We start from the raw sequence: 57,671 nt of genomic DNA, 5'->3' as shown, positions 1-57,671 counted from the left end.
ACCTACTGCACCTTTATCAAGAGAAAAGCTTTTGGCTCATAGAAGGCTTTGATCTAGAGGAAGAGAGAAGAAAAATTTATAAGGTAGATCATCTTATTGATGTTCAGCTATACGCTTCCAAAAAAAGATTTAGTAAGAAAAAGATCTTAGAAAAGCTTAGCGAGCAAGAAGAGACGGCTAATCTTATAATCGAGCTTGGTCCAAAAGCGATTGCCCAATTCAAAAAGTACCACCCAATGAAGGCATCGATTAACTATACAAATCCTTATCAAACTACAGCTATCTTAAGGACATATGTTAATTTAAATCATGCCGAAGAAGTGACTGAAATAACGAATTGGATCTTGTTTCTAGGCGGAGATATTAAGGTCAAGCAAATCCCGCAAGAAGTAATAGAGACTTTAAACGAGAGAATACGTATATTCTGCCCATAATTAGTGCGCATTAGAAGGCGTCAGATGTAATTTATATAAGAGAGGATAGGCTTGATACATCGAGCCTATCCTCTCTCTTTTTTGTTGAGTTTCACAGTTCTTTTAGATCCCAATCTCTATATATTCTAGTAAAATAGTACCAAACTTCACGAGAGACCCATTCCTTAGTCTTACCCCTTCTCGACAAATGAGTATATTTGACCTACTAATTTAATTGGAAGATTCAACTATAATGAAAGAATACATATTTCAACAAAATTCAACAATTACACTCAGAAAAGGTGATTTCAACTATGTTTTCTCCGTTCAAAAAGAAGAAGAGTAGTCTTGAGCAGGAGCATTCGCGAGAGGACCTCGGCATTAGTGGGGACTTGGAAGAAACACAAAATGAAGCGGTGGAGTCGGTATATTCGACTAATTCCGAAACGAATGAAGAGACTCTAGGCTCATTTTTCAACAATAAAGGTCATATGGATAAAAGCACGCTTGATCTAGTCATCGCCGTAGAGCAGATGGTTAAGGCGAAGCAGCATGTTGAGCTGAATTATAAAGAGATGCAGGATCGCTTAAATCAAGCGAACGGACAGAATGACCGAATGAACAAAGACTTGAGGAATTTGGGTAAGGTCATCGAGGATCGTGAGAAAAGCATTATGGAGCTAGAGCGTAGGCTATCAGATAATAATCTGAAGGTTGATCAGATGATGGAGGACTATCGGGAGCTACATACTACGCTATCTGGTGAGATTGAGCAGCTAAAGGGTGTCATTGAGCTTGAACGACAAAACTACGCAGGCTTGCTTCAGAAGCACAATGAGACGACTGCCGATAAGACGAAGAGGATTAATGAGCTTGAGGAGAAGAATGTGAGACTTGAAGCTGAGCTCAATCAAATGAAGCAGAGATCTGACGCCCTTCGCCAGGAGAAGGAGCATCTCCTTAATATTGTAAATGACTTTACTAACCGTCTGACATCTCCTTATGCATCGAATACAGGGGCTAATGAGGGAGCTTGATTCGATTAGAATACTATCGGGTTCGGGGAAGAAAGACGGGGATGGAATGGAAACATACAACACGCAAGTCGTCGAGCTGCTATCACTCGGGAAAACGATAGACGGTGTCAATCAGATGAAGCTCATCGTTACTCAAGAGGAAAGGCAAGCTACGTATGAGATAAAGATCGATGAGTTAACGTATCAGGGGCTTGAATCGTTAAAGCCATGGATCGGAGACAGAGTTAGACTATCTCCCTATGCCAAATGGGATCCATACCAAAAAACCTTTTACAGCTCTCTAATCAAAGGTTCAGGTGTTACTCGGGATATTCAGTATTTTCCATGCACCGAGCATTACATACAGCAATTAACGCATCTTAGATCCTTCCCACTTACTCTGAAGAACGAGGAAGAACAGGGAGTATCGAATGCAGCTCAACATGATCACGAACACGTACACCAAGCACAATTTCTAAGGATTTTCTCTACACGCACGTCAAAGGTATCGATGATCGTAATGATTATATTCAGTATATTGGCGGTATTCTCTACCAGCTCGCAAGGCAAGGGCGATTTAGTGCGAAAGCTTAGCGAGCCCATTGGTATCGTGAAGGCAGAGGTAACAACGGAGCATTCAGAAGCAATTCATGACCAGGGCATCATAAATGATGAGGCGGGTATAGATCTAGTGCAGAATGACGATATTATTGCAGATCCTTCTGACGTATTAGAGGTCTCGATGCAATCTAGTAGCAATCCACTTCAGGGGGACTATGAAGTTTTTGAGATCACTGAGGAGATGAAGCTTTTTGGACTACCGGAGCAATACGTCGCATTAACCTTTGATGATGGTCCGTCTGCGCTTACAGAGCAGATTGTAGATATTTTGAAGGAACAGAACGTAGCGGCGACGTTTTTATTCGTAGGACAGAATGTGGCGCGCAATTCGGATGCTGTGACCTATGCGCTTGAGAATGGAATGGCTATTGGGAATCATTCATGGGATCACAGTGTGCTAACTAAAGCTGACGCACAAAAACAGCATGAGAATTTAATGAAGACAAACGACGTTCTGGAATCGTTGACGGATCATGCCATTACTTTGTTTCGCCCTCCATACGGTGAGGTTAACGATAAGCTTGTGTCAGAGGCAAAGAAGTTGAACATGAAGACCCTTATGTGGAATCGAGACCCGGAAGATTGGAATGCGAAGCATCCAGAAGACATTATCCGATATTTTCATCAGGTCGAAGCTTCAGGTGGTATATATGTGCTGCACGAGGATAAAAATACGGTCGAAGCATTACCCGAAATTATAAAATACTTAAAAGAAAAAGATTTAAACTTTGTCACTTTTAAATAATTCCTCCCTATTGACGAGAATAGTGTAATTTTTGGTATTATTATTCTGTTCGAGTGTATTTTTATAAAGCTTTATAAAAAAATGAAATCTCCAAGATCAGTTTTACGTATACGTATTATTTCTAAGCAAACAATACGTATACGTTGCTGTATCTACACTGGTTGGAGAAGGGAGAAAAAAAGTTGGATTCAATATGGTTAGAGTATGCGTGGGCTTTACTCATTCTAATCGGTTTGGAAGGTTTGCTGTCAGCTGACAACGCACTTGTTTTAGCGGTTATCGCGAAGCATCTGCCTGACGATCAGAAGAAAAAAGCGATTAATTATGGAATTATTATGGCCTTTGTTTTTCGGTTTGCCGCTTTATTTGCCATTTCTTTTATCGCAAATGTATGGCAGGTACAGGCAATCGGTGCAGCCTATCTTTTGTATTTGGGTTTGAAGCACATTATTAAGGCTAAGTTCGGTAAGAAGAATGAGGAAAATCGTAAGGAAACAGAGAAAGAAGCAGCGGGAAAAGGCTTTTGGCCTACGGTAGGTAAAATTGCATTAGCGGACCTTGCTTTTGCGATTGACTCCATTCTAGCTGCAGTAGCGCTTGCGCTTGGACTTCCAGATTCACCGCTTGGAGAGTTTGGAGGCATGGACGGTGGACAATTTATAGTCGTCGTGCTTGGTGGTATTGCGGGCTTGATTCTAATCAAATTTGCAGCGACCTGGTTTGTTAAGCTGCTTGCAAAACGTCCAGCGCTTGAGACAACGGCATATGCAATCGTTGCGTGGGTAGGGGTTAAGCTAGCCATCATTACACTCGCTCATGGGGATATTGGAGTGCTAGATCCTCATTTTCCTCATGGTACGTTATGGACGTCCATTTTCTATATTGTGCTAGTTGCGATCGCGCTATTAGGATGGTTTGCTCCTAGCAACAAGGTTCATAAGGCAGACCATGCTTAATCAATAAGCTGTATGGTTATACGAAAATTAAAAGGTACTCCTTGGCGCTGATTCTAATAATTAGGTCTTACAATCTGATTACAGGATGCAGCACATGAGAGTGCCTTTTTTATTGATGTTATGCATAAGATAAATAAGTGACAAGCAACTAGCCTAGTTGAAATGGGTAGTTCCTCGGATAATGTCGATAAATAAACGTTGACTGAACACATATTTATTATTATCATTATCGATAACAATAATAAAGGATGTGGAGAAATAGTGAAGCAGAGATTTGTAAAAACAGCAATGGCTGTTCTACTATCAGGTCTAATCGTTACGTCAGCTGTACCTGTTACCGTAATGGCTGATTCGCCTGCAGCCAGCTCAGTGTCTAATCACACGTTTGTCAGCGTTCAGTTGAATGAGTCAGAATTGAAGAAGTTTGCAGAACAGTTCTTCAGCAAAGCAAAGCTAGAGGAATGGAATGTACCAGGTGCAATTATCTCCATTGTTCAAGGAAACAACGTATTATATCAACAAGGCTTTGGTGAAGCGGATGTCGCAACGAAAACAGCTGTGCTTGCAGACAAAACACTTTTCCGTACAGGATCAATTGCTAAGCTTGTCACCGCTACTGCTCTTATGCAGCTTGTTGAGCAAGGCAAGATTTCACTTGATGCAGGGGTGAATGACTACTTGCCAGAGCCATGGATTCAATACTCAGAAGAGAATCCTGTAACGATCGCACATTTACTTACTCATACAACAGGCTTTAATAACGGTATGGATATACGTCCTGGAGATATTTACTATACACTTGACGATTATTACGATCTGGAGAGCTATGTGAAAGCTAGCATTCCTAAAACTGTGCGAAAGCCAGGAGAAGTGTTTATGTATGACAATTTTGCATCGATGCTACAAGGCTATATCGTTGAATATGTTAGCCAACAAAAGTTTGAAGACTACGTGCAGGAGCAAATATTTAAACCGCTTAGCATGGAGCACTCTGGCTTCCGTCTAACACCGGAGATTGCTGAGGGCATGGCAACTGGTTATATGCCTGACGGGCAGCCATACCCACAATATAGCATTAAGCCGTCCGATCATCCTCATGGTGGCTGGTATACAACAGCAGCGGATGCTGCGATTTTTATGATGGCACATTTGAATGAAGGCAGCTATCAGGGAGTTCGTATTCTAAAGCCAGAGACAGCAAAGCTTATGCAGGAGTATCAGGTATATATTCAGCCGGGCAAGCCTGTTATGGCCTATGGCTTCGAAGCATCTATGTATCCACAATATGATAATGGCCAGCGTGTTATTGCTAAAGGTGGAGATATTCTCGGCTTCAGCTCCTACATGTGGCTGCTTCCTGAGCATGAGATCGGGGTATTTGTGAATGTGAATGGAAACAATGGGATGATAAGAGAAGAGTTGTATCGTGAATTTATGCAGACATTCATTCCGAATATTGGGGAACAACATCAACAGCTCAATACGTCACAAGAGGAATTAGCTAAATTCGAGGGTACCTATACAGATCTGAGATTGGACAACTGGAGATCTAAGATTAAAGTAACTGGTGACGGTAAGCTAAGCATGGAGGATACTATGCTTGGTAATATTGAATTTACACAGGTTGACCCGATGACCTTTATTGATGATGAGGAAAGAGAGCTTGTCTTTAAGAACAATGCTGCAGGCGAGCCGCATTACTTTAAGTACAGAAACGTTGGGTATTCAATCCGCATTGAAGAAAAGATCTATGCAGATGTAGCAAATGACCACGTCTATGCTCCGTATATTTACGATCTTCAAAGCTTTAATATTTTTGAGGATGTTCAGGAGCTCTTCCGTCCTGATGATGTAATTACTCGTGGCGAATATGTTGCTTATTTCATACGTTTGTTAAAGCTTCCTCTATCTGAGAGTGAGGCTATGTTCGTAGATACAAAGGGTCATAAGCTGGAGAAGGAAATTCAAACAGCTTTGGAGCTCGGGCTATTAAAAGGGATGCCGGGTGGAAGCTTTGCACCAGATGAACCGTTAAAGCGGCAGGAGGCTGCTGCTATCGTATATCGTTTGATGCAGCTGCAAGGGGCAGGAGTAGCTCCTCAGGCTAAACTCAAGGATACACCATCACCTTGGGCAGCAGACGCAGTGAATATGATGCTTCTGGCAGGCTTCTACGGACCAGAGGTTTCTGTCGATGAGGATGGAGACTGGAATTACCGACCGCAGGACACTATGCTTCGTAAGGAAGCGGCGGCGATGCTCGCAAAGCTCGTCCAAGTTCCTCAGCAATAAAATAAGCTTCCCTAGTTGCTCTCGGGATTGACTGAACTATATTTTTGGTTAATAATACAAATTATGGAGATGACGGAAAGGAGACTCGCGAGTTAATGTGTACTTCCTTGTAATGGTGTAATAAGTTGATCGCTGCATAATCCGGGGTCATGGTGTGTGCCATAGCTCTGTTCAATTATGCCGGTCGCAACCAATTCAAGGGACGCGAGGCTACCGTTGCTACACCTGCTCATGCGGATACTTGATGTATCCGCTTTTTATTATTGAGCGGCACAAACATTCCATCTCCAAGCGTAGAACGGCACGCTCAACTTCCTTATCGGAGGTATGATCTATGAATAAATTACAAGGTAAAATTGCTATCGTTACAGGTGTGAGTCGTGAAGGTGGAATCGGGGCAGCGATTTGCAGGGCACTAGCTAACGAGGGAGCCAGCTTGTTCTTCACGCATTTGTGTGAATACGACCAAGAGGTATATCCTCGAAGTGTAGATGAGCATTGGCCTGATATCTTTGCACAAGAATTACGAAAAATGGGTGTTCAAGCCGCACATATGAAGCTAGACCTTGCCCAGTCAGGCTCCGCAGCCGATCTGCTGGCTGAAGTTCAGAAAACCTTGGGGTTGCCAACCATTCTCGTTAACAACGCAACGTATAGCGTGGATGCTGATTTTCGTCAATTAAATGAGTCGCTTATTGACGCTCATTGTGCTGTGAACATTAGAGGTACCTTTATGTTATCCGCGGAATTTTCTCGATTGCTTGAAGCGGAAATGAAAAATATAGGTTCCAGCCATACACTTGGCGGGCGTATTATTAACATGACTTCCGGCCAAGGAAAATCACCTATGCCCGGAAATCTTGCCTATGCAGCAACTAAGGGGGCAATTTCCGTGTTTACTGAATCACTTGCTGCAGAGCTGGCGCCACTTCATATTACAGTTAACGCGGTCGACCCTGGACCTACCGATACTGGCTGGATGACCGAAGAAATCAAGAAAGCGCTGCTGCCACAATTCCCGATGGGGCGGATTGGTGTTCCAGAGGATGTGGCAAAGCTGATTACTTTTCTTGCGAGCGATGATTCTGAGTGGATAACCGGTGAGATCATTCATTCTAGAGGCGGTTTTAGCTAAAAATTTACAGGGTCATCCGCTAAGGATGGCCCTATCTGCTATTCACGACTAAAATAATAAGAGAGAGGTCATTAGAAATTAAAATGAAATAAAAATAACGTTGTAGGTAGGTGACTAGATGCCTCAAGGTTATCATCTTACAACTTCACAGCACATGGCCAATCAGCACATTAGACAGTATGATGCCACTTCCAGAAGGGAAGCTGCTCAGACGTCAATCCGAATACATTCTCATCCTGATTGACCGCTTGTGAACACTATCAAGAAGTGATTTGAACATCGATCAGTGTCACTTCGTTATTTTGTTTCAAAGCCTCTTCCAGTATTTGATCGAATTCATTCAAATCTTTAGGTCTAACTCCTTTTATTCCGAAGCTATTAGCAAGCTGTACAAAGTCAGGGTTTTCAAAGGCCGCACCAAAGCTATTGCCGAATTTTTCTTGCATCATTTGCTCTTCTAGCTTTAACGTTGAATCGTTTAATACAATAATAATAAAAGACAGACCCAGTCGTTTAGCAGTTTCTAATTCAGACATATTCATTAAAGCCCCTCCATCCCCAGTAATACAAATGACTGGAGCGTCTCGGCAGGCTAATTTAGCACCAATAGAACCGGGTAATGCTATACCCATTGAGGCAAGTCCATTGGAGATAATAACTCTTCCTGCCTGCTTTGGTTGATAGGTTCGGCCAATCGATAGCTTATGAGCACCTACATCAGAAATAACGATGGTTTGTTCCGATGCATGTTTTTCAATAACAGTTAGTATGTTCTCTATCGTAAATGATAAAATTTCTTTAACGTCTAATTCTATTTGATAAGCTCTTTTAATCTGTTCCTTTAAATGTCCACTCGGAACCCAACGTCTAGACGGCATAGCTTGTTTGTTAAGAGCTTGAAGAATCTCATTCACATCACCAACCAATTCTCCTGCAACAGGGTAATGCTCGTCCATTTCGGCGGGCAATGAATCGATATGTACAATAGGCCGCTTCATTTTATTCCAATCCTGAGGCGGACACTCTACAACATCAAAACCAACAACAATGAGTAGGTCTGACTGCTCTATGATTGGTAATACCGCATCATTCTTTTTAAAGCCAAACGTAAAATAATTTTGTTCATGATTTTTAGGCAAAATCCCCTTTGCCATAAAACTATGGATAACAGGTGATTGTAGTTTCTCTACAAAAGTCAGAAGTGCTGACATAGCTCCTTGCCTAATAACTCCGTTCCCGACGATGACAAGTGGCTTTTGGCTATGGTCTATTAAAGTACATGCATCCTCTATAGCTTGCGAGATTGACGTACTTTTAGGATTAGGCAGTACTGGCAATGGCTCCGTTAAAGTCATCTGTGATGCAATGTTCTCAGGTAATTCAATTAATACCGCACCTGGCTTTTCCATTCGTGCTAATCTAAAAGACTTACGAATGATTTTTGGTATCGTTTGCGGGTCTTTAATTTGAACGCTCCATTTGGTAGCAGGCTCAAATATTTTAACGATATCTAAATATTGGTGAGATTCTTGATGCTGTCTTTCGAAGCTTGCTTGCCCTGTAATAGCTACAACCGGAGAATGGTCTAAATGTGCACTAGATATTCCGGTCAATAAATTTGTCGCTCCAGGTCCTAAAGTTGATAAGCAAACACCAACTCTATTGGTTAGCCTACCGTATACATCTGCCATAAAAGCTGCCCCTTGTTCATGACGAACATGAATGAACTGGATTTTATTAGACTGAGATAAAGAATCGATTAGATCAAGGGTTTCCTTACCCATAATACCGAAAATATACTCGACTCCTTCATCCTCTAAGCACTGAACAAGTAGATCTGTTGCCTTTTTCATTATACTTCGCCTCTCTGCTTGCTATGTTTACCCTATGTTACCCATAAATGTTAAGAACCTATACGGTACTAAAGGTGAATGGTGCAGGACAGTAAGCTTTACATATCTATCATAAAATAATACACTAACGTGGATAACAATTATCCGCGTTATAAACTTATGTTTGGATAATAAGTACATACATCATGAACAATAAAGGAGGTGTTGATCATGCAGATGAAAACAGGAGTAGAACAAGCGGTGTACGCCATCCTAATCCTTAGCATGCTGCCAGATAAAGCGGTTTTGCCTGGGGAGGCCATTAGTCAACAATTGGGAGCTTCACCCACGTACTTTCAGAAACTGCTAAGGAAGCTAGTGAGTGCGGATCTGATTACTTCTGTGCCAGGGGTAAAAGGCGGATTTAAATTAAAGAAGAAGCCTGATGAAATCCGGATATACGATATATATGTTGCTATCGAAGGCCAGCAGACTCTTTATTCTTCAAGTGGTGTTCTGCATGACATGCTTGACTTGACTGAAGAAAAAAGCTGCTGCTTGCTCACAGAGTTAATGGAAGAAGCAGAGTCATCCTGGAAGTCCGTATTAAAACGCGAAACAATCGCATCATTATATGAAGAAATAAAAGAAAGCTATCAGCCCAATATGCAGCTGACAGAGCAATGGATACAAGAAAAAATGGTTTTATAACATTCATGAGATAACGATATATAGCGTGTAGGGAGGATGTAATACATGAGACTAAGTATATTAGACCAAGCCCCTGTAACGAAGGGGAACACGGCAGCAGGTGCGATGAAAAAGGCTGAAGAATTAGCTGTTCTAGGAGATGAGTTAGGCTACCATCGTATGTGGATGGCAGAGCATCATGCAACGAATACCTTTGCAAGCTCAGCTCCCGAAGTAGCTGCAGGTTATTTAGCTGCAAAAACAAAAAACATTCGGCTCGGAACCGGAGGCGTCATGCTGATGCACTATTCCCCATTGAAGCTTGCCGAGGTATTTAAAACATTAAGTGCATTCGCACCAGGGCGTATTGATTTTGGTGTTGGGCGTGCTCCTGGAGGGGATAATTATTCGACCTATGCTTTATCTGAAGGACGCCAACCGATGTTTCATAATATGTATGAGAAATTCGATACAGCATTGCAGCTGATTAACGATGAAGTACCCGAGGATGACTTATATAAAAAATCAATCGCTACACCTGCTCAGGTCACATTACCAGAAGCCTGGCTGCTAGGATCAACGGGCAATAGTGCTGTTCAAGCTGGCAGAAGAGGTGTAGGCTACTCATTTGCACAGTTTTTCAATGGTGAAATGACGAAGGAAATTTTAGAGGTATACAAGAAGAATTTCCAACCTTCAGCATTTATGGAGAAACCGCAAATCAATGTTTCTTATATGGTGACTACAGCAGAAACAAAGGAAGAAGCGGAGTATGAAGCAAAGCCTCAGGATATATGGCGTTTACTGTTTATGAGAGGTCAGTTTGGTGCTACTTTGACACCTGAAGAAGCTCGAGATTATCCATTGACGGAGATGGATCGTATGATTATTAAAGAAAATCGTAAAATTCATCTAGTGGGCTCAGCCAAGGAAATTGCGACATTGCTACAAGAGGAGCAAGCTCATTATGGCTTTGATGAAGCAATGATTTGTAGTATTCCTCATACGCAAGAGAAGCGTTTAGACGTTTATAGGTTGTTAGCACGGGAATTACTGTAGTCGATGTAGCCACAATAGATACAATGTCATATGTAATGAAGCAATGAGCTCTCAGTGACCCGATTTCCCCATAAACCTATGTCATCAAAATGATTCGGATGTCTCTCGAAACTTCCTGTAAGGTAGTTATAATAGACATCATGAGTACATAGATTCACATGGACTGGCATGTAAATCCAAGATGCATAGGGGAAAGGGGAAATTCATAATGAGTTATGCTAGAAACTTCGTCATTTACCTATGGCTAGCATTGGCTGCTGCATTTGTTAGAAATATAGGCCTGTCTGACGGGCTTGCTGCAATATTTGGCTCCGTATTTCTTATGTTTATGAGCCTTGTGCTGCTCGGAGTTACGTTACTATACTTCATCCTTCGCCCATGGCTGAGGAGTAAAACAGCTGTTGATCCATCGCTAAGCTTTTTGAAGCTTCGCAGGACGTTAAGATTTGTACCGGTCATTCCCACGGTCCTGTTCTTCTTGTTTACTTACAATACGGAATACGGGGACTATGTAAAGACATACCGAGATATGAATCCAACAGGGTGGGAGCATTTTCTTGATTCATTAGGCAGTACATTAAGCTTGACGTTCGTGTTTTATGCTCTCTTTGAGCTGATCTTATTCACGCTTCTCTGGCAGAAACGAAAGGAGCAAGTAGTCTCGTGACTGTTCTAGAGATCGTGCTTGCGTATGTTGTACTACAAATTGTCATGGCGCTGCTAATGGCTGTTTTTCCAAGAGATGAAGTGATGAGAAATAAGACGGGCATATCCTCCTTCACAGAAAGGCCCAAGACGGTAGGAGAATACTTTTTTAATGGATTAGTCGTTCTTATTGCTGGCGGGGCTCTTGCGATGGAGTACATCAATAAGAGGATCGTTAAGAGACCATGGTGGTGGCGGATTGGAACTCGGGTCATCGTACTCCTCGGTGTCATTGCGCTCATATTTATTAGTAGTGTGCTTATCTATATATTTAGTGAATAAAGAATCAACTTAGGCCATCCTGCAAAGGGTGGCCTAAAATCTGTTCCAAAAACTGGTTATATAAAAGGAAGCAAGGCATATGCTCCTATTTAATTATTAAGATTGATAAACAAATCTCGACAAATCATGCTATAGTATGAAGTAAATAAACACTTTATTCGCATATTCAAGCAGGGGTGGATTAGAACTAACTGCACTGCTTACGGAATGACGACAACTAGAATTTCTTCACTGTACGATGGGAGGTCATCCAATTGAGTAATAGGCATAATTTGAACAGATCCTCTTTAACCGTAACCGCTTTCACGTTGATATTGATGCTGTTTTTTGTGAACTATCCCATCCCATTCCTATACGGAATTGAGCTGTATCTATTTACTGCTATTGCATGGTTTGTTTATTTCCGCTATTCACTAAACTATGCGTTGTTACTTATTATTTTTGCTGCCGCTTGTGGCATATTTATATGGAATCAATCGCCTCTGCTTGCGTTATATCCGCTCGAGATATTATTAGTCGGCTGGATTGCTAGGAGAAGTAAACGATCTGCAGTATTGTGGGACGCTATCTATTGGCTGACGCTTGGATTATTATTATTCTACCCAGCTTATCGATGGTTAACGGATTGGTCAGATTCCAATGGGATTACATATTTCCTGTTCTCCGTAGCTAATGGGTTAATTAATATATTCTTTGGCAAACTGACTGCCGAATATTTGCCAGTAGGGGCATCGAAAACGAGGAAGAAATGGCGCATTGGTCAAATTACCTTTCATCTTTGCATGGTGCTGTTAATTGTTCCGACATTAATCTATCTGCTTGTCAGTGGATATTTTACTTATCAGCGGAGCTTGTCTGAGATTTCATCCAGGCTCGACACGATATACAGCCATGTCAATGAGAGATTGAATCATCTGACAGAGACAGAGCTTCGAGATCTTAAAGTAAGGTCGACGGTGCAGAAAGCATCGCTGCAGCATATGTTCTCTAACATTACGACAGGTACAGATGTGCAGATAACGCTCATCGATGACAATCAGAACGTGGTCACTACGCTAGAACCCGCGATAGCTGACAACTTCGCTTATGAATGGAGTGCTGGTGGGATTGTTAAGCAAGTCACGGATTCATTATATTTGTGGCAGCCAGAGGAGATTCCTTCGTACAATAAAGTGTACAGATGGGCTAAAAGTGAGTTTGTCTCGGTGTATCACTTTGATCGTGTTCCCTATACGCTCGTTGTTAAGCAACCAGCTATAGGATTTCAACACAATATGTTCAATCTGTATGTCATAAGCGTGCTGCTCGTCGGCATGTCCACCTTAATCGCAGCATTCGTTGCTTATCGGGTTATGAACCAATTATCGAGGTCGATCACTCAGCTTGGGAGCTTTACGACGGGTCTTCCTCGAAGAATTCGACTGCGCGAGACCATTACATGGGAAGAAAGCCCATTGCATGAAGTCAATATATTAAAAAATAACTTTGAAGATATGTCCAAGGAATTAGCCAGCATGTTCTGCGAGGTTAATAAAAGAGAAGACAAGCTGCGCGTTATGGCCCACTACGATACGTTAACCGGTCTAGGCAATCGCTATTCCTTCGGGTTGTATCTTCCTTCACTTATCGAAGAAGCGAAGAAGGATCATACGAAAATTGCGTGTTTATTCATCGATCTCGATCGATTCAAATCGATCAATGACAACTATGGACACGAGGCTGGAGATGCTGTGATAAAGGAAGTAGGGGCACGCTTAAAGGAATACAACACAGCTCAGACCAAGGCCTTCCGCTTGTCAGGAGATGAATTTGTCGTGGTGCTGCGTGAGCCTTTTCCTCGTGACTTAGTACAGTGGGCGCAAGATATTCAAGCAAGCCTAATAAACGACGTCATTATGTACCATGATCAACGCATTCAAATCGAGCTAAGTGCTGGTATATCTATCTATCCTGATCACGGTCAAGATGCTCAAATTCTGCTGCGCAGCAGTGACCACGCGATGTATCAAGCCAAAGTAAGCGGGCGAAATCGTGTCAAGCTGAGCACAGGCGCAACGATGAATTTTCCGAAAGGAGGGGCGTAATAATGAAACCCAAATTACTGTTTGCCTTTAACCTCCTGCTGGGTTTCATGCTCTTGCTTTCGACTTATATCTATGTGAGCTATGCAAAAAGCAATGAGTCTGGTGAAGTACATCTGCAAGACGAAGAATGGGTAACAGAGAATGCTGAACAAGAAGTTGTATTAACGATTTGGTCGCCAAAGCCTATACTGGATTACGAGATCCAAAGCTTCCAGGAGGCCAATCCGAACATTCGCATACAATTTACGAGCTTACAAGGTGAACCAAGACTATCTGAGCGTTATCTGAACGCACTGGCAGAAGGCACAGCACCTGATATTATGCTGCTTCCACAAGCGATGCTTGGATCGATAAACTCGGTAGATTTAATCGCGGATTTATCGCAGAGCCATCTCCCTCTTGACCGCTATCGCAAAATGATGGGTGAGCATCTGTGGGATATTCACCAGTCGCTTGATGGAGAGCACACAATTGCCTTGCCGTTTGAAGCTTATCCCTACGTGTTCTATTATCGCTACGATATACTAGAAGAAAAAGGTTATCCTGCTGACCCCGATGCATTAGCGGCATATTTACGTGAGCCTAAGCATTTGCTGCAGCTTGTCTCTGATCTGCAGCAGGATAAACAATGGCTTCTTCAATGGGAAAATGATCTCATTACATTGTTAAATTACGGACAGTTTTTCTTTAATCGAGATATTGAATATGAACGCGACTCGGATCAGTATATGCAAGTGATCGACACAACCTTGAAGCTAATCGATCATGCAGCTAATATATCGGTTTGGAGTACAAACGGACAGGAGATGCTACGTAACAACGAGCTAGTAGCCGTTTATATGCAATCGTTCGGAGAAAACTCGATTGAAGAATGGGCGCCTGATCAAGCAGGCAAGTGGCGGGTGACAAGGCTGCCACTCGGTATCGAAGCCGTGGACGTTAACACAAGCTTATCTATCGCGATAACCGAGCATAGTAAGCATAAAGCAGAGGCTGAGAAGTTCCTTGAACATGTTATGAACACCTCAACGGTGTTTAATTGGATGGAGACAGCTCCCGCTAACGAATTTCTTGGAGGACAGGATAGCGGCAGCTTATACTTGGATATCCTTAGAGGGAATAGATCGAGTGCAGTTCCAACTCCGCTTGATTCCCGTCTTTTCGAGGTATGGTATTCATCTGTAGAGCAATCCAGACAAAGTCAATACACGACGGAAGATACACTCAATGCGGCAACTCAGGATGTTATGGATATTACCTCCGTTGCACAAGAGCAGCTGCAATTATATATTCAGCGCGATCTCCAATAATTTCTTGCTTACATTCATTTCTAGACAGGATGATGAGAGATGAGATGAGTATTGAGTAGCTCTAAAAAGGAGTCTATATGTCTGATAATCGAACACTGCATGTATTGAACGGCCAAGCGATGTATCATAAATATAAGGCAGAAAATTTTCTTAATGGCGAGCGAATGATTCCTTTTAACGAGGCGATGTGTTATGGGGAGACCTGCTTTGATATATTTTCGGATGCTTTTGTTCATTGTCGAGCAAAGGTTCATGGCGTAACGCCCAAGCAGTATGCTGAGATCACATTAAAGCCATTGAAGCCTCTATTCAATAAAAGCTTTCATCATATCGCATTATGGTTTGATGAGGATATGTTTTGCCAGATCAATATCGTTACGATTCTTGCTTGGCTAGAGCAAGACCGATATAGTGGTTCGATTGAACTGCATATTGTCGATGATCAGCATGAACGTATGGAAGGCTACACTTTACGTGCGGACGGATATCGGTCGATCTATGAGCAGGTGCTGATTCATAAAGCGATGCCTAATAGTATCACTACACTTCCTCATACGATCAAAGATGGAATTGAATTATATCTAAAGTATTTGCATGAGGATAGCGAGATTATTCGTATGATTGAAAGTAATCCTCATTTATCAGAACAAGAGCTAGTCATAAAGCTCATGGCCGAATTCCGACATTACGGGCTAGGTGATACGCAATATTACGACATCATCAAAGCTAATCGTCGCTAAGCAGTAATTGCAGAGCGAGCTGCGTGCTGAGCTTGTTCGCAGCATGAAAGAACGGACGCTATCTATACATAGCGTCCGTTCTATTGATTTAAAAGTCGATATGATCAGGGTCAGGACCAACACGATGATTTTCATTCAGCTGATCAATGCGAGCCATATCTTCTTTCGTTAACTCGAAATCAAATACCGATGAGTTCTCGACAATACGGTGCTCTTTTGTTGATTTAGGTATTGTGATTACTCCGTTTTGTAAATCCCATCGAATAATAATTTGAGCAACGGTTTTATGATACGAAGCTGCAATTTCCTGAAGCACGGGGTTATCTAATAGTTGACCTTGCATCAATGGAGACCAAGCCTCTAACTGAATATTATGCTCCATGCAAAAAGCTTGCAGCTCCTTCTGAGTAAGTCGCGGGTGGTACTCCACTTGATTGATCATAGGCACAATCTCTGCGTCCTTCATGACATCTGTTAGATGATGGACTTGGAAGTTACTTACACCAATAGCTCTAACCTTTCCTTCCTTATAAAGGGTTTCTAATGCACGCCAAGCTTCCTTATACTTCCCTTCGACAGGCCAATGAATCAAATATAGATCTAAATAATCAAGCCCAAGCTTCTGTAAGCTCGTCTCATAGGCAGCAATGGTTGAATCATAGCCTAAATCAGCGTTCCAAACTTTAGAGGTAATAAACAAATCCTCTCTAGTCAGGCGAGTTTCTTCGAGAGCTTCACGAATGGCTTGGCCTACACCTTCCTCGTTACCGTAAATAGAAGCTGTATCGATGCTGCGATAACCATGCTTAATTGCAAACTTCACCGCTTGAACAAGCTCGGGACCTTCCTCGACTTTGAATACACCAATGCCTAGCCAAGGCATCTGAACACCGTTTGTTAATGTTGCTGTTGCACGTAAATGATTAATCATAGAATATAAACCTCCGTTTTTATGTGAATGTTATAAGCAAGCTGTAGTTACTGTAGTTGATATGATATGTCCACCACATCCCCCCTTACAATGTCAGGCTTGAGCTCATATTGGCTTCACCTGCTTCAGCCTTCTGGTCTTTTCGTTCAAGCAAACGAGACCATCCCGTTAGCAGCACAGCGCTGAGAACCATGAGTGACCCTATCCAAGTGGTGTGAATCAGACCAATGGAGTCAGTCACGACACTGCCTAGGAAAGAACCAAGAGCAATTCCGGCGTTAAATGCTGCGATGTTCATCGCAGAAGCTACATCTACCGCAGAGGGGACGAACCGCTCTGCTAATAGGACAACATAAATTTGTAAGCCTGAAACGTTCATAAAAGCCATCAGCCCCATTAAGCCAACGCTAATTAATCCCGCAACCTTAAAAGGCAGTGTAAAGAACATCATAAACAGAATGATGGCTTGAACGATAAACATGTAATATAGTGCCTTCGCTGGATTACGGTTCGATAATTTACCACCGACCATATTTCCTAATGCAATAGCAATGCCATAGATAAGCAGGATGAGTGTGATGTGATCTTCATGTAAGCCGGTAACGGATTGCAGCAAAGGGGATAGATAAGTAAAAACGACAAATGTTCCCCCGTAGCCTAGTGCAGTAATGATAAAGACAAGCAATAATCGGACATTCGTAATTAGCTTAAGCTGATCTTTAATGGATGTTTGCTTTCCTTTCTGTAGATTCGATGGAACGAGTATGCTGTTTGCCAGCAATGCGATAAGGCCAATTGCTACAATAACGACAAAAGCAATTCTCCAGCCTAATTGCTGACCAATAAATGTTCCAAATGGAACTCCGGTTACGGTAGCGACGGTTAGCCCTGTAAACATCATAGAGATCGCACTGGCTCTTCGATCCTCCTGCACTAAGTTAGCCGCAATAGTGGAGCCAATGGACATGAAAACACCATGGGAAAAGGCAGAAATTATGCGAGCTGCAAGCAAAATCTCAATGCTTGTAGCCGATGCAGCGATGCTATTCCCAACAATAAAAACAACCATGATCCACAGTAATAGCGACTTTCTGGACATCGTTGAGGTTAGCGATGTAAGAATTGGAGCCCCAAATGTTACGCCTAGTGCATATAAGGAAACCGTTAAGCCGGCTGTTGTTATAGAGACCTGTAAGTCTTGTGCTATTAAAGGTAATAGTCCAACACTTATAAATTCGGTTGTACCAATCGCAAAAGCACTTACTGCTAATGCCAGTAAGGCAAAAATGCTTCGTTTCTTGTCCAAAGACATCTTCTTTCCTCCTAAAGTATTGAAGTGAGTTCGTAAAGTGTAATGCCATGACAGCCTCGATAACTACTGTCATGTTCCGCCGGCAAATGCTATTATGTACGAAAGAGGTTTATTAGGAAAGTACGTACTTTTTTGTAATATAAGTACCAAAAAGTAATATAGATACTTTTTAGTGCCTATAAGTGGAGGGTTTCAAATGCAGAAGAAAAAATACAACATATCGGTAGAAGCAACGCTCGAAGTGATCGGCGGAAAGTGGAAGTGTGTCATCCTATGCCATCTCACCCATGGAAAGAGAAGAACAAGTGAACTAAAGCGTCTTATGCCCAACATTACGCAGAAGATGCTCACCCAACAGCTGCGCGAATTAGAAGACGATGGCGTGATCAAACGAATCATCTATAACCAAGTTCCTCCAAAGGTGGAGTACGAGTTAAGTGAGTATGGCTGGAGTCTAAAAGAAATATTAGATTCACTTTGTGCTTGGGGAGAAAAACATATTATTAAGGTTTACGGCGATAAATTTGCAGTACTAGAAGAGAATATTCTAAATGAGTAACGGATCCGTAACGTCTGATCGCAGAAATAAATGATGCTGCACAATCTAAGGATCTCTACACCGACAAATACAGTGGCACTAGGAAGTATGTATCGATACTTTCTAGTGTTTTTTATTTATTGCTAAATAAAGGTTCTTGAATATAGGTAGGAACGAATGTATTATATTCATATCGAAAAACTTGGTATTAAGGAGGACATGCTATGTTACTAACAGGCATCATATGTGGTGTACTACTTGGATTTGTAATGCAGCGCGGTCGCTTCTGCTTAACCGGTGGTTTCCGCGATATGTATATAGCGAAAGATAATCGTATGTTTTATGCACTCCTCATTGCCATTGCCGTGCAGAGCGTCGGCGTGTTTGCATTAATTGGTGCGGGTGTATTTGAATATTCAGCAGGTCAATTGCCAATCCTTGCAGTTGTGATTGGATCGTTTATTTTTGGTATTGGCATTATATTATCAGGTGGATGTGCAACAGGAACCTGGTATCGTGCAGGTGAAGGGCTAATAGGAAGCTGGATTGCATTAGCGATGTACATGCTCATGTCGGCTATTATGAGAACAGGTCCGTTAGGAAGCTTTACAACGGCAGCGCGTGAGCCGGTCATTGGCACAGATTCCATAGCAGATACATTTGGAATTAACGTGTGGTTTTTAGTTGTTCCATTCGTTGCTTTAGTGGCGTTTATTGTTTACCGTGAGCTGAAAAAGCCAAAGGTGAAAATTCCGCAATTAAAGCCTAAGAAAACGGGATTAGCGCATATATTATTCGAAAAACGTTGGAACCCGTTCGTTACAGCGGTTCTCATTGGTTTAATTGCAACAGCAGCTTGGCCGCTAAGTGCAGCGACTGGTCGTGTGTTCGGATTAGGTATTACGGCACCATCAGCGAACATTCTGCAGTTTCTAGTATCGGGCGACATTGATTTCATCAATTGGGGCGTATTTCTAGTGCTTGGTATATTCTTAGGATCATTTTTCGGTGCAAAAATGAGCGGCGAATTCCGCTTACGTGTGCCTGACACAAAAACATGCGTACGCAGTGCATCAGGCGGTTTACTGATGGGCTTTGGTGCAAGCTTAGCCGGTGGATGCTCCATTGGCAATGGCTTAGTTATGACAGCAATGATGACTTGGTCCGGCTGGATCGCATTAGTGTTTATGATTTTAGGTACGTGGACAGCATCATATTTTGTATTTGTTCGTCCTGCAAAACAACGCGCTGCAGCATCGACAGCTGTAACAGCATAATATAAAGGAGAGAGTGGAAGATGAAAAAGACATTAGAGGTATTAGGCATGGTATGCCCATTCCCATTAATCGAAGCAAAGGAAGCGATGAAAGACTTAAGTTCAGGCGATGAGCTTGAAGTACAATTCGATTGCACACAAGGTACAGAATCCATTCCTCGCTGGGCAGCTGAAGAAGGTCATGAAGTCGTTGAGTATGAGCAACTAGGCGAAGCTGCTTGGACGATTACCGTAAAGAAAAAATAAGTTGAAAACTCACCCGTAGCGAAGCGGGTGAGTTTTTTTATATGTTCGCGTTTGTACATATCATAATTTATTTAGCTTATTGCAGCTTAGGGTCGATTGACGACGCATGCTGGTTTGATTTTACTTCCTGAAAAAGAGTGCTTTGATCTGGAGTTGATTCTAATTTCAAGCCGAGAATGCGTTCCAAATCTCCTATAGTAACAGGCTTGGCATGTCTCATTAATTCATATCCGATTTGACCATTAGGCTCCAGTGTAGCGGTGTTAACATCACTAATGTTACTTACGCCATTCTGTCTTAGTCGCATTTCTAGTTGATCGACAGTCATACGCATGCTCCGAAGATTATGTTGATTGATTTGTCCGTTTTCAATAAGGACTTTTGAGCGTCCACTCATAAGCTTTTCGAACCAATCATATTTAAGCTGTAAATATTCAATGATAATAAGTGAAATGATGAACATTGTCGCTGAGCCTACGGCTATCCACATCGCATGATTAGCTATTGGTTGAACAATTGTAGTTCCAATCGAAATCATGATAACGGTTGTAGCTACGCTCATTTGGGAAATAGACTTTCTCCCAGCGAAACGTAAAAGAATCATTCCTGCAAATACTATAAAAATAGACTTCCATATCCAAGCTAGTTCCATAGGTATACACCCCTCTAATAAGACTACATGAATATGGTGGGGAATACTTCCTTAAATTATTCACCAGGAGTGCATTCTAAATAGAAAATATGGGACTTAAAGCGCGCTTAAGAAAAATATGGATAATTATTAATTTATATGGTAGTATACCAGTATATTTTGTCAAAATATGAAGGACTAAAGTATGAATACATAGTGATAAAGTAGTGAAAAAGTCATTTGTTCTAGATAAGAAATAAAAATGTAATGATCAAAACAATTTTTGGGATAACCATTAGGAGGATACATTAGAGGTGGAATATGTAAAGAACCGTATCATGCTTATATTATCAATGATCGTACTTATTGTTACATTGCTTGTCCACTATTTACATCGTGTCGCTAATGTTTCTGTGTATTGGATGGATGCGCATGGCAGTCACGAAGCTGTACAATTAAGCTTCATAACGAATATATTTTTGATCGTCCCGATCTTAATATTTTTGGCAACGGTTATCGTATACAAGATAGATAAAGAGCACAGAGCAATCCCTCTATTGAATACGCTTACTCTAACATTTAGTAGTATGTCTATGATTGCTGGTGGGGAAGGAATGGTGGAGTATCACTTTTCAATTTTTATGGTTGTCGCGATTCTAGGGTACTATGAACGAATCCAGCTGATTACCGTGATGTCATCTATATTTGCCGTCCAGCATGTGGCAGGTTACTTTGTATTAACGGAGTATGTCTTTGGGGCAACAAGCTACCCATTTTCGATGCTTGTGCTACACGCGCTATTTTTAATTGGAACATCAGGAGCCATCTCTTGGCAGATTGTTCACAAGAGAAAGCTTGCTGCCGTATTAAACGAAAAAGACAGAAAGCAGCAAATCATCTCTGGCATTATCGAGAAGCTTTCAACTAGCTCGGAAAAGCTAATCGATGCTTCTACTCAATTGAATAATAACTACCAAGCGAGCAAATTAGCGATTGAGGGCATGGTTTTGAATATTCAAGAAATCTCAAACAGTGCCATGACTCAAAAACGACAAACAGAAGAAAGTACGACGGCTATCGAGGAAATTGCTAAAGGGATTCAAGAAATTTCCGAAACATCGAGGTCCGTGTCTGAGGTTTCTGTACAATCGGCCGATGCTGCAAGCGAAGGCCATGTCATGATACAAAAAACAACGGAGCAAATGCAGTTAATCCATAATAAGGTGAGCGAGACCTCAGACATTAACAAACAGCTTGATGCCCGTTCTCGAGAAATAGGCGACATCGTTGATTTAATTACGCAAATCGCCTCTCAAACGAATCTACTCGCGCTGAACGCAGCCATTGAGGCAGCGAGAGCTGGTGAGCATGGAAAAGGCTTCGGTGTCGTTGCGGGTGAAGTAAGGAAGTTGGCAGAACAATCGGTTGTTTCAGCCAATAAAATTTCAGATATTATTCAGTCCATTCAGCAGGATACCAACTCATCAGTCGTTTCGATGGAACAGGTTATACAAGAAGTGAAGTCGGGACTCGAACTGGTAGTGGAAACAGGTGAACGCTTTGGAAGCATTCATGCATCGATCAATACCGTAGCGGATCAAATTCAAAAGGTATCCGCATCAGCTGGTGAGGTTTCGGCTTCAACAGAAGAAGTGGCAGCCTCCTTCCATGAGGTTGAAAGCTATGCAAAAGCCACCTCTTTTGTTACACAGGATGTCGCTACTGCATCTGAAGGTCAATTGACAACAATTACTGAATTATCTACGGTTATGACTACTCTTAATGCAATTACATTGGAGCTACAAGACCAGATTCAAAAAATTGAAGATTTAAAATAATATTAGGCGAATGATTTTATTGTTAACTAAAATCATTCGCCTTTTTTATGCTTTTCCAAAGCCGTTGCCATGCAGCTTTATTACATTAGCTTTTTAATATTAAAGTTGTCATTTAACAATACCCAGTTTTGCGGATAAGGATAGCCTAGCGCCCAGTAGCTTATTCCACGAAGATTATATCTCTTAGCGAGGTCGAATTTGGCCTGTGCACTGCGTGCATCCTCAAACCATACCTCATGAGTTCTTCCTTGCTCATCCACATAACGGAAAAACGGAGATTGAGCTAGCTCATTGTATTGGATCGTTGCCCCATATTGCACAGCTCTTCTTATCGCTTCCTGAGGGCTGAAGGTTTCCGCTTCTTGGCCTTGAACATGTGGCAGCAGCCAGTCACGAGCATAAATTTGAAAGCCTAGATAGATCTTTTCTGGCGGCATAGTTGTTAACGCATATTGTATAACCTTTTCCATCTCATTGATAGGAGAGATTGCTTGAGGAGGACCTTTTCGATAGCCCCATTCATATGTCATAAGCACTACGAAATCAGCAATTCGACCGTGCGCTTCATAATCATGTGCCGTATATAGAAGTCCACCTTGCTCGGCACTCGTTTTAGGTGCTAGAGCAGTCGACACTAGATAACCTTTAGGGTGAAGACGATCTACAGCTAATTGAAGAAATTGAGTATAGTTTTCACGATCCTCAGGTAATACATTCTCAAAATCGATATTTAGAGCACGATATCCTTTCTCATCCATCACTTGCACGATATTGTTTATTAATCGCTCTTGGAGCGCTGGATTTGACAAGACCACATTAGCTAAATTTGATCCAGCTTCGGTTGAGGTGAAGTTTGTAATAGCCAGCATAGGTACAACAGCTTGAGAGCTTGCGGCAGCAATCATTTCACTGTCATCGAAAGGCTGTAATGTTCCATCCTCCTTAATCATATAAGCGAAAGGGCTAAAATAAGTAAGCAATGATCCAATGGCATTGAGCGTATTCACTGCATCTTCACTGGATTGATACGTATAAGCGTTGACCTCAATCGTTGGCTTAGGTCTTGGAATATTCAGAGTCATTCCAGCGAAAATCATACCAGGATTCGTAATTTGATTCTCTTGTGCAAGGGCTTGAACCGTTGTGTTATAGCGCAGGGCAATGCTATACAATGATTCACCTGGTTGAATCGTATGAACGATTGGTGGAATTCGTAGATGAGTTCCTGGGTAGATCAGATTAGGATTCGTGAGCGGGTTGGCTTGCAGAAGCGATTGTAAGCTGATCCCATATTGTAAGGCAATCGACCACAAGCTTTCCCCAGATCTAACGATATGCGAAGTCGTTGGTGTTGGAATGATCAAAGATTGTCCAACTAGTAATTGATCTGGATATTGTAATCCATTTAATTGTACAACTTCATTTATGTTAACTTGATAGCTGTTAGCTATGTTCCATAGCGTGTCACCAGCCTTGACTACATAGATAAGCAATCGGGACTCCCCCTAAGCGATAAGTTGTTGCTACATGTTATGCTAAAAAACCAAAAGTGTGTATATGCCTATTGCGTTGTAGGGAGTAGGTAGAATTGGTATGTATGGTGGTGCGTAATGATGGTTCAACGATTTGTGGATATGTACTGGAGCAATTTGGTTGATAAGTATGCAATTATAGTAGAAAAACGTGCAATTGTAGTGAAAAAGTATGATGGGCATTCGATGTATACTGTAAACACCACGCAAGCTAATAACGCTTACAAACTTAATAGCTAACTATACTGAAAACGGTTAAAAAGGGGAGAGCATCATGAGAAAGTTCGGAGTCAGAGACCAAGTTGGATATGCACTCGGAGATATCGGAGGCAGTTTCGTTAACATATTCATTAGTACCTTCTTTATTGTATTCTGTACCTATGTATTAGGTGTAAGCCCTTACTTTATGGGGACAATGTTCTTAGTTGGAAAAGTATTTGATGCGATCATCACTGCGATTATGGGTATTGTCACTGACCGCTTTAGAATTGGTAAAAGCGGAGATAAATTTTTACCTTGGATCAGCTTTTCTAAATGGCTACTAGCAGCATCTTGTATATTATCCTTTATTGACGTATCTAGCTGGCAGTCTACAGCTATTCACATTTGGGTAGTTGCTGTGTATTTGTTTTTCTGTGTCGCTTATACAGCAGATGCTATACCTTATGGTTCATTAGCGTCCGTCATTACGAATGATCCTGTTGAACGTACAAAGCTATCACGTGCCCGTTCCATCGGTGGGATGATTGTAAGCGTTGGCTTTTTATCGTTTGTGCCAATGTTCATCTACGACAAAGCTGGCAATATCGTGCCAGAGGCATTCTTCTATATCGCTATTTTATTCAGTATTTTATCGCTGCTGTGCTACACAGGGCTCGTAAAATTAACGACGGAGCGCATTCGTGATGAAAAGCCTGCTGGTGCTAAGTCTGAATATGATTTCAAACAAGCATTCAAATTAGCATTCTCCAACAGACCATTGCTTGGGATGATGGTTGCCACACTCGGTTCGACTTTAATTATCGCTGGAGCTAATACGCTAGCTGCCTATGTATTTGCTGAGTATTACAACATGCCAAGCGCATTTGCGATCAATTCATTCATTAGCATGGGAATTACTTTTGCATTATTTTTAGTCATTCCAAAGCTTGTCGCGAAATTTAATAAGCGCTATTTGATTATTGCTACATCTGCATTTAGTTTAGTTGCAACAGCTTTAATGACATTTGTTACGTTTGAAAATGTATATGTATTTGCTGCATTATACAATATCGCTACTTTTGGTTCATTCGTGTTCATTATGCTCGTATGGGCATTAGTAACAGACTGTATCGATTATACTGAGTATAAAACAGGTCAGAAAATTGAAGGAACGTTATACTCACTCTATTCCTTTGGTCGTAAAGTCGGAATGGGATTGGGCGCGGCAGTGGGGAGCTACTCCTTAGGCTGGGTTGGCTTTGTGTCAGGAGCGAAATCTCAAACCCAAGAGGTTGCTGAAGGGATATTGAAAATGTTCACTGCTCTACCGGTGTTCGCATTTGTGCTTATCCTTATCGGTGTCGGATTAATCTATAACTTAAATGCAAAGAAAACGAATGAAATGTATGCCGCATTAAAGAACAGCAGAGCATCATAGAAAGATAAGCAAGATAACAAGTATAAAGTCGTGTGATTCATATCGAATCATACGGCTTTTTTATTCATAAATTGCGCTAACAGTAAGGAGAGGTTACTACGGCTCCCTACTACTTCTCTTATTTGGTAAACGCATGACAAAATCGATATAATAAATCTACATTGCAGAGCTTACATAGTTTTTTACAAAAAAGTACAGAAAAAAATGCTTGTCTTTACGAGAAAAATTTTGCTATAGTAACTAACAGACTGGTTGGTCTGGTGAAAGGAAAATGGTATGGATACAAAAACTTATATTATTGAAACGGCTACGTCACTGTTTCAGAAAAAAGGATATATGACGGTTGGACTCACCGAATTGTTGCAGGCCTGCGATATATCAAAGGGTGCATTCTATCATCATTTTCCTTTAGGAAAAGAGCAGCTGCTAATCACATGCTTAGAAGCGTTAAATGATATGATTTCACAGGATATGCAAAGTATCTTTGACACTTACGACACAACCCGCGAAGCACTATTAGCAGTGCTTGATAAGCTCATTGATGCTTATGATACGGAGGGTACGATCGTTGGCTACACCTTTACAAGCATAGTGAGTGAGATGGGCTCGTTAAGCGAAAATGTACGTATAGCCTGTGAGCGTGTGTATGAGCGTATTGAGCAAATGATCGCTCATAAGCTTGAACAGGATGGGCTAGCCGCTGATGAGATTAGGCAGCGAGCGCTGCTAATAACCGCAACGATCGAAGGTGGTATTGTGCATTCCTTAACGAAGAAGACGAGTAGGCCACTTCATATTATTTCACAGCAACTAGGTCAAATCATATAAACAGAATAGAGGTAACACATGCAAGCTCATACACAAGTGAAAAGTCCCAAATTAATGGCATTTGTTTTAATGTTTAGCTCATTTATCGGTTTGTTCGGTGAAACGGCGCTAAATATGGCATTAACGGATATTATGGATGACTTCTCGGTCTTCCCGAGCACGGCTCAGTGGTTAACAACTGCTTACCTGCTCGTATTAGCGATCCTCGTACCACTATCGTCTTACTTAGTACGTTGGTTTACGACACGTCAGCTTATCGTTAGTGCGTTAATCATATCTACGATTGGCTCATTAATGGGAGCACTATCACCTAACTTTACCGTTTTATTGTTAGGCCGTATGGTACAAGCCATCGGCACGGGAATCTTTCTTCCTTTGATGTTTAGTGTCGTTCTTTTAATTTTCCCAATTCAAAAGCGCGGTGCGGTTATGGGGATCGTTGGTCTTGTATTAACGGCAGGCCCTGCACTTGGTCCTTCGATTTCAGGTTTAATTATAAGCTCTTCGAGCTGGCACTATATTTTCTGGATTATGATCGTGCTTTATCTAGCAATCCTAGTCATTGGCTACTCTAAATTAGATAACGTATCCTCGATTACTAAGCCTAAAATTGATATTTTGTCCTTACTATGCTCTTCGATCGGATTTGGTGGTATCGTATATGCACTAGCGACAATGGCAGAGGTTTCAATTACAGAACCTAAAGTATGGGTACCATTGGTTGTAGGAATCATTGCATTGTTATTATTCGGAGTGCGACAATTGAAAATGGCTGAGCCAATGATTAATTTAACGGTATTTAAATTTCCAATGTTCTCATTAGGTATCATTATGATGTTTGCAACGATGTTTATCATCTTATCCGTTGCGATTCTTACACCACTTTATCTAAAGAGCGTACTGGCTTACACCGCAATCAGTGCTGGTCTTCTAATGCTGCCAGGTAACGTGCTGAATATCGTTATGTCACCTGTTGTAGGTACCAGCTTCGATAAGGTAGGGGCTAAGATATATACGAGAATCGGCTTTTTGCTCATTACGATTGCAGCAATCCTATTTATCTTAACGATCTCAGCAATAACACCAGTCTGGCAAATCGTTGGTTTACTATGTATTTTCTTTGTCGGTGTATCAATGACGATTATGCCTGCTCAGACGAATGCGATGAATGCACTGCCAGTTCATCTATATGCTGACGGTTCTGCTGCTTTGAACACTTTAACGCAAGTTGCGGGTGCTGCTGGTACTGCAGTAGCGATTACTGTATTTACAGCAGGACAGAAACAATATTTTGCAACAAATGGGGCTGAACAGCCGCTTGAAGCTTTAGCATATGGTGTCAACCATGCGTTTATCCCTGTGCTCATTGTTGCAATTATCGGATTAGTGACCTCGCTATTTATTAAAAATAGTCGATCTGCTCGTTAACGACACAAAAGAGCTGCCCTCTGGCAGCTCTTTTATGTATCTATTAGATTAGCGCGTAATGTGTATTTAGCATTTAAGGCTTTGCTCTTGTATCATGCATCCTTCACGGCCGGCAACCATCGTTTGGTTTCTTCCTGATTTTTTCGCGCGATATAGAGCCTCGTCGGCTTGTTGAAATAGCTCTTCCTTACTCATTCCTGGAAGCAGCTTCTGTATACCGATGCTGATCGTTACAGACTCTCCGCCTAAATGATCCAGCTTATGCTGAGCAATCGATTGCCGAAGCTGTTCAAGCTGCTCAATGACATGCTCAGTACGTTTATCGATACATACGACAGCGAACTCCTCTCCACCGTACCTTGCTACAAAGTCACTTGGGTCCATTGCAAGACTTAATTGTCTAGCGACAAACTTGATGACAACGTCTCCTACAGCATGTCCATACGTATCGTTCACCCTTTTGAAATGATCAATATCTAATATTGCGAGATGAGTCGGATACGCATAGTTGTCTGGCGTTTCGATCACCTTTACGAGATGTTCGTGAAAGGAACGATGATTGTATAAACCAGTTGCAGAATCCACTCGGTTTAATTGCTCCATCAGTTCATTTTTTGTTTGAAGATCTTGCTTTTCTTGTGTGACCTTAATAAGTTGTTCGAATAGAGCAAAGGCATGCTTACGCAAGCTGTTAATAATTAGAGCGGTCGCTGATAGAAGAGCTAGCAGCATAATCAAATTACTGGAGCTGAGTCCAGCTCTAATGCCAGGTAATGTAAACAAAATAACAGCTACAGTCAGTAAAGATTGAACTAATGCAAAAATAATTAAGCGCTTACTATAAAAGTAAAGGGATAGCAGAATTGGAATGATCAAGCTGTATATGACAATAGGTAAATTATAAAGTGAAAAAATAATGATACAGATAAACAGATTAATGCCAGTAATTAGTATATATTTTGAGTAGGGTTGCACTCTCCGAAACACCCACCCCATTGTAGCGTTTAATGCAATCATTTTTATTGCAGGCAAAGCAATGGCATTCCAAAAAAATAACGTTCGATCATAATCGGTAAAGGATAATTCGATGCTTGTACCGATCACATAAATGATAGTAATTGCCCAGCAGCTTCTTATAATATCTCTATATAGGCTTCGGGTATTCATATGTTGTAGATTCATAAAACCAGCCCACCTTCGTTGTCCGTTCTAGGAGAAGCTTTAATGTAGGGTCATAATAAATAATGCTCCATTCTAAGCTTGTAGTTTGTCTTTATTCTATCACGTAACGAACCATTTTGGTCTAGCTTATTGATGAGAATTAAACTGTTCGCTCGGGAGCATACTTTTTATTAAACACTGAAGATGAGATGAACAGCAAGTACAACATGATAAACAAACACAGCTTCGTCAACATCCCAATCTGTATTTGTTGCATCGTTACTTACTAAGTAGTCACACGATCAATGCAGTAAAACTTCGATGGAGGATTGGACGAGTGATGGAGACAAGCACAACCTATATAGGTACCAACAAATTAATAACGGGAATTGTATTCGGGGTAATCACCTTCTGGCTTTTCGCTCAGGCAATGGTCAATGTAGTTCCCGCTGTTCAGTCTGATCTAGGAATTACGTACGGAACACTCAATATTGCGATTAGTCTAACAGCGTTATTCTCTGGTCTATTTATCGTAGCGGCTGGTGGAATCGCAGATAAAATTGGACGTAAAAAAATTACGTATGTTGGATTAGTGTTAAGTGTAATTGGCTCGTTATGTCTTGTATTTGCTCAAGGAGCGACCTTGTTAATTATCGGACGTGTCATTCAAGGTATCTCTGCTGCTTGTATTATGCCAGCAACGATTGCATTGATGAAGGCTTACTTTGAAGGGAAGGAACGACAGCGTGCCCTTAGCTACTGGTCTATTGGATCTTGGGGCGGTTCAGGCGTCTGCTCATTTGCCGGAGGTGCCATCGCTACGTATTTGGGCTGGAAATGGATATTTATATTTTCGATTGTATTTGCCTTGCTTGCTATGTGGCTCATTAAAGACACGCCAGAGAGTAAAGTCGAAGGAAACGGAGCCTTCAAATTCGATTACAGTGGCTTAGCTATATTTGCCGTCACAATGATTGCCTTAAACGTAGTCATTACGTTCGGTTCAGATCTCGGTTGGACAAGTCCAATTACGATAATTTTAGCCATTGTGACAATTGTAGGAGCGATTGTTTTCTTCCGAGTCGAAAAAGGAAAAAAGATTGCGCTTATTGACTTCAACCTATTCAAAAACAAGCCTTATGCTGGTGCAACCTATTCCAACTTTTTGTTAAATGCGATCGCTGGTACACTCGTTGTTGCGAATACGTATGTTCAAATCGGTAGAGGTTTTACCGCTTTTCAATCAGGAATGCTCTCGATTGGCTACTTGATCGTTGTACTTGCCATGATCCGTGTAGGTGAGAAGATCCTGCAAAGAGTAGGCGCAAAAGCACCTATGGTATGGGGGACCATTATTACGACAGTCGGTGTTGGACTAATGGGGTTAACCTTCCTGCCTGGTTTCTCCTACACTATTGCCGTATTCGTTGGTTTTGTTCTGTTTGGGCTTGGACTCGGCATATATGCAACACCATCTACAGACACATCCGTTTCCAATTCTCCATCTGACAAAGTGGGAGAAGCTGCCGGGGTCTACAAGATGGCAAGCTCGCTAGGAAGTGCAATTGGTGTAGCGATCTCCGCTACCGTGTATAGTTCAGTGGCGGCAACAGGAAATATTGAAATGGCAGCATCCGTAGGGATTATCGTTAACGTTATTTTTGGAATTCTGTCCTTAATTTCCATTGTGATTATGGTTCCGAATGACGCAGGTAAACCAATAGAAGTAAACACAAAAAATGCATTTAGAATGCCGAAAAAGGCAACAAACTAACATTAACATAAGGCTGCTGCAAGATGTGCATAGGCAAGATCGGCTTGGTGTTTCGCCATAAAGGAGATAGTAGAACATGAAGAATGAATTGATGAGCATGCTAGAAGCGCGCAAGGATGAGATGATATCGATTCGTCGACATTTGCACGAAAATCCAGAGGTCTCATTCAAAGAAGAAAAAACGGCGCAGTATATCGCTGACTTTTATAAAGGTAAAGATGTTGAAGTTCATACGAATGTTGGTAATGGCTACGGAATTGTCGTAACGATAAAGGGTGGAAAGCCGGGGAAAACGATAGGCCTACGCGCAGATTTTGATGCGCTTCCTATTCAAGAGGAAGCAGATGTATCATTCAAATCAAAGAACGAGGGTGTCATGCATGCATGTGGTCATGATGGACACACCGCGTATCTATTAGTATTGGCGGATTGCTTAATTCAACTAAAGGATGCTATTTCAGGCACAATTAAAATCATTCACCAGCATGCAGAAGAGGTTCCGCCTGGAGGAGCGAAAAGCATTGTCGAGTCAGGCTTAATTGATGATTTGGACGCTGTTTTTGGCATCCATTTACTGCCGATGGGCCCAGCAGGAACGGTTGGATATCATGCAGGTTATTCCTTCAACGGACGGGCATACATGAAGCTTATTGTACAAGGAAGAGGAGGTCATGGATCCTCCCCTCATCTGGCGAATGATGCCATCGTCGCTGCCTCACACTTTGTTGTTGCAGCACAAACGATTATAAGCCGCAGGTTAAACCCCTTCGATATTGGTGTGATAACGATCGGATCCTTTGATGGCAAAGGTACGTTCAACGTAATCAAGGATAGTGTAGAGCTTGAAGGCGATATTCGATATATGACGAATGAAACGAAGGAGATCATTGCAAAGGAAGTTCGACGGATCGCTAAAGGAATCGAAGAGCAGTTCGATGTTACCTGTGAACTGAACTATACACCTGATTATCCACCTCTATATAATGATCCGGAGCTTACAGCTAAGGTAGCAGAGAGCTTGCGAAGCATGAATGATAAAGATATAAAAGAAGTAAAAGAATTTCCGGCCTTATCTCCTTCGGAGGACTTTGCTTATTACGCTGAAAAGTTCCCAGCCTGCTTCTTTTACATTGCATGCTCACCAAAAGGGGTGGACAAGCCTTATTTCAACCATCATCCAAAATTCGATATTGATGAGGACGCGCTGCTTGTTGCAGCTAAAGCAGTAGGTCAAGTGGTATGTGACTACTATGAGCTAAGCTGAGTGCCTGAAACTGCCATTTCCTTTCATTGACCACAACATTAACGTCAGTTTATACTAGTTGTGTTTATGTTCATATACCTGTGAGCAATACTTACCTCTCCGTTCAAACGGGGAGGTATTACTTTTTTACAGCAAGAATTACATAAAATTGAAAGTAGGTTAATGAAATGAAATGGATACGTTTGAAAAGCTTACGATCAAAAATGCTGCTCAGCTTTTCTCTAATTATTGTTTTGGTTGTTATTTTTGGCATTTATACGTTTTCGGTCATTGTAAAAAGTAACGAGGAAGCTGAAAATATATTAGAAAAAGAATTGCCGCTATTAATGGCGAATGAAGGGATGCAACTTACTATTGCAACGCGAATATCTACAGCTCGCGCTTACTTATTATATGGTGGAGACTATCGCGAACGATTTGACAGCTATACGGAAGAGGGAAAAGGCTACGAGGAAATCGCTAGAGGAATTGGTGTTTCTGAAGAGTTCAACAAGCTAATTGAACAGACGGTTGCGTGGCGAACCTACGTTACAGAGCATGTATTTAATGAGTATGAAAAAGGGAATGTGGAGTTAGCTCGAAAAAATCTAGCAGATAAAGATCCGATGATTCGCCAGCTTATAGGAGGCTATCAAGAGCTTGCAACGGAAAAGAGAGCTTCCATTATGGAAATACAGCGTACGATTGTGGAGAATGGTCAGAAAACAGCCGTTGTTGCGGTAACCTTCACAACGCTAGTTATCTTTCTAAGTATAGCAATTGCAATCGTTAGCTCAAGACTTATTACAACGCCTATCATTAAAGTTATGCATCGTATGAAGCTGATAGCTAGTGGCGATTTAACGCAGAAAGCACTTAGTACAACATCTAACGATGAAGTAGGACAGCTTGTAGATGCAACGAATCAGATGAGCAGTAGTCTACATCATCTAATAAGCGAAATAAACAGTGTATCTGGTTCGATAACATCCCAAAGTGAAGAGTTAACACAATCGGCAGCTGACATTAGTTTAGGTTCTGAACAAATTGCCAGTACGATGCAAGAGCTGGCCGTTGGCACAGAATCACAAGCCTCCAATGCAAGCCAATTAGCATCCGTTGCGGGTACATACGCAACAAGGATTCAAGAAGTGAATACAAGTAGCGGCCGTATGGAGCAATCTTCTAATGAAGTGCTTGAGATGACTCGCAAGGGAGGTCAGTACATGGAGACCTCTAGCAAGCAGATGAAAAAAATAAACCGAATTGTACGAGATGCCGTTCAGAAGGTGCAGGGCTTAGATAAAAATTCACAGGAGATTTCTGGCATAGTAGCTGTTATTCATGATATCGCTAGCCAAACCAACCTGCTTGCCTTAAATGCAGCGATAGAGGCTGCAAGAGCAGGCGAGCATGGAAGAGGCTTTGCTATCGTTGCTGATGAGGTAAGAAAGCTGTCAGAGCAGGTATCTGCTTCAATAGAGGACATCACAAAAATCGTTCAAAGTATAAAGGATGAGTCAAGTATTGTGACGGGATCATTAAAGGATGGCTATAAGGAAGTTATGCAAGGAACGATACAAATTCAATCTACGCAAGAAACCTTTTATGAGATAAGCTCAGCGGTATCAGGGATGGCAGATAACATTAGAACTACTTCAGAGAGTCTATCACTTATCGCCGCAAAAAGCGAAACCATGAATGAGTCAATCTCAGAAATTGCAGCCATCTCTGAGGAATCAGCTGCAGGGGTGGAGGAAACAAGCGCATCATCCCAGCAGATTAGCAGCTCCATTAATGAGGTATCTAATCGTTCAGCTCAGCTTGCTAAGCTGGCAGATCACCTCGATGAGTTAGTTAATCAGTTCAAGCTTTAACAGGTGCAGTGAACATAGCAATAAAAAATGCAGACCCATCGGTAGGATGTGGTCTGCATTTTTATAGTAGTTTTTTGCTACACTCTAGCAAAATGTGTATATAGCTTACCTATGCTGCCTTCTCTTGTAGAGTATATTCGAGCCCAGCTCATTCCATACAATTGCGGCAAGTATAACGGCTGTACCGATCCACTGAAGCGGGGTTACCGTTTCAGATAGGATGATGCTGGCCGAAAATATGGCGATCGGCAGCTCGATCGACGTTAATATGTTCGCGATTCCTCCTGGCACGAGAGGAGCACCAATAGCAAAGCATAGTGGAGGCAGTACAGCACCAAACAATGAAACGCCAAGCGCAGTCGTCAATAAATCTCCCTCAAGAGGAAAGATAGAAGGAATGTCACGCATAAAGAGAATAAGCACTAATATGAGTGAGCCGCTAACCATAAAGGAGCTACGTGTCCACGCATCCACCGTAACGGCAACCTTTCCACTAAAAAATATAAAGCCTGCATACGTCATTGCTGATAAAATCCCGAATACAAACCCTCTAATCGGTAGATTCTGAACATCTCCGTTCAATATATTCGAAGCGAGAAAAACCCCGATTAATATAAAGAGTATCGACAATATCGTAACTGGCGATGGTTTAACTTTACTAAACACCCATTCTAATAGGATCCCGATCCACACAAACTGGAACATTAATATAATCGATACGGAAGCGGGTAAATATTGCATGGAGCCATAATAAAATATACTAGTTAACCCAATAAAGCATCCAGTCATCATCATTTGCAGAATGCTCTTAAACGTCAGACCTTGAAAGCTAGATCGTTTAATGAGCGTGATGGACCATAGAATACATGCGGAAATCATCATCTGAACAATATTAATTTGACCAAGGGAGTAGCCATAGCTAAACCCTAATTTAGCAAAGATCGGTGTAAAACCGAAAAATGAAGCGCCGATTAGTATGAAAACAATCCCTTTGTTGAACCTCAAGATAAACCCTCCTGCTGCTAAAACTAGCTGTCCATTTAACTCGAATCCAATTAGACTATTCTACTAATAATTTCGCATTTAATAAAGGAGATGTCTTTGGAAATTTGATTACTATTACTCGGCAGTTGAAGTCCCTTGACCATTCAATAATTTCATGATATAATAAATTTTTACTGTTATATATATCCTTTCAAGTTTTAGTAGTGCTTAGCATACATAAAACGGGATATTAATATGAAAATTGATGAATTTAATATGTGAATATGCGGCTGTGGAACATATCAACTACTTGTATATGAGATAAACGTAAATTTGAATATGACAATATAAGCTTATCAAATAATAGATTTTTATGTTAATGAGGTTTATTGAACATCACGACCAATAAACTAGGGAATACGGATGTATCTAACAGATCAAGGCAGAATGGAATTGTTGAATCTTTTTTAGGTGACGGATACGCTCTCACTTGAGAGATGAATGAACAATTTGCCGTAGTACAGATCTGTAAGTGGAGCCACTATAGAGTGGTGACTGTTTCGAGAGGTAGGGCGAAACCGAAGGACTTCTTTGCCTTAACAATTGCAAAGCCATAACCATGTGTTGCCATGGTTATGGCTTTTTTTATTTTCCTTTTAAGTGGGGATAGGTAAGCACCAAGCCAAGCGCATAGAGTACGATCAAAAAGTACACAGGCAGCAGATGGATAAATGTAGTATAGCCGATATAGAAGTGTGTACCGATTCCCGCGATAAATGCAGGCAATGCACCAACAGCAAGCGTATTCCATACCCAGCGTTCTCCTTGTCTGAAGCCCCATAGGGAAAGCATAAGGACAAGCATACCTACACTAACTAAGGCACTCCCAAACCCTGCTCGATCATGTGCGATTACGGGTATAAGCTTACTGTTTATACTGTCCAGCATCTCAGGGGACATACAGAGGTAGCTAATGTCGGTAGATACAAATACACGGGAGACGCCTATCGTAGAGATAACGATGCCTCCGATTAAAATAGCAAAGCCGAGCATAACGAACATAAGCTGGCCATAATTGGCAAGCTGCCACGCTCGATCATTGTGTCCATGCTTAGAACAAGGTACAGCAAGTGCTGTCTTTCCTTCTTTATAGCTTGCATAGTAAAACGGCAATAAAATAAGCCAGAACAGCCCGTGGAGCCAATCAAAGTATCCGTAGCCTATAAATAATAGAATACCTAAAAAACCGATGATTGCGGCGCTATGAAAGGCTATCCTCGCCCAGTGCATGCCACGCCTCAGCCGGTGTCGTGCCAGCTGAATGTACAATATGCCACCAGAGATCATCGTTCCGGCAAGTGCCATCCTATCGTGTGACATAAAGGATAGAATACGCGGATTGAGTTGCAGAAGATCAGCTCTTGTTAGCCCTATAAATGCTTCATCGTAAGGAAGAATAATGCTTGTAAATGCAAAATATAAGGCAATCATTCCCCCGATGAGGATAGATAATCCGAAAAGCAGTGACCAATGCCAGCCTGCTTGCTTCGTGGAGGAGGTTACATTAGCCTCATCGTACATAAGCCTTTCGTGGATTCGCTTTGGTAAGCCGGGTCCTGCATGCACATAGCCTTCGGTTAGCATAATAAGGTCTGCACCAGCTGCAATGAGCCCATAGGCATCATCTGGTGTTGCTACACCACCTGAGGTTATAATGATCAGCTCAGGGTGTTCGGTTTTAAGCTTTTTAATCGTTGTTATGAAGTACTCCAGAGTGTGCTTCGCCTCGTGCCACGAGTGCTCTAACCTCTGCTTAGGAGGTTGTAATACGACTCCTGCCACATTACTTTGCGTAGTTAGCTGAATAAGCTCGGGAGCAATAGCTTCTTCCGCGGAGCATGCTAGTAAGACTGGGCATGCAGTCAGCTCGACATTACTGAATTCAGAGAGCTGTTGACTGGATATAATAAAAGCATCGACATAGGGTGTTAGATGCTGAGTAATCGTGCGATATTCTGTACGTGTTATATGAGGATCGATGCTTGCGATAATTGGAATATGAGATGGGAGCGCCGTCAGCTTGTTCAGGGCGTGCTTAAGTTGAAGCTTTTCTTGCTGCTGTGCATATGCGATATGGTTGTTATGAATGGTGGGAGCATTCTGCACCTGTGGCTCACGCAATACGATCGGTCCTATCTCGACAAAGCCAAAGCCAAGCTCTTGAAAAGCGGCTAAACCTGATAAGTGAGGATCTATGAGACTGCTGCTTAAACCGATCGGTGAAGGGAAATTTATATTAAATAGTTGTTTGTTCATTGGTTCAGGCGGCGACATATGGCCTAAAAAGCGAATCAGTGAGCGGCCGCCAGGAATGGTAGCTATTTGTCCCATTGCTCGAAGCAAAAAATCTCGGCTAGTTTTGGCAGGAATATAATCTAATACTCCCTTTTTCAAGGGATGATATGACCAGTCTGGCATGACAACACCTCGCTTATATGAAACCAAATGAACATGCTTGCAAAGTGCGGATTGCGTTAAGCTTTTCATTGATTGCTATACTCTTTATGATGTTACAATGAAAGAGTACGCCAAGCAACTATAATGAAGCATTTAATAGGAGACATGAAAACATATGACAGCAGACGGTAAATTAAGAAGTAATGTTCGCCCTGGCATGGACGTTGATATTGTGTTAAAGAAGGATCAACGAACAGGGGCGTTAACACGTGGTACAGTAAAGGATATTTTGACAAATTCACCGAGTCATCCACATGGCATTAAAGTGAGGCTGGAGGATGGTCAAGTAGGCAGAGTACAAGCAATTAGAAGCTAAGGAAGGAGCAAGAGAATGCTAGCTCATGATCGTCCACGAACAGAGGTATAGAATGAAGGGCAACGTCCCTATACTAATGCAAAGTACACTTCATAGGGACAATGGAGGAGTCGATCAACCATGAATGAAAGAATGAGTCAATTAGAGCAGCGTTTGACGGAGCAGCATCATAAGGATCTGTTCCTGCAGTCGAAGCATACCTTAAGTGCACTCGACGAATTAGCAGAAGAACATCGAAAATTCACCTCGATACAAGCCATTAGTGGAGTAAAGATCGTTGGTAGTGAGGAAGCATTGTTCTACAATACGATTCAGGAAGCTAAGGAGCAAATTGTTATTACGCTCGAAAAAACGCTAAGTGACCTAGAGCATAAAGGTGATAAAAACTATACACAAATTTTTGAGGATGGCGTTGAATAATTATGGCGCTGTATACTTGCGCAAGTATACAGCGCCATTTTTATTAGAAAAGAGGCCTATAGCTTGAAACTGGCTTATAATAGGTATAGCGCGATGGAAAGAAACGAGTAGCGCGAGAGGAGAGAGTAATATGCATACGAAAGAGACTTTAATGAAGCAGCTAGAGAACCTAGGCATTGATCGCCAAGGAACATTGTTCATTCACTCGTCTATGAAAAGCATCGGTCCAGTGGAAGGCGGCGCGGACACCGTGCTTGATGTGTTTTCGGATTACATGAAGGACGGACTGCTGGCTTTACCGACTCATACATGGTCATATATTAATAAGGATAATCCTAAGTTCTACGTCGAAAGCTCGCCTTCATGCGTCGGAATTTTGCCTGAAATTTTCCGTAAGCGACCTGGTGTCGTCCGGTCATGGCATCCTACCCATTCTGTTGCTGCTTTGGGACGAGATGCGGCAGAATTTACGAAGGATGATCATTTATTCGATACCCCTTGTGCTAGAGGCTCCGCTTGGGGGAAGCTGCTTGATCGCAAGGCAACCATTCTATTAGTTGGAGTAGACCTGAAGCGCAACACCTTTATTCATGGCGTAGAGGAGTGGGTGGACATCCCGGGCAGAATGACGGATGGTCACGAGGCTCTTGTCACCGTGTTACCTGATGGAACAGAAATATCCGTCCCATCCCGCAGACATTGCGGCTTGTCTTGGTCTGAGCATTTCTGGAAAGTGGATGAAGTCCTTCAAGATAAAGGTGTCATGTTTATCGGGAAGCTCGGCGATGCAGAGGTTAGAGTGTGCGATGCAGAAGGCATTGCGAACGTGATCACGGAGATGCTTCAGGACAATCCTGACTTGTTCTCAGATAATCTTCCGTTAGATCAATCGGCACATAAAGTATGATTTAACGGGATCAAACCGATTATAGTATAATGATTAAATTAACGTTTACTTGATGGAAAGGGGCTGCTAGCTTTGGCACAATCATTAAAGGGTAAGGTAGCATTTATTACAGGAGCAGCAAGAGGAATTGGGAAAGCGACAGCTATCGCATTAGCGAAGGAAGGCGTAAACGTCGGATTAGTTGCTCGTACAGAGGATACTTTAAAGCAAGTGGCAGCAAGTCTAGAGGGCTTAGGTGTAAAGGTTGCTTATGCAGCGGCTGACGTTTCTTCCCAGCTACAGGTGGAAGCAGCTATCGCAGCTTTGACGAAGCAGCTCGGCAGTGCAGACATTCTAATTAACAATGCAGGTATCGCATCATTCGCGTCTGTTATGGAGATGGACCCTGAGCAGTGGAAAAGCATTATAGATACGAATGTACTCGGTACATACTATGTAACACGTGCGGTGCTGCCTCAGCTTATCGAAAAAAATGGTGGAGATATTATTAATATCGCTTCTACTAGTGGATTAAGCGGTGCCGCGACATCGAGTGCCTATAGCGCTTCAAAATTTGCGGTCATTGGCTTTACAGAATCGCTAGCACAGGAGGTTCGTCGTAACAACATCCGTGTTACAGCGTTGAATCCTAGCACAGTAGCGACAGATCTAGCGCTTGATCTTAGCTTAATTAAAGAAAACAATGATTCGAAGTATATGCAGGCTGAAGACATTGCAGAGGTTATCGTACATCAATTGAAGCTAAACCCGCGTATTTACGTGAAGAATGCAACGATGATCGCAACGAATCCGTTCTAAACTAAGTCGACACAAATAAATTTATTAGTAATCTCTTGCCCCTCGTGAGTGCTATTGGTCATTGATCCAATATACACACCGCGAGGGGCTGTTATGTTTAAATCGCGTATTGCTCAATCTCAAATCCCAAGTCTTCAATGAACTGATAATCTGCTTGAATATCCTGACCCTCGGTCGTTAAGTAATCGCCGACGAATAAGGAGTTTGCAGCGTATAGGGTAAGTGGCTGCAGCGAGCGTAGATTGACCTCGCGTCCGCCTGCCACTCTAATTTCCTTCGTTGGACAGATCAGTCGAAAGAGCGCGAGCACTTTTAGCGCCTTTAGAGGAAGGACAGGAGTTGCTTTCTCTAATGGAGTTCCCGGTATCGCATTTAAGAAATTAATCGGAATCGAGTCTGCATCCAGCGCTCGAAGTGCGAAGGCGAGCTCCACGATTTCCTGATCGGTCTCATTCATCCCAATAATGACACCAGAGCATGGCGACATGCCGGCCGACTTTGCTTTTTCCACCGTGTCAACTCGCTGGTCATAGGTATGAGTCGAAGTAATCGAAGGATAATTCGTTCTGCTTGTATTCAGATTATGATTGTAGCGGTGCACGCCTGCCTCGGCTAATCGCTCGGCTTGTCCTTCCTTCAAAATTCCAAGACATGCACAGATTTTAAGCGGCATCGTTTCACGAATTTCTTTAACCGCTTCTACGACTTGGTTCAGCTCTCGCTCAGTCGGCCCTCTTCCGGAAGCGACAATACAGTACGTACCTGCCTGACGCGCTAACGCCTCGCGTGCGCCGGCTAGCAAAGTATCCTTGTCGAGTAGGCTGTATTTTTCAATAGGAGCTGAAGATACAATCGACTGTGAGCAATACCCGCAATCCTCGGGACATAATCCACTCTTCGCATTAATGATCATATTCAGCTTTACCTTTTTTCCGAAATAATGCTTTCGTACGAGGAAGGAAGCCTGCATGAGAGGCAGCAGCTCATCATTGTCAGCTTCGAGAACAGAAAGTCCCTCCTCCATCGTTAAGCACTGTCCATCAATCGCCTTATCGGCTAGTGCATTCCACGAATTGTCTACAACAACACTCATTAAGCATCCTCCTACAAATTCTTTTCTATAATCGCATGATGCCTTATTATTGTTAACCATCATAATTAAATTTTTGGTTAACAATAGAATGATGTTATTCTAGCAAACGAGGAATAATTTGTAAAGATGGCTTGTACAAGAAAAAGATGCTGTAAGCGCAGCAATATCGAGGGAGGCATTGGGTGGAGCGGTGCTGTTTAATTTTTGAACTTTAATTTCAATCATCATTCCGTTATAATATTTACATTCTACAGGAGTGGAGAGTGATACTGATGGCAATCAGAGATTGCCGGATTGGAAAAGCCTCATGCAAAGCCTAAATTAGGGGCGATACTTTGTGTGAGGGTGACCAATAACGTCGCCGGTTTTAGCAATTATCGTTATCTAATAATGGTTTTGCTCCTTGTAAACATCATACAAAGAAGGGGCTGACGTCCATGTGTAAACCATTTATTGGAAACTATCAATATAACGTCATCAAACAATCAGCAAATTCAGTCATTCAAGCATACCAAACGATTAACGATCCGAAGGTATTGGATAGCGTTCGTTTTAATGCACAAACTAAAGTGTTGGAGCAGTTTTTAGAAGTCACGGCTGAGCATAAAACGATGCTAGAGTCGATTGAGGCACTGAGATCACCGAATGACGTCCAAAAATATTTAACGGAGCTTGAGCCATTTCTTATGGAGTTCCCTGCCATTACGGAAAGCCAGCTTCGGAAGCTATTCAAGAAAAACAAGAAGCTTAAGCTGCCTGACCTTGAACAGATAGATTTCCGCTTTGTGACCTATATGAGCTGGATCGATATTTCGAGTAATAAAATGTTCCTCGTATATGAAAAGGATGGACAACATATAGGCATTGAAGGTAGATTTACTGAAACGAATAAGAAAAGCTATTGCTTCGCATGCAATCGCTATGAGAAATTGGTCTTATTCTCGGCAGTTTCCAAGAAACGTCCAGCACACGCTTCACAGGATTATTTCAAGTCAGTTGGCAATTATATATGCATAAATAGCGAAGATTGTAACCGCAACATCACCTCTGTTTCTACACTAGAAGCATACATTGAATCGGTGCAATCGTAGCTCTTATGCTCACCATCGTTACATCAGAAGGCGGCCGCAACGGCCGCCTTTTGTTACTCAGTCAGGAAGGCTTAGAAGGGAATGGGTGCAAATGTCTAAAACAATCGTTGAAAAGCTGAATCTAAAAAAGTATCAACGGACGGCCGTTTTATATACACCGGAAGGGGAGCATAGCTTAGATGAGCTTCACGATGCAGATCATGAGCTGACCAATGAACCTTACGATATGATATTCGCCTATGTGCTTGATATGAAATCACTGCAGGAGCTCGTACATAAAGTCATCGAGCAAAGCAGTCTTAAGGCGGGAGGTTACTTATTCGCTGCCTATCCTAAGAAGGGCAATAAGGTCTATGCTACCTATATACATAGAGATGAACTATTAGAAGGCTTAGGTGCAGGTGAGGATGGATATATTGGGACAAGCCATCTCAAATTTAGTCGTATGGTTGGCATGAACGATGTGTTTACCGTTGTTGGACTTAAGCATGAGGCTAAGAAAGCAGCCAAAGCATCAGCTGCAGCAAAGCCTAGCCAACGTGTCGATGATTATACCGGTTTTATTCGGAATATAGAAGAGGATTTAAGCGACGCACCTAATGAGCTAGCCTTCTATCAGTCGCTTAAGCCAGGTTATCGCAAAAGCTGGGCCCGTTACGTGTACAGTACTGTACAGGAAGAGACGAGAGCTAAGCGCAGGAAAGAGATGATCGCAATACTTTCACAGGGCTATAAAAGCATGGATCTCTATCGTCAGAGATAAGGAGAAGAGCGAAGAAACGGCATATGCCCATTCTTCGCTCTTACTCTTTTGACAACATTATTCACTGTTATAGTGAACATATCTTTTGTATACTGAAACATATTAGGTTTAGCTAGACCGAGGTGATGAGGCAGCAATGTACAATATTATGTTTCTCTTGCTATTCATAGGATTAACTTCTATTGGAATCTACTTAAGAATAAGAAACAATAAGAATCGACTAATGTTTTGGGTGGCCGCAGTTATTGTGTGCTGTGGGCTAGTTGGATTACAGGTCATTCTTGAGAAACAAATCCTCCCAAGACTCGACATGAGTACGGATTCCCTAGTACCTGCTATGCTGCTTTATATAACAGGTGCGCTCAATCTATTTATCAATACGTTTCCCTACTTTGCGATTCTCGTATTTTATTTGCTGTTTAATGGCTTTATGAGATACGATCGATGGTTAATAGGGGGCTTAAGCATCCCGATTTGGGTTACGCTATTTTTATCTTCAAATCTATCTAAAAATTACTTGGATACGACGTTTTTATCCTTTTGGGGATTAGCCTATACGATAGGTATTTTCAGTCTTGCGATCTTCTCTATCGTTATTGAAAAAGAACCTCATTACCGACTGCATCATTTCGTCATCGCAATTATTTTTTGCATTCCAATCGCTGTTCTCAATGTGTTTCACTTTGCTTCGAGTGCTACAAGTGATCGCATTTTAATCGCAATTCCCTATATTTTAGTTCTATGCCTCATTATTATTTTGCTGCTCTATGTCCGTGGTGCCTTCCTAGGTATTAAGAAAAAGTCAATTCAGATGGTTCATATAAGTACGGTTCTTACGCATCATTCACTTAAGAACTCCATTGGCAAAGTTAAGCTTAATTCGCTCAACATTCGTAATAGCCTAGAGCAAAAACAATATGAACATATCGACAATTACGTTGGCAATTTGTTAGATATTCATGACACGATGATGCAGACGATGTCCAATATCTCAAGGGCAGTAAGCAATCAACTTGTGTTGCAGAAGCAGGAGACGGATATGGCAGCTATTGTATCGGATGTTGTAAAGGGACTAAGAAGAGATTCAACCGTAACAATCGATATCGATTGTCCTTCTACTATCGTCGTTGTTGACCGTCTGTTGCTAACGGAATGCATACAAAATATATGCAATAACGCGATTGAAGCGATAAAGGATGCTGGAACACTTCGTATCAAATTGCAGCAACGCAGAAAAAAGGTGCATTTAACGATTAGTGATTCGGGCTGTGGTATGGATCGATTACAGGTACACAATGTGTTTGAGCCGTTTTACTCCAGTAAGCAACGGACTCGTAATCATTTTGGTCTAGGGATGTATCAAGCCAAAAAGGTTATTGACGCTCACAATGGAAAAATCGATATTAAAAGTGCGCGAGGCAAAGGAACAACAGTCACGGTGACGTTAAAAACAAAATGAGGGTGATCATACGTTGAGCCGAATAAAAGTATTATATGTCGAGGATGATCCAGATTGGCGTGAAGGAATTCGCGTATTTCTTTCCAGCTATGCAGAATTTGAGTTGATAGCGTGTGTATCGACATTGAATGAATGCTTTGAGCAGCTGCAGGCTAATGCAGTAGATATTGTTATTATGGATATTGTTCTCGATGAATATGGGACCTCTGGCTTGGATGGTGCATTAGATTTATCCGTCCATTATCCGAATGTAAAGATTATTATGCTTAGCTCACTGGATGAACACGATGATATTTTTAATGAAGCATTTTTGAATGGTGCCTACGACTATGTTTACAAAAGTGAATTTGAGCAGCTTCCTAATGTCATGTCCGCCGCGATAAGTAATCAACAAACGAAATACGGAGAAAGATTAAAAAAACTAGTCTACGAAAAAAAGAAAAGCCTGCTTAGCGAGGGTGATATTATTGTGCTTAAGCTGCTGCTACTGAATATGACACAAACACAAATTGCAGAACAGCTGAATGTGAGCATTGCGGCTGTGAAAAAGCAGGTTGGACGCGTTAAACGAAAATTTAATTGGAATCGATCAAGCAAGGAGCTGGCAGATAAATGCCAAAAGTGGGGAGTTCTTGATTGAGCGCTGTTAGAGTGACTGCTGTTATCCAGGGATGACAGCAGTCTTTTTATGTTCAAAAGCAGGCTAGGGGGTAGACGCGTAATTGTCTACTTATGTAATCGCCTATAACCGATTATTATGGTTTACGTTGGTAATAAATTGAAAAGTGAACGTGAGATCAGGTAATAGGTAGGTGAGCGTGTCATCCATAACAAAATTAATGTATTGTACATCGAGGAAGATGAGCAATGGAGAGATGGGTTGAATGATTTTTTATCCGGTCATAAAGATATTAACTGGATATCGTATAACCCTGCAGCAGGTGAGGTTGCTTCGATGCTAGATCAATACCATATCCATGTCATCGTCAACGATACGATGCAGCATACTATCGATCGATCGGCACTCTATAACATGCTCGACGCACACCATATAGATACAAACATAAAATACATCATGTTTACATCACTTGATCAGGCCGATGACATTTTCAATGAAGCGTTTTTGCATGAGGCTAATGAATATGTAAAAATGAGTGATTTTGATCAGCTGCCTCATATCATTCGTCAAGCAGCAACCTGTCGTTCCTATACCTTTGGTGATCAATTACATACGCTTGTTCATGGGAGAAAGAAGCTCCTTGTGCAGGAAGGCTATGGTCCATTACTTCACTTAATTGTAAAAGGGAAATCACAGCCGCAAATTGCAAGAGAGCTTTCGATGAGCACAGCCGCCATAGCAAAAAAAATTAACCAAATTCATCAGATGTTTAATTGGAAAGGCTCAATTCAGCAGTTGGCAGACAAGTGTGCAAAGTGGGGAATTCTCTAACAGCTATACCTCTAAATGTAGGCATAACATGAGAGGTGTAGTTTTTTTATATTTAAAGCAGCAAGGGTAGACGTTAAATTGTCCACTATATAGGTGAAATCTAGCGAAATATAATAGGCATAGGGTAACTATTATAGTGCCTCCACTATGTAAAGCTATGGAGGGATCAGGATGAAAAAAGAGTATGAAAAGCCACAGATTGAGATCGAGGAGTACGAGCTAACCGATATTTGCTTCTTATCTGGTGGATTAGGTGATGGAGAAGACTTCTAAAGCAACATGAAGAGATGTTCATCATGAAAGGGAGCGGGGAAGTTGTCACCATCAACTTCCCGTTCTCTAATACAGTACATGATCGGAGGAGAGTACGTTCATGAAACGTGCTAATATCGCGGGTCTACATATTGAATACAGTATGGCTGACGCTGCTTTTTTTGATTATCGGCTGCGCAGCTATGTGAGTCATGACATAGCAGATAGGGATCTGTTGCTACGTACAACCGTTCATGATCATATCGATTCACCACATGGACAATTCATTAAGCAGATTAAATCAGCAACGATTGTTCAAATGCAGGATGGACATATTGCTAGATCCATTTTAGATCGGGAAACGGGTAAAATTGCCGCAGTTGTGAGAAGCAAGCCTGATTATTCTGAGGTGGAGATTCAATTATGGAAGCATAGAACTCATCCCATCTTCACGCTAACAGATTACGAGTATATGTACACCGGCTTTGCCTTTAAGGATAGATTAACTTATCTTGGCGGTGCTGTATTGCACGGATCTGCCATTGCAATGAACAATGCAGGCATTATTTTTTCTGCAAATAGCGGGATAGGAAAATCTACACATGCGAATTTGTGGAAGCAATATTTCAAAGATGAAGTCACAATTGTGAATGACGATAAGCCAGCTATTCGCATGCTGAATGGCCTTCCATATATGTTCGGAACACCGTGGAGCGGGAAAACCGAACTAAATGCAAATGTCCAAGCTCCGCTTAAAGCGATTGTCTTCATAAAGCGCTCAGATCGCAACTATATTGAACGGTTAAATACACGTGACAGTATATTTGCCTTATCGAGCCAAATCGAAAGACCTTATTATGACGGTCAATTAGGGGCGCAGACGCTTGATGTCATTGAGCAGCTGATCACAACGGTTCCCGTCTATCAATTACATTGCAACATCAGCTATGAGGCCGTTCAGGTCGTTTACGATAAATTACTTGCTGAAAAGGAGATATCGATATGAAGCTGGTCAGTGGATTTAGCTTGCGAACCATCGCAGATAGTAGAGTAGTTGTACCAGTAGGAGAAACGACGATTAATTTTAAAGGAATGATTACCTTGAACGGGAGCGGTGCCTTCCTGTGGGAACAGCTTGGAACGGAAAAAACCGAGGCAGAACTCGTTCTAGCACTGCAGGATGAATACGAGATTGAAGAGCAGACGGCTCTACTAGATGTAAAGCAATTTGTCGAGGTGCTTTCTCGAGCAGGCTTTTTACAATGACGTTGGATCGAAAGCTGATTAAGCTGGATTCGGAAAAGCTGCATCCCATCCTTCAATCGACATTAGAGCAGCAATTGGATATTTCATTGCCCGTAACGGGGAATAGTATGCAGCCCCTATGGATGCATAATCGCGATAGCGTAGTTCTAACACCATGTGACCCATACACGTTAAAAAAAGGTGATGTCGTCCTATACCGAAGAGCAACGGGTCAGATCGTTCTTCATCGAATCGTCAAGGTGAATGAGGAAAGCTATGATCTTTGTGGTGATGCGCAAGTGGACATTGAACGAGGTCTTCCCAAGCGACAGGTGTTAGCTGTAATGACAAGCTTTACTAGAAACGGCCGCCAATACAGTAATAAGCAGCTCAGCTACGTGCTTTATTCTGTGCTGTGGCATTTACTCAGGCCAGCAAGAAGGGCAGTCAGAAGCGGGTATAGACGCTGGAGGAGACTTACCGCATGAACAAGGAGTCGAGATCAACAGCTCTTAACTGGACGTATCAATTTTCTAAGCCATATTTGTGGAGCATTTTACTTTTGTCGATCATTGGGAGTGCTGTTGCAGGTGGCTTTATTTTAATTGTCGTCGTATCTAGTTACATATTGGACATTGCAACAGGTGCTAAGGTTGGTGTGCTCACGTACTGGATTATTCTCTTATTCATCATGATCGTGCTGCTGGCCTTATTACAGGGACTTGCGAGTCATATGCGTACTCGAATTGCAGGCAAGCTGGAGATGAATTTACGACAGACACTTTTCATTAGATTAACCGAGAAGCAATATATGGAACGATTACAGCTGCATTCTGGTGATATGCTGCATCGACTATACAGTGACGTACAGCTTGTAGTAAATGGCGTCGTTCAGCTTATCCCTCAGTTCATATCAATGGCGACCAAGCTAATTGTTGGTTTTATTGTGATGGTGAGCATTAGTCCTATTTTTTCAGTAGCGATTATCAGTGCTGGCGTCCTCATGTACACCATAGGTAGACTGTACCGCAAAAAGTATAAGGGGCTGCATAAAGCTTGCCAAAGCACCGAAGGGCATACTCGGTCCTTTCTTCAGGAATGCTTTGAAAATATTGTGCTTATAAAAAGCTATTGCAGGGAGCAGCTTATTCACCTCAAGCTGCAGGAGAAACAACAAACAAACTACAACGCAAAACTAGCGCGCAATATGGTGACTATAGCGGCAACCTCCTCCTCCTACCTCATGTTATCTATCGGATACTTCGCAGTACTCGTTTGGGGTGCAATGCAGCTATCGGCAGGAAGTATAACTTTTGGGTCAATGCTTGCACTTTTACAAATGATCGATCAAGTTAAGGGGCCATTTCGTAATATGTCAGGCTTGGCGCCTCAATATTACGCGATGCTTGCCTCCGCTGAGAGGCTGCAGGAGCTAGAGCAGCTGAATGACGAGCCTAACCGTGACGTCATTAACCAGAGCTATATCTCCGCAGCTCATATGATTGAAGAGTTAGAGGCGATTGAGCTTGATCAAGTGAGCTATCGATATGGTCAAGCTAACGAAGTGTTACATCAAACCTCATTTACGATCAATAAGGGTGAATTTGTTGGAATTGCGGGTGCATCTGGAGCGGGAAAGAGCACGTTATTCAAGCTTATTCTTGGCTTCATTCAACCGGACTCAGGAGAGCTTCGCTTTAGAATGCGCAAGGGCAACGTGTTAAACAACATGGCAGCTCGCTTGTTGCTTGCTTATGTACCACAGATTCAGCTTATGTTTTCAGGTACAATTCGTGAAAATCTAACGATGTTTAACGAGGCAGCCAACGATACGGATATTAACGATGCTCTCAACATAGCTTGTCTTTCAGAGGAAATAGCGGCCTTTCCTCATGGGCTGGATACGATGATAGGTGAGCACAATGTAGGGTTGTCCGAGGGACAAGCGCAAAGACTATCGATAGCAAGAGCTGTATTGTCGAAAGCTCCGATATTGCTGCTGGATGAGAGCACTTCAGCTCTGAATGAATCGCTAGAGAAAGAAGTGCTACGTCGACTTCGTACACTACAAGGTCGTACAGTCATCTTTATTTCTCATAGTACATTCGTTCTTAAAAGCTGTGATCGAGTGATCAGCTTAGATGCGTTAAAACACGGAAAGGAGCTTGGCCATGGAGCATAACACCGTTTCATTTATTGCACTGCTATCCTCACATCTTAAGCAGAGTCAGATTCATCCTTCACATATGGAGCAGATCGACTACGAACGGCTTTATACGTTAGGGAAAATTCATTCTGTCAGTGGGATGCTTTATATGTCGCTTAAAGCGCAGCGACAGTTAGCCGACATACCGGAGAGTCTGGAGCAGGCATGGAAGCAAGACTTTGTCTCTACGATCTCAAGAGCCGCGTTGCAGCAGCAGGAGATGCAGAAAGTTATTGAATGCTTCAACAATCACCAGATGAAGCATGTTTTATTTAAAGGCTATGCGTTAAAGGACATCTATCCTACTCCAGATATGCGGACAATGGGGGACATTGATATTCTTATACAATCCTCGGATAGACAGAGAAGCCATGCCATGCTAGAGGCTATAGGCTACAAGGCAACCTATACGGCGGGAAATGTGTGGACATACGTGAGGGGCGCTGTTCAGCTCGAAATTCATGACCATCTTATCTCACGCAACTTTAACGATCAAGCTGATTACAGAGACTACTATAACGATGCATGGAAGTATGCTGTTAAGAAGTCTCAGCAAGGCTTTACCTATCAATTTACAGAGAATGATCATCTCATTTATTTATTCGTACATATGGCGAAGCATTTTTACAGCACCGGCTGTGGCATTCGTATGTTTATGGATATCGCAGCCCTCATTCAGCGCGATCATAATCCATTGAATTGGTCCTATATTCAAGCTCAGCTGCGCATACTGAAGCTCGATATATTCGCTAATCATGTACTTGATCTATGCCAAAGATGGTTCGACGTCGATCTGCCCATAACAATATTGAAAATGGATGAGCGTTTCTATGAGCAAATCAGTGAATATATTTACTCAGCAGGTGTCTTTGGCTACTATCGGCGCGACGGATATGTAGCGATGCTTCGTACGCTCGGAGCAAAAAGGAAGCAGGAGCATACCGGTCTGCGAACGCTTAGGACGTATTGGAGCATTTGCTTTCCGAGTTATCGAACATTAAGCGGCATGGCTGCATATTCCTTCTTGAAAAACCGACCACTGTTTTTACCCTTGGCCTGGGGACTTCGAGCTGCGCGCAGCTTATTGTATAGATGGAAGCGCACATGGAGGCTGCTGCTTGGGGTTGTAACTAGTAAGAAGGAATATGATCGGCAGGATAAGCTGCTTGAGGAATTAGGATTATAGCTTTTAGCGTGTACATAACATATCGGGAGGAATAAGATGAGCAGGTTAATAACAAGACGCTGGGTCTCGATGTTGACGATTGCTGCGATTGTTTTTACGACAGTGATGGGTAATATCGGGCTTTATAGCGTACAAGCCAATGAAGTGGTTAGTACAGACAGCGGGCCATTTGCTGGAGGCAGTGGGACGCCAGAGGATCCATGGTTAATTGCTACAGCGGAGCAGTTGGATGAGGTCAGACATTACCAAGACAAAAATTTTAAGTTAGTCAATGATATTGACTTGTCATCCTACGGTGACGGAAGCTGGGTACCCATAGATCGCTACAACGGCACATTGGATGGTGACAATCATCATATTACGGGGTTATATGTTAGAGGTCAGGATGGGGGACTATTCAACAGGTTAGATGGGTTTGCTAGAGTAACACGTCTGAACTTAGAGGTCGATATTGATGTACCCATGAATAGTGGCGGTATCACCTATCTATTAGATGGAGAAATTCTAGAGAGTTCGGTTACTGGAAGTGTAAAGGGCAGCAATTATTCTGGAGGGCTAGCTGCTAGAATGTCGGAAAATGCTAGAATCGTGGATAGCTATTCGGAGGCAAACGTACGAGGAGGTCGCGGTGGAACAGGCGGGCTAGTTGGGTTGGCACTGGGAACTGCACAAATTATCAATAGTAACAGCTCAGGGGCCGTAAGTGGAATTGGCATAGCAGGAGGATTAGTTGGTAGCGGGGGAGGTAACATTACGAATAGCTACAGTACATCCTCTGTATACGTTGAATCCACCTCTGGCTATGCACATGCTGGGGGATTGGTTGGGAGTGCCTATCAATACTATGAAGCTATCATTAGTAATAGTTACTTTTTGGGAACTGTAGAAAGTGCAGGAGCTGCTGGTGGTTTAATTGGTTACATTAGTAGCGGTAGATGCTTGGTTGAAAACAGCTACAGTAAAGGAGCCATTAAAGGTTATACCAAAGTAGGTGGTTTAATCGGCGAAAGTGTGCCGATGTGCGCAATAGATAATAGCTTTAGTAGTGGAATTGTAAGCGGTGATTTTGACTACATAGGAGGATTAATTGGCTTATCACGTGATGCGGTAATAACAAACAGCTATAGTGTTACTCAGGTTAGTGGGCAAGGCTATGTTGGTGGGTTAATCGGAATGAATTTTGATGCAGATGGCGGAAGAATAGAAAATAGCTATAGTGCAGCTCAGATTAATGGAACATGGCATTTAGGCAGTATTCTAGCCTATAACAATGATTCAGGAACGGGTGATTCAAAGCTCATCATTGAAAATACGTATTGGGATAAAGATAAGACACATACATCGTCAATGTATGGTGGCATAGGCGTTTCAACCGAAGCTACAAAGATGAAGAGCACGTTTAGTAATTGGAACTTTGACACGACATGGGCAATTGAAGAAAATATATCGACCCCTTACTTAAAGAGTATTGATATGAATGTCCAGAAGCTGGAAGCTCCATTCATCATTCATGCTGAGGTGAAGTTAGAGGATCGCGAGCATCTTTATTTAACCTTTAATGATCAGGTAGATATAAGCAGCTTGAAGGGATTGATAATCAAGCGTAATGGTGAGACGTTACAGACCATTGAAGCTATTAATATAAATGGCTCAGAGTGGAAGATTTCGCTTGCAAGTCCAATCCTATTCACCGATAGCGTAACATTTTCCTATCAATCTGAGAAAGGTAGTATTTCAGATGTAAGACAGAACAAAATGCTTTCCGTTAATAACCTCCAGGTTGAGAATAATAATGAATATGCTGGCAGCGGTACACAAGAGGACCCATGGGAAATCGCTACGCCTTCACAATTAAGCGGCATTCGTTTTATGAACATATCAGATCAAAGCTATTTTAAGCTAGTTGCTGATATTGATCTTACTTCTTATTTACAGTCGGGCGGAGTAGGTTATAACGATGGGAAAGGCTGGACATCCATTCCTCAATTTAACGGTCACTTCGATGGAACAGGCCACTCGATTACAGGGCTTTATATGCGAGGGGAGCAAGGTGGATTATTCCAGCAGCTAGGCGAATCCAGTACTGTTCGTGACGTAAAGCTTATCAATACTGATATTGAAGTGTTGGGCCGTGGAGGAGCAGTAGCTTCGATAGCACAGGGCACGATTGAGAATATACATGTAACGGGTAATATTCAAGGTAGTCAACATGTAGGTGGACTCGTTGGTCAATTGGATGGGGGCACCATTCGCAACAGTTATAATCAAGCCAAAGTTACTGGTACAGAGCATGTTGGCGGCCTAGCAGGGACAGCTGTCAATGAAAGTCGCATCTCAGAAGCCTTCAGTAATGGCTCTGTTACAGGGGAACATGCAATAGGTGGTTTACTTGGGTCAGGTGAAGATGCTGAAGTGATAAACAGCTATAACATCGGAAAAGTAACCGGAGAAGAGCTAGTAGGAGGTTTGGTTGGCTTTTTAGGGGCTAATGCATCCATCCGCAGCAGCTTTAATGCTGGTAACATGAGCTCCTCCCCATCAGCTGGTGGCATAATTGGTGGTAAAGACGGCCAGCAGGCTGGATTAGTGGAGAATAGCTATTGGGATATTCGCAGATCAGAGGTTGCTCAGTCTTCAGATGGAGTAGGTGTTCAAACGACACCGATGAAGCAATCACTTATGTACACCGATTGGGACTTTGATCAGATATGGGCCATAGAAGAAGGGGAAAGCTATCCGTATCTACAAGGAATAGATCATAGTGTACAGCCAGACATTGCCTCACCGATTTTAATAGACGCGTTTATCGGTCCATCAGATCGCAGCAAGTTAACGATGCTTTTCGATGAGCCGATTACCATTGTTCGTTGGACGAATGATTATAATCTACTAACAGGACAGGGTGTCACTATTCGATTAGATGATCTCACAAGTATAGATAGTAAAACGATGGTGTTTGACCTTTCCGAGCCGATCAATATTAAGGATACGGTCAAGTTTTCATATGTAAATACGATGTACTTTCAAGATAAAGCCGGCAATTCATTAGCTAGCATAGACGGGGAGCCAGTAGATAACCAATTAATACTGGATGACTTCTTTGACGGTGGTAGTGGTACGTTAGATGATCCTATACGGATTGCTACGCCGGAGCAGCTAGATCTTATCCGGAGCTATGGCGATACGACAGATGTGTATTTTGAGCTTACGAATGACATAGACCTTACGGAATATTTAAGTGAGGGTGGTAAAGGATTCAATGCTGATGGCTGGCTGCCGATTCCGCAGTTCAATGGAACACTAGATGGAGCAGGCTTTGCAATTAAGGGTCTACAGATGAGTAACCGTTACGGAGGATTATTCGTGACTCTAGATGAACAGGCAATGATTAAAAACCTGACACTGCTGGATGTTTCACTAGAGAAAGCCAATGATACTGGAGCAATGGCAGCTTTCGTTAAAGGAACCATTGAGAACAGCACAGTTAGCGGATCAATTACCAACGAGGCTGGCTATGTGCTCGGCGGATTTACCGGACAGCTGCTAGGTAACGGTCAAATTGTGAATAGCCATAGTGATGTACACATTAAAGGAATTTGGCACTTGGGCGGCATAGCTGGAAGTGTGCAGGACAACAGTAAAATTAGTAATAGCAGCAGTGAAGGCTCTGTCGAGGGTACGTCCTCTCTTGGAGGGATAGCTGGACGAGTTATAGGAGCTGCTCGAGTAGGTATTGAAAACAGTACTAGCTCAGCAAGCATAAGTGGTGAAACCAACATTGGTGGTCTTGTGGGCGTACTTGAGGCTGTTGATATGGTTGGCAGCAGCAGTACGGGTGATGTTACAGGTACCTCATATATTGGTGGCCTTGTGGGATTTGGCAATGGCTGCTCAATTCAAAACAGCTTTTACGAAGGCACGGTCAGTGGCGACCAGCGTATCGGTGGAATAGGTGGCTACTTACAGTACGGCTGCGTGATCGATAGCAGCTTCAGTAAAGGACAAGTCAATGGAAATTCAATGGTTGGTGGTCTAGTTGGTAATGCCAATCGTGATACTACGATTGTAAATAGCTATTCAGAGGCTGTCGTCGAAGGACAGACTCAGCTCGGCGGTTTAGCTGGATATTATGAAAGAAGTGTAATTCGCGATAGCTATAAGAAAGGACCTGTAAATGGGGAGGCTGAGCTAGGCGGCTTAATTGGAACGATGCAGGATGGCCAAATAATTAATAGCTTCACAGAGGGATCGGTGACAGGCTTATATTATGTTGGTGGTCTAGTTGGATCAGGCTCTGGGATGGTAGAGGACAGCTATAGCTCTATGTCACTAACTGGTAAGGAGAATGTAGGCGGTCTTTACGGGCAGTATACGTGGGGAACCATATCGGGCAGTTATAGTGAAGGATCGATTACTGGTGAAAGCAATGTAGGTGGCCTAATAGGTCTAGGCTCTAACGGTGGCACGAATATTAAGGACAGCTATAGTGTAGCCAACGTTAGTGGGGTGGATTATGTTGGTGGCTTAGCAGGCTATTATGAGGGTAAGGTTGCTAATAGCTATAGTCTCGCCAAAGTTGAAGGCATCACGCATACCGGTATTATTATCGGCGGAAGAGGAGTACAAGGAGTAGCGATAACCGACAGCTACTGGAATATAGATCAAACAACGCTTGGCTCAAGCTTCGGTGGACAGGGAATGGGAACGACGGCGCTCAAACAACGTTCAACATTTGCCAATTGGAACTTTGACTCCATATGGAATATAGATCAAGGTGCTATGTATCCTTTCTTACGTCGCATAGATCTGGCAAAACAGAAGGATATCGCTCCGCCTACTGTAATTAGCGCACAGATTCCCGTTCAGGAGCGGGACAGAATGATCCTTACGTTTGACGAACCAGCATACGCAGTAGATGAAGAAGGCTTTACTGTCGCAAATAAAGGATCTTCCATTGCTGTGACTGGGATCATTAATCACAACGAGGATCGTACGGAATGGATCGTTCAGCTTGATCAATCCATCAGCTTGCCGGAAACAAAGCTTCATACCGTGAAGCTAGGCTATCAAGCGGAGGAAGGTGCCATTGCCGATGCTGCTGGCAATGGAATGACCAGCTTTACGAATATGACAGTCATCGACCTATGGCTGGAGCAGGAATTTGCCGGAGGCAGCGGCTCTAAGGAAGACCCTTGGTTGATCCTGTTTCCAGAGCATGTAAGCAATATTAGAAACTATGAAGATCAAGAAGGCATTTACTTTAAGCTGGCTGCAAACATTGATTTAGCAGATTATATCGCTTCCGGAGAGGCTGGAGCTTATGGGTGGAGTTCCATCCCATCCTTCAGTGGACATCTAGATGGCGCGGGGTATGAGATTAGTGGACTAAGCGGCGAGCAAGGTTTGTTTGATACGGTTGAAGCTGGAGCCACCATTACGAATCTAGCAGTCGTTAATGTGAATCTTGACTCCTATCAATCTAACGGTAGCTTTGCGAAAACCTTATACGGAACGATTCAGGATAGCTTTGTTAGCGGCTCAATTAATGTAGAGTCTAGCTCCGGGATGGTTGGCGGATTTGTCGCTAATCTAAAGGGGAGCGGTCGTATCGAACGTAGTGAGAATCATGCTACTGTACAGGGTGGAAGAAATGCTGGAGGAATTGCGGGTAATGTAGAGGATGAAGGTGCGATTGCCTCGAGCTATAATGCAGGAGAAATTATAAGCTCAACGATTGCTGGTGGTTTAGCTGGCTCGATCACAGGACTGCCTCGTATAGCGATAGAAGGCAGCTATAACCTAGCGAACATTAATAGCGAAACCTATACAGGCGGGTTGGTAGGCTTGCTGCAGGATGCAACGATTCATAACAGCTATAACGAAGGCGTTGTAGCGGGGAGATCTTTTGTCGGCGGGTTGGTAGGCTATAGCTTGAATAGCTGTGTTGTGCAAGGCAGTTACAATGAAGGCACAGTAACAGGTCAGTTAACTTCAATTGGCGGTCTAGCTGGTGCTAGCTATGCATGTACATTCGAACAAAGCTATAACAGTGGAGCTGTAACAGGCGACAATCAAGTCGGTGGACTGATCGGTATGGCTGCAGGTGTCGGAGGTGCAACATTTATTGATACGTACAATACTGCACCCGTTACAGGTAACAGATCGGTAGGTGGAATTGCAGGGGCAATGTTTGGTGGCTTGCTGCGTAATAGCTATACAAGTTCATCTGTGTCAGCAACGACATCAACGTATATCGGAGCTCTAATAGGTGAAGGACGGGAGCTGAATATGCCGGTCGTTGAGAGCACCTACTGGAATCTTGACCAATATCGTGGTAATAGTGCTTACGGCGGTGTAGGTAAGACGACAAAGGAATTAAAACAGCAGGCAATGTTTAAGGATTGGGACTTCGACAGCATATGGAAGATTCATGATGGGCGCGCTTATCCGTACTTGCAGGGTCAGCAATTCCATGAACCACTTGATACGGTAGAGCCTTATGTGCTAGAAGCTAATATACGGAGTAATGAGCCCGCTCAGTTGTTGGTAGCCTTTGACGAGGAAGTACAGCTAACCGTAGATGGTTTTACATTAATCGTAGATGGTGAAGCTTGGTCATTACTAGAAGCGGCTGCAACGAATAACGCGAACGTTTGGTTAATTAGGCTGGCAGAGCCTGTAGCTATAGAGGCACAGGTTACGCTCACTTATGATGCAGCTGTAGGTCAAGTAACTGATCTAGCAGGTAACGAGCTATTAAGTTTCACCGAATGGCCAGTAACGTTGACCATTTTAAGTAACGATGCAACCGTAACAGCGGTCGGTGATGCATATTCGGTATTAGAAGAAG

47 protein-coding genes (2 of these 47 running past the window's edge) are annotated in these 57,671 nt (G+C 42.3%); 38 read left to right on the top strand and 9 right to left on the bottom strand.

All coding sequences use genetic code 11. From position 1 onward, the window contains the following. From M3180_RS08885 to M3180_RS08860, 6 genes are all read left to right on the top strand, one after another. Positions 1-434 carry the end of a helix-turn-helix transcriptional regulator gene (locus tag M3180_RS08885; RefSeq protein ID WP_251667033.1) on the top strand. It extends 529 nt beyond the left edge of the window, so 434 of the gene's 963 nt are visible here — the last part of the coding sequence; its start codon lies beyond the left edge, outside the window; its stop codon occupies positions 432-434. 293 nt (positions 435-727) lie between these two features. Beyond that, positions 728-1,450 carry an AAA family ATPase gene (locus tag M3180_RS08880; protein WP_251667032.1) on the top strand — a complete coding sequence of 241 codons (723 nt, stop codon included), beginning with the start codon at positions 728-730 and terminating at the stop codon, positions 1,448-1,450. Continuing rightward, a complete protein-coding gene (locus tag M3180_RS08875) occupies positions 1,437-2,795 on the top strand; it encodes a polysaccharide deacetylase family protein (RefSeq protein ID WP_251667031.1) in 1,359 nt (452 codons plus the stop codon). Before M3180_RS08880 ends, M3180_RS08875 begins: the two co-directional genes overlap by 14 nt. A 182-nt stretch (positions 2,796-2,977) precedes the next feature. Next, positions 2,978-3,751, top strand: coding sequence for a TerC family protein (locus M3180_RS08870; protein ID WP_251667030.1), 774 nt, complete (start codon positions 2,978-2,980; stop codon positions 3,749-3,751). Between the two features lie 261 nt (positions 3,752-4,012). Next, positions 4,013-6,043, top strand: a complete 2,031-nt coding sequence (locus M3180_RS08865) for a serine hydrolase domain-containing protein (protein ID WP_251667029.1) — start codon at positions 4,013-4,015, stop codon at positions 6,041-6,043. Between the two features lie 334 nt (positions 6,044-6,377). Further along, positions 6,378-7,178 (top strand): SDR family oxidoreductase, encoded by an 801-nt coding sequence (locus M3180_RS08860; protein WP_251667028.1) that lies wholly within the window; start codon positions 6,378-6,380, stop codon positions 7,176-7,178. A gap of 260 nt (positions 7,179-7,438) precedes the next feature. Here the strand turns inward: M3180_RS08860 and M3180_RS08855 are convergent, their stop codons facing one another. Beyond that, on the bottom strand, positions 7,439-9,031 hold the full coding sequence (locus M3180_RS08855; protein WP_251667027.1) for an acetolactate synthase large subunit: 1,593 nt from the start codon (positions 9,029-9,031) through the stop codon (positions 7,439-7,441). A 210-nt stretch (positions 9,032-9,241) separates the two neighbouring features. Between M3180_RS08855 and M3180_RS08850 the strand changes: the two genes are divergently transcribed. The 7 genes from M3180_RS08850 to M3180_RS08820 all read left to right on the top strand — a co-directional run bounded on the left by M3180_RS08850 (position 9,242) and on the right by M3180_RS08820 (position 15,880). Then, complete coding sequence (locus tag M3180_RS08850) at positions 9,242-9,721, top strand: RrF2 family transcriptional regulator (RefSeq protein ID WP_251667026.1); 480 nt, start codon at positions 9,242-9,244, stop codon at positions 9,719-9,721. A gap of 45 nt (positions 9,722-9,766) precedes the next feature. Further along, the gene (locus M3180_RS08845; protein ID WP_251667025.1) at positions 9,767-10,759 is read left to right on the top strand and encodes an LLM class flavin-dependent oxidoreductase; all 993 of its coding nucleotides are present in this window, start codon (positions 9,767-9,769) and stop codon (positions 10,757-10,759) included. 208 nt (positions 10,760-10,967) lie between these two features. After that, positions 10,968-11,426: a hypothetical protein gene (locus M3180_RS08840; RefSeq protein WP_251667024.1), complete on the top strand. Its 459-nt coding sequence runs from the start codon at positions 10,968-10,970 to the stop codon at positions 11,424-11,426. Beyond that, positions 11,423-11,746 (top strand): hypothetical protein, encoded by a 324-nt coding sequence (locus tag M3180_RS08835; protein WP_251667023.1) that lies wholly within the window; start codon positions 11,423-11,425, stop codon positions 11,744-11,746. The genes M3180_RS08840 and M3180_RS08835 overlap by 4 nt, the downstream gene beginning before the upstream one ends. Positions 11,747-12,000: 254 nt before the next feature. Next, positions 12,001-13,830, top strand: coding sequence for a diguanylate cyclase (locus M3180_RS08830; protein WP_251667022.1), 1,830 nt, complete (start codon positions 12,001-12,003; stop codon positions 13,828-13,830). Positions 13,831-13,832: 2 nt separating this feature from the next. Beyond that, positions 13,833-15,140 (top strand): ABC transporter substrate-binding protein, encoded by a 1,308-nt coding sequence (locus M3180_RS08825; RefSeq protein WP_251667021.1) that lies wholly within the window; start codon positions 13,833-13,835, stop codon positions 15,138-15,140. Positions 15,141-15,217: 77 nt separating this feature from the next. After that, entirely contained in the window at positions 15,218-15,880 is a 663-nt protein-coding gene (locus M3180_RS08820) for an AraC family transcriptional regulator (protein WP_251667020.1), read from the top strand. An 88-nt stretch (positions 15,881-15,968) separates the two neighbouring features. Here M3180_RS08820 and M3180_RS08815 read toward each other — a convergent pair whose 3' ends face one another. Together M3180_RS08815 and M3180_RS08810 are read right to left on the bottom strand one after the other, a co-directional pair. After that, on the bottom strand, positions 15,969-16,811 hold the full coding sequence (locus M3180_RS08815) for an aldo/keto reductase (RefSeq protein ID WP_251667019.1): 843 nt from the start codon (positions 16,809-16,811) through the stop codon (positions 15,969-15,971). 85 nt (positions 16,812-16,896) lie between these two features. Further along, on the bottom strand, positions 16,897-18,123 hold the full coding sequence (locus tag M3180_RS08810; protein WP_251667018.1) for an MFS transporter: 1,227 nt from the start codon (positions 18,121-18,123) through the stop codon (positions 16,897-16,899). 196 nt (positions 18,124-18,319) lie between these two features. Here M3180_RS08810 and M3180_RS08805 point away from each other — a divergent pair, with 196 nt between their 5' ends. From M3180_RS08805 to M3180_RS08795, 3 genes are all read left to right on the top strand, one after another. After that, the gene (locus M3180_RS08805) at positions 18,320-18,682 is read left to right on the top strand and encodes a winged helix-turn-helix transcriptional regulator (RefSeq protein ID WP_251667017.1); all 363 of its coding nucleotides are present in this window, start codon (positions 18,320-18,322) and stop codon (positions 18,680-18,682) included. 203 nt (positions 18,683-18,885) lie between these two features. Beyond that, positions 18,886-19,938 (top strand): YeeE/YedE family protein, encoded by a 1,053-nt coding sequence (locus tag M3180_RS08800; protein ID WP_251667016.1) that lies wholly within the window; start codon positions 18,886-18,888, stop codon positions 19,936-19,938. Positions 19,939-19,958: 20 nt separating this feature from the next. Further along, the gene (locus M3180_RS08795; protein WP_251667015.1) at positions 19,959-20,183 is read left to right on the top strand and encodes a sulfurtransferase TusA family protein; all 225 of its coding nucleotides are present in this window, start codon (positions 19,959-19,961) and stop codon (positions 20,181-20,183) included. Positions 20,184-20,259: 76 nt separating this feature from the next. Here the strand turns inward: M3180_RS08795 and M3180_RS08790 are convergent, their stop codons facing one another. Next, a complete protein-coding gene (locus tag M3180_RS08790) occupies positions 20,260-20,835 on the bottom strand; it encodes a DUF421 domain-containing protein (RefSeq protein ID WP_251667014.1) in 576 nt (191 codons plus the stop codon). A 293-nt stretch (positions 20,836-21,128) separates the two neighbouring features. On the opposite strand from M3180_RS08790, the gene M3180_RS22895 reads away from it, so the two are divergent. After that, positions 21,129-22,652 carry a methyl-accepting chemotaxis protein gene (locus tag M3180_RS22895; RefSeq protein WP_251667013.1) on the top strand — a complete coding sequence of 508 codons (1,524 nt, stop codon included), beginning with the start codon at positions 21,129-21,131 and terminating at the stop codon, positions 22,650-22,652. 80 nt (positions 22,653-22,732) lie between these two features. On the opposite strand, the gene M3180_RS08780 is transcribed toward M3180_RS22895, so the two are convergent. Beyond that, positions 22,733-24,145 (bottom strand): LysM peptidoglycan-binding domain-containing protein, encoded by a 1,413-nt coding sequence (locus M3180_RS08780; RefSeq protein WP_251667012.1) that lies wholly within the window; start codon positions 24,143-24,145, stop codon positions 22,733-22,735. 313 nt (positions 24,146-24,458) lie between these two features. On the opposite strand from M3180_RS08780, the gene M3180_RS08775 reads away from it, so the two are divergent. From M3180_RS08775 to M3180_RS08765, 3 genes are all read left to right on the top strand, one after another. Further along, on the top strand, positions 24,459-25,823 hold the full coding sequence (locus M3180_RS08775) for an MFS transporter (protein ID WP_251667011.1): 1,365 nt from the start codon (positions 24,459-24,461) through the stop codon (positions 25,821-25,823). Between the two features lie 276 nt (positions 25,824-26,099). Next, positions 26,100-26,651 (top strand): TetR/AcrR family transcriptional regulator, encoded by a 552-nt coding sequence (locus M3180_RS08770; protein WP_251667010.1) that lies wholly within the window; start codon positions 26,100-26,102, stop codon positions 26,649-26,651. A gap of 18 nt (positions 26,652-26,669) precedes the next feature. After that, on the top strand, positions 26,670-28,079 hold the full coding sequence (locus M3180_RS08765) for a DHA2 family efflux MFS transporter permease subunit (RefSeq protein WP_251667009.1): 1,410 nt from the start codon (positions 26,670-26,672) through the stop codon (positions 28,077-28,079). Positions 28,080-28,145: 66 nt separating this feature from the next. Here M3180_RS08765 and M3180_RS08760 read toward each other — a convergent pair whose 3' ends face one another. Further along, positions 28,146-29,261 carry a GGDEF domain-containing protein gene (locus M3180_RS08760; protein ID WP_251667008.1) on the bottom strand — a complete coding sequence of 372 codons (1,116 nt, stop codon included), beginning with the start codon at positions 29,259-29,261 and terminating at the stop codon, positions 28,146-28,148. A 319-nt stretch (positions 29,262-29,580) separates the two neighbouring features. Between M3180_RS08760 and M3180_RS08755 the strand changes: the two genes are divergently transcribed. From M3180_RS08755 to M3180_RS08745, 3 genes are all read left to right on the top strand, one after another. After that, on the top strand, positions 29,581-31,014 hold the full coding sequence (locus M3180_RS08755; protein ID WP_251667088.1) for an MFS transporter: 1,434 nt from the start codon (positions 29,581-29,583) through the stop codon (positions 31,012-31,014). A 76-nt stretch (positions 31,015-31,090) separates the two neighbouring features. Then, positions 31,091-32,278, top strand: a complete 1,188-nt coding sequence (locus M3180_RS08750) for an amidohydrolase (RefSeq protein WP_251667007.1) — start codon at positions 31,091-31,093, stop codon at positions 32,276-32,278. A gap of 167 nt (positions 32,279-32,445) precedes the next feature. Next, positions 32,446-34,134 (top strand): methyl-accepting chemotaxis protein, encoded by a 1,689-nt coding sequence (locus M3180_RS08745; protein ID WP_251667006.1) that lies wholly within the window; start codon positions 32,446-32,448, stop codon positions 34,132-34,134. A gap of 105 nt (positions 34,135-34,239) precedes the next feature. Here the strand turns inward: M3180_RS08745 and M3180_RS08740 are convergent, their stop codons facing one another. Together M3180_RS08740 and M3180_RS08735 are read right to left on the bottom strand one after the other, a co-directional pair. Further along, positions 34,240-35,139: an EamA family transporter gene (locus M3180_RS08740; protein WP_251667005.1), complete on the bottom strand. Its 900-nt coding sequence runs from the start codon at positions 35,137-35,139 to the stop codon at positions 34,240-34,242. A 624-nt stretch (positions 35,140-35,763) separates the two neighbouring features. Continuing rightward, positions 35,764-37,665, bottom strand: a complete 1,902-nt coding sequence (locus tag M3180_RS08735; protein WP_251667004.1) for a dihydroorotate dehydrogenase — start codon at positions 37,663-37,665, stop codon at positions 35,764-35,766. A gap of 85 nt (positions 37,666-37,750) precedes the next feature. Between M3180_RS08735 and M3180_RS08730 the strand changes: the two genes are divergently transcribed. From M3180_RS08730 to M3180_RS08715, 4 genes are all read left to right on the top strand, one after another. Then, positions 37,751-37,951, top strand: a complete 201-nt coding sequence (locus M3180_RS08730; RefSeq protein WP_251667003.1) for a YwbE family protein — start codon at positions 37,751-37,753, stop codon at positions 37,949-37,951. A gap of 120 nt (positions 37,952-38,071) precedes the next feature. After that, positions 38,072-38,371 carry a hypothetical protein gene (locus tag M3180_RS08725; protein WP_251667002.1) on the top strand — a complete coding sequence of 100 codons (300 nt, stop codon included), beginning with the start codon at positions 38,072-38,074 and terminating at the stop codon, positions 38,369-38,371. Positions 38,372-38,501: 130 nt separating this feature from the next. Continuing rightward, entirely contained in the window at positions 38,502-39,278 is a 777-nt protein-coding gene (locus M3180_RS08720; RefSeq protein WP_251667001.1) for an AAC(3) family N-acetyltransferase, read from the top strand. Between the two features lie 72 nt (positions 39,279-39,350). After that, positions 39,351-40,076, top strand: a complete 726-nt coding sequence (locus tag M3180_RS08715) for a 3-ketoacyl-ACP reductase (protein WP_251667000.1) — start codon at positions 39,351-39,353, stop codon at positions 40,074-40,076. A 97-nt stretch (positions 40,077-40,173) separates the two neighbouring features. Here the strand turns inward: M3180_RS08715 and bioB are convergent, their stop codons facing one another. Further along, the gene (gene bioB, locus M3180_RS08710; protein WP_251666999.1) at positions 40,174-41,169 is read right to left on the bottom strand and encodes a biotin synthase BioB; all 996 of its coding nucleotides are present in this window, start codon (positions 41,167-41,169) and stop codon (positions 40,174-40,176) included. Between the two features lie 437 nt (positions 41,170-41,606). Between bioB and M3180_RS08705 the strand changes: the two genes are divergently transcribed. From M3180_RS08705 to M3180_RS08655, 11 genes are all read left to right on the top strand, one after another. Then, positions 41,607-42,260, top strand: coding sequence for a FusB/FusC family EF-G-binding protein (locus M3180_RS08705; protein WP_251666998.1), 654 nt, complete (start codon positions 41,607-41,609; stop codon positions 42,258-42,260). Positions 42,261-42,351: 91 nt separating this feature from the next. Then, entirely contained in the window at positions 42,352-43,023 is a 672-nt protein-coding gene (locus tag M3180_RS08700) for a YdeI/OmpD-associated family protein (RefSeq protein ID WP_251666997.1), read from the top strand. Positions 43,024-43,159: 136 nt separating this feature from the next. After that, a complete protein-coding gene (locus M3180_RS08695) occupies positions 43,160-44,482 on the top strand; it encodes a sensor histidine kinase (protein WP_251666996.1) in 1,323 nt (440 codons plus the stop codon). Between the two features lie 13 nt (positions 44,483-44,495). Further along, the gene (locus tag M3180_RS08690) at positions 44,496-45,122 is read left to right on the top strand and encodes a response regulator transcription factor (RefSeq protein WP_251666995.1); all 627 of its coding nucleotides are present in this window, start codon (positions 44,496-44,498) and stop codon (positions 45,120-45,122) included. Between the two features lie 240 nt (positions 45,123-45,362). Next, positions 45,363-45,932, top strand: a complete 570-nt coding sequence (locus tag M3180_RS08685; protein ID WP_251666994.1) for a helix-turn-helix transcriptional regulator — start codon at positions 45,363-45,365, stop codon at positions 45,930-45,932. A 373-nt stretch (positions 45,933-46,305) separates the two neighbouring features. Then, entirely contained in the window at positions 46,306-47,190 is an 885-nt protein-coding gene (locus M3180_RS08680) for a hypothetical protein (RefSeq protein WP_251666993.1), read from the top strand. After that, a complete protein-coding gene (locus M3180_RS08675) occupies positions 47,187-47,450 on the top strand; it encodes a PqqD family protein (RefSeq protein ID WP_251666992.1) in 264 nt (87 codons plus the stop codon). Before M3180_RS08680 ends, M3180_RS08675 begins: the two co-directional genes overlap by 4 nt. Further along, entirely contained in the window at positions 47,447-47,917 is a 471-nt protein-coding gene (locus M3180_RS08670) for a S24/S26 family peptidase (protein ID WP_251666991.1), read from the top strand. The genes M3180_RS08675 and M3180_RS08670 overlap by 4 nt, the downstream gene beginning before the upstream one ends. Further along, positions 47,914-49,611, top strand: coding sequence for an ABC transporter ATP-binding protein (locus M3180_RS08665; protein ID WP_251666990.1), 1,698 nt, complete (start codon positions 47,914-47,916; stop codon positions 49,609-49,611). Before M3180_RS08670 ends, M3180_RS08665 begins: the two co-directional genes overlap by 4 nt. Further along, a complete protein-coding gene (locus tag M3180_RS08660) occupies positions 49,601-50,821 on the top strand; it encodes a nucleotidyltransferase domain-containing protein (protein ID WP_251666989.1) in 1,221 nt (406 codons plus the stop codon). The genes M3180_RS08665 and M3180_RS08660 overlap by 11 nt, the downstream gene beginning before the upstream one ends. A 36-nt stretch (positions 50,822-50,857) precedes the next feature. Continuing rightward, positions 50,858-57,671, top strand: the 5' portion of a protein-coding gene (locus tag M3180_RS08655) for a GLUG motif-containing protein (protein WP_251666988.1). It continues 1,445 nt past the right edge of the window; only the first 6,814 of its 8,259 coding nucleotides appear in the window; the start codon lies at positions 50,858-50,860; its stop codon lies beyond the right edge, outside the window.

This window comes from Paenibacillus camelliae (assembly GCF_023715345.1).
Classification (GTDB): domain Bacteria; phylum Bacillota; class Bacilli; order Paenibacillales; family Paenibacillaceae; genus Pristimantibacillus; species Pristimantibacillus camelliae.
This window is presented reverse-complemented; position numbering and strand designations above follow the sequence as displayed.

Excerpts from the sequence above, each read along its gene's own strand:
- M3180_RS08880 (WP_251667032.1), top strand. The coding sequence starts at position 728 with ATGTTTTCTCCGTTCAAAAAGAAGAAGAGTAGTCTTGAGCAGGAGCAT.
- M3180_RS08875 (WP_251667031.1), top strand. The coding sequence starts at position 1,437 with ATGAGGGAGCTTGATTCGATTAGAATACTATCGGGTTCGGGGAAGAAA.
- M3180_RS08860 (WP_251667028.1), top strand. The coding sequence starts at position 6,378 with ATGAATAAATTACAAGGTAAAATTGCTATCGTTACAGGTGTGAGTCGT.
- M3180_RS08855 (WP_251667027.1), bottom strand. The coding sequence starts at position 9,031 with ATGAAAAAGGCAACAGATCTACTTGTTCAGTGCTTAGAGGATGAAGGA.
- M3180_RS08850 (WP_251667026.1), top strand. The coding sequence starts at position 9,242 with ATGCAGATGAAAACAGGAGTAGAACAAGCGGTGTACGCCATCCTAATC.
- M3180_RS08845 (WP_251667025.1), top strand. The coding sequence starts at position 9,767 with ATGAGACTAAGTATATTAGACCAAGCCCCTGTAACGAAGGGGAACACG.
- M3180_RS08840 (WP_251667024.1), top strand. The coding sequence starts at position 10,968 with ATGAGTTATGCTAGAAACTTCGTCATTTACCTATGGCTAGCATTGGCT.
- M3180_RS08825 (WP_251667021.1), top strand. The coding sequence starts at position 13,833 with ATGAAACCCAAATTACTGTTTGCCTTTAACCTCCTGCTGGGTTTCATG.
- M3180_RS08820 (WP_251667020.1), top strand. The coding sequence starts at position 15,218 with ATGTCTGATAATCGAACACTGCATGTATTGAACGGCCAAGCGATGTAT.
- M3180_RS08815 (WP_251667019.1), bottom strand. The coding sequence starts at position 16,811 with ATGATTAATCATTTACGTGCAACAGCAACATTAACAAACGGTGTTCAG.
- M3180_RS08810 (WP_251667018.1), bottom strand. The coding sequence starts at position 18,123 with ATGTCTTTGGACAAGAAACGAAGCATTTTTGCCTTACTGGCATTAGCA.
- M3180_RS08805 (WP_251667017.1), top strand. The coding sequence starts at position 18,320 with ATGCAGAAGAAAAAATACAACATATCGGTAGAAGCAACGCTCGAAGTG.
- M3180_RS08800 (WP_251667016.1), top strand. The coding sequence starts at position 18,886 with ATGTTACTAACAGGCATCATATGTGGTGTACTACTTGGATTTGTAATG.
- M3180_RS08795 (WP_251667015.1), top strand. The coding sequence starts at position 19,959 with ATGAAAAAGACATTAGAGGTATTAGGCATGGTATGCCCATTCCCATTA.
- M3180_RS08790 (WP_251667014.1), bottom strand. The coding sequence starts at position 20,835 with ATGGAACTAGCTTGGATATGGAAGTCTATTTTTATAGTATTTGCAGGA.
- M3180_RS08775 (WP_251667011.1), top strand. The coding sequence starts at position 24,459 with ATGAGAAAGTTCGGAGTCAGAGACCAAGTTGGATATGCACTCGGAGAT.
- M3180_RS08770 (WP_251667010.1), top strand. The coding sequence starts at position 26,100 with ATGGATACAAAAACTTATATTATTGAAACGGCTACGTCACTGTTTCAG.
- M3180_RS08765 (WP_251667009.1), top strand. The coding sequence starts at position 26,670 with ATGCAAGCTCATACACAAGTGAAAAGTCCCAAATTAATGGCATTTGTT.
- M3180_RS08760 (WP_251667008.1), bottom strand. The coding sequence starts at position 29,261 with ATGAATCTACAACATATGAATACCCGAAGCCTATATAGAGATATTATA.
- M3180_RS08755 (WP_251667088.1), top strand. The coding sequence starts at position 29,581 with ATGGAGACAAGCACAACCTATATAGGTACCAACAAATTAATAACGGGA.
- M3180_RS08750 (WP_251667007.1), top strand. The coding sequence starts at position 31,091 with ATGAAGAATGAATTGATGAGCATGCTAGAAGCGCGCAAGGATGAGATG.
- M3180_RS08745 (WP_251667006.1), top strand. The coding sequence starts at position 32,446 with ATGAAATGGATACGTTTGAAAAGCTTACGATCAAAAATGCTGCTCAGC.
- M3180_RS08735 (WP_251667004.1), bottom strand. The coding sequence starts at position 37,665 with ATGAAAAGCTTAACGCAATCCGCACTTTGCAAGCATGTTCATTTGGTT.
- M3180_RS08730 (WP_251667003.1), top strand. The coding sequence starts at position 37,751 with ATGACAGCAGACGGTAAATTAAGAAGTAATGTTCGCCCTGGCATGGAC.
- M3180_RS08725 (WP_251667002.1), top strand. The coding sequence starts at position 38,072 with ATGAATGAAAGAATGAGTCAATTAGAGCAGCGTTTGACGGAGCAGCAT.
- M3180_RS08720 (WP_251667001.1), top strand. The coding sequence starts at position 38,502 with ATGCATACGAAAGAGACTTTAATGAAGCAGCTAGAGAACCTAGGCATT.
- bioB (WP_251666999.1), bottom strand. The coding sequence starts at position 41,169 with ATGAGTGTTGTTGTAGACAATTCGTGGAATGCACTAGCCGATAAGGCG.
- M3180_RS08705 (WP_251666998.1), top strand. The coding sequence starts at position 41,607 with ATGTGTAAACCATTTATTGGAAACTATCAATATAACGTCATCAAACAA.
- M3180_RS08700 (WP_251666997.1), top strand. The coding sequence starts at position 42,352 with ATGTCTAAAACAATCGTTGAAAAGCTGAATCTAAAAAAGTATCAACGG.
- M3180_RS08695 (WP_251666996.1), top strand. The coding sequence starts at position 43,160 with ATGTACAATATTATGTTTCTCTTGCTATTCATAGGATTAACTTCTATT.
- M3180_RS08680 (WP_251666993.1), top strand. The coding sequence starts at position 46,306 with ATGAAACGTGCTAATATCGCGGGTCTACATATTGAATACAGTATGGCT.
- M3180_RS08675 (WP_251666992.1), top strand. The coding sequence starts at position 47,187 with ATGAAGCTGGTCAGTGGATTTAGCTTGCGAACCATCGCAGATAGTAGA.
- M3180_RS08670 (WP_251666991.1), top strand. The coding sequence starts at position 47,447 with ATGACGTTGGATCGAAAGCTGATTAAGCTGGATTCGGAAAAGCTGCAT.
- M3180_RS08665 (WP_251666990.1), top strand. The coding sequence starts at position 47,914 with ATGAACAAGGAGTCGAGATCAACAGCTCTTAACTGGACGTATCAATTT.
- M3180_RS08660 (WP_251666989.1), top strand. The coding sequence starts at position 49,601 with ATGGAGCATAACACCGTTTCATTTATTGCACTGCTATCCTCACATCTT.